Here is a 57,671-nt window from a genome sequence, read left to right as displayed (position 1 = left end):
TAGAAGCTAGATTTATAGCCACCTGATGAGCCGCCTGTTCCACTGCGCCTATGGTTCCGATAAGAATAGCAGCACCACTAAAGGCACTGATTTCAAAGGAATATTGTAATGCCACGGGGCCACCAATTTTTATGATTTTAAGTGCCCGTACTTTATCAAAGAAACTAAGCTTAAATTGCTTAATATAAACCTTAAAAACTGGTGATCTTAAGACATATATAGACATTACGATTGCCATAACGGTACGGTCAATCAAGGTACTCCAGCCAACACCTTTTACACCCATAGGAGCTATTCCAAACATGCCTTTAACAAAAATAACCCCCAGAACAATGTTAATTACATTACCCCAGATAGACACAAACATCGCTTGTTTGGTGAAGCCCAATCCTTCGGCAAACTGCTTAAACGTTTGAAATATCATTAATGGAATGATAGAGACACCAAGAAGGCCCAAATATGGTTTTGCATAAGCAACAACTTCAGGCGATTGACCAATATGATCTATAACCAGCAAAGTACCCAAATGCACAAAAGCATAAAGCAATAAAGAAATAAAGAAGTTTATAATCAAACTGTTAGAAAGCAGCTTACCACATTCTTCGTAGTTTTTACGCCCACTTTCCTGAGCTATTAATGGTGTTAAACCATAAGCTAGGCCCATACCCAAAACCAGGATGAGCATAAACAAGCTGTTTACCAATGAAACTGCTGCCAGCTGAATTGTACCTGCAAAATGACCTACAATAACACTATCCGCCAGGTGCGCCAGGGTATGACCTAGCTGAGAAACCACGATAGGCATCGCCAATCGCAAGTTATCAGAATAATAGGGCTTGTATTTATTATATAAGGTAGTTAGCATTTTGGCAAAAGTCGGCTATTTTATTGTGATTTATGAAAATACAGTACGCTTTTACATCACATATTTAAAATAATGATATTCAAATAACCAAGTAATCTTGTTTTACATGGTCGTAAAAAACTCTTCTTTTTCTGATGTATTGGGTTTTAAAACTCCACTTAAAATGAGGCTAACCAATATTTTCTGCGCCTGTCGGTACGAACTTCGGGTAAGCTTACTAAACTGCTTAAGGGTAATTCGGCCTTCCTGATTAAGGTGCTCAAACAACTTTTTTTCCTGTTCAGTATAAGTAATTAGTTCGCCCTCGGTTTTACCACTCTTCTTTATAACATCAACTATAATCTTACTGGCTAAAATACTTTTGTCTTTTACTCTGTAATATACCCACCATTTCTTATTTTCATCAAGCGCATAATGAGGTTTTGTATCGCTTTCAGCAATTTTTACAACAAGTACTAATTTATCATCAACATAAATCTCTTCAAAATCGGGCTCTATTGCGGGTTTACAGAACTGGTGTGCCGATTTAGTAATCATATAACGCTCCTCATCTTCAGATTTTACACCTTTAATGCTGCCATCATCGGCCACCCCAATAAGCAGCTGCCCGCCCTTATTATTGGCAAATGCAACCAGACTTTTGGCAATTTTTTCGTTATTAGTAATCGTCTTCTTGAAATCCAGTGTCGTTCCTTCGCCTTGCAAAATTAGTTTCCTGATATTCATTTTGTGTATGTTCTTAAGCGAATAGTGATATTTAATAAGCTATCCTGGGTTGCTCGCCCTGATGAAGATTGCGTACATAAACCTCGTTCATTACCGTTGCGCATATCTCACCTTCTGCATTAGTGATCTCCATTGGATAAGCTTTAACAAATTTCCCTGAAGTATTTAAGGCTTCGATGGCATCATTCAGCATGTCATCTGTAACGGTTATGGTAAAGTATAAATTACCTCTGCCAGGCTTTAAATATTGTATCGAAGCACTCTTTAACCAAACTCTCACTTTAAAACCTTCTCTTTGAAGCAATTGATCAAAAAGTAAAGCATAAAATGGATCTGTGGCTGCATAGATTGTACCACCAAATATAGAGCCGTTATAGTTTTTATTAAAGATGCTTTTATTGATTTTCACATCAACACCCCTAAATCCTTTGTGAAATTTTTTAACCCATATACGCTGAAACAGCATGGGAGGGTATAAACACAAGCCCCACTTAAGGGTTTTCTCTGATACAACCATGATGCTTAAATATCAGAAAGTTTATTGAACTATGAAATTTTATGTAGCAGGATAAAGTAATTTTTTAGTAAATTAGAGTATGTATATATATGACACCCTTACAGCTGCTGTATCTGACCTTGAAAAACGGGGTTATGAGTACGATTTTACGCTTAGCGCAGAATTTATTGAGTGCAAATCCATAGATATGCAGTTAATGCCTGAGGAATTTGAGATTGATGAATTTTACAGATTTGAAGGTATGAATGATCCCGATGATAGCGCCGTGATCTATGCCATATCATCACCTGTAGGAAATCTGAAAGGGGTATTGATTGATGCTTATGGTGCTTATGCCGAAAATGTTTCGCCAGAACTGCTTGATAAATTAAAAATGCATCAGTAAAAATCCGCTTTGTTGTTATTCTCGTTTATAGGTGAAGAAAACGAAATACTTAAAACAACAAAACGAAATTTTATGAAAAAGCAATTTTTAAGTTTAACTGCAGGTTTAGCCTTATTGGCCCTTGTTTCAGCTTGTAACTCTTCTAAAACAGCAGAAACGACTACTGATACTTCAATGACTACTGTTGATACTACCGTAGTTGTAGAAAAAGGAGTTGAAGTTGGTGGAGCAATGATGGTTCCTTCAAAAAACATTGTAGAAAATGCGATGGGGTCAAGTGATCATACCACGCTTGTAGCAGCAGTAAAAGCAGCTGGTTTAGTTGAAACTTTAAGTGGAACTGGTCCTTTCACGGTATTTGCGCCAACCAATGAAGCATTTGCAAAATTGCCAGCCGGGGCGGTTGATAATCTGTTAAAACCAGAAATGAAAAAAGACCTGACCAGTGTACTAACTTATCACGTGGTTCCAGGTAGCTATAAATCTTCTGATCTAAAAAATGGAATGGAACTTACCACTGTTCAAGGTCAGAAACTCAAATTAACTGAGAAAAATGGCGAATGGTGGGTCAACGATGCAAAAATTACCATCGCTGATGTGATTTCCAGTAATGGGGTAACCTTTGTAATAGATGGTGTTTTAATGCCGAAAAAATAAATAATAGTTAATTTTTTAAAGGCTTTTCTGATAAAACGGAAAGGCCTTTTTTTGTGTTATTCATTGATCAGTTTAAAATAATTTAAAACTTTTAGGGTTTGGCCTTGTTGATTGTGCAGTACGTAAACTAAAATCAATCCTATGAAAAAGTTAATTTTAAGTCTTGCATTTGCTGGATGCTTAACAATAGCGGCATCCTCCTGCAATTCAACAAAGAATATGTCGGGGACAACAGACAGCACCGCTGTCGATACAAACATTAAACCCGTTGACACTACTAAAAAAATGCCTGTTGATACTACAAAAACACTACCTGATACAACTATAAAGCAATAGCAGGCTTTAAAACGAGCAATTATAAAAACCGTGTATTTAAGCTTATTTTGCTTAGATACACGGTTTTTTTATGAAATGTTTTATCAGAAATAAATTTGTTTGTACTTTCAGCAACCAAACAAACTTTATATGATTAACAGCAAACAGAATAAGGGCGTATTCTTATTAATTCTGGTAGCCTCATTGGGCTATTTTGTAGATATATACGACCTGCTTTTATTCCTCATTATTAAAAACAAAAGCTTAGCCTCGTTAGGTGTTCCGGCAGATAAAATTACCGAAACCGGGCTGTATTTAATGAACTGGCAAATGGCCGGCTTACTTATCGGAGGAATTTTCTGGGGAGTTCTGGGAGATAAAAAAGGCAGACTTTCTGTATTGTTTGGCTCTATAATCATGTATTCTCTGGCTAATATTGCCAACGGATTCGCAACCACCATCCCAATGTATGCCGCACTTAGGTTTATTGCCGGCATTGGTCTGGCGGGTGAGCTTGGAGCAGGCATTACACTGGTTAGTGAAAGTATGAGTAAGGAAAAGAGAGGCTACGGTACCATGCTGGTAGCCGGAATTGGTCTTATGGGCGCAGTGGCAGCTTATATAGTAGGTGATCTTTTTGAATGGAGAACAGCTTTCTTTGTTGGGGGTGGTCTGGGCATCATTCTATTGCTATTAAGATTTGGTGTTTTTGAATCCGGATTATTTGAAAAAATGTCAAAAAAAGAGGTTGCAAAAGGCAATTTCTTTATGCTGTTTTTTACCTGGAAACGATTCTTAAAGTACTTAAGCTGCATACTCATTGCTGTTCCGCTATGGTTTGTAGTAGGTATTCTTGTTGGTATTGCGCCTGAATTTGGCAAAGCTTTAAACGCGGTAGACATTCTTGACAATGGAAAAGGTGTAATGTTTACTTACATCGGTATTTCACTGGGCGACTTTTTAAGTGGTGCACTGAGTCAGGTTTTTAAAACCCGTAAAAAGATAGTTTTCATATTTATAACCCTTACATTCTGCACCATGTTGGTGTACCTGTTAAACACAGGATGGACGGCAACCGGTTTTTATACCTTATGTGTGTTCTTTGGTTTGTTTACAGGTTACTGGGTAGTGTTTGTAACCATCGCCGCAGAGCAGTTTGGAACAAACCTGCGTGCCACAGTAACTACCAGCGTTCCAAATATGGTAAGAGGTTCTTTAATTCTGGTAACCATATTATTTCAGTTTTTAGTAGTAAAAATGGGTATTGTAAACGCAGCATTGTGTTTGGCAGTACTCACAGTAGGACTTGCATACATCGGTTTGTATAATTTAGATGAGACTTACGGTCGTGATTTGAATTTTGAAGAGGAGTAGTGTCAAAAAAATGTACTATCTGAAAATTAAAGGAATGATGCCTTTTTATTAAGGTTAACTTTGGTGTATAGTTTTAAAGAAATGGTGTTTAAAGATAGAGTAGTTGAGGCTTATCAGCAAATTCAGGATCAGATTTGCAAAAGCCTGGAGTTGGCGGATGGTAAAGCCAAATTTGAAGAAGAGATTTGGAATAGAGATGGTGGCGGCGGTGGTCGTACCCGTATTATGCAACATGGCAATGTTATTGAAAAAGGTGGAGTTAACTTTTCTGCTGTTCATGGTAAATTGCCCGATGCAATAAAAAAGGCATTTAAAGTAGATAGCGATGAGTTTTTTGCAACAGGCGTATCTATTGTAATGCACCCAAACAATCCATTTGTACCGATTATCCACATGAATATCAGGTACTTTGAGATGAACGATGAAACAAGATGGTTTGGTGGCGGTATAGATCTGACCCCACATTATATTATCGATACTGATGCCAGGTATTTCCATCACCTTTTAAAGCAAACCTGCGACCAATTTGATGCTTCTTTTTACCCTAAATTTAAAGCTCACGCAGATGATTATTTCTTCATTAAACATCGTGAAGAAACAAGGGGAGTAGGCGGTATTTTTTACGACAGATTGAAACCCGAAAACACAGGTTTATCATTTGATCAGCTTCTTGATTTTTCCATCGCCGTTGGCAATACATTTATCCCTGCATATACTGAACTGATTGATAGAAACAGAGATAAGGAATTTGATGAGCATCAACAGGAATGGCAATACCTACGAAGAAGCAGGTATGCTGAATTTAATTTGGTATATGATGCCGGAACAAAATTTGGTCTTGAAACCAATGGTAGAATTGAATCAATATTGATGAGTTTGCCACCGATGGCCAAATGGGTATACAATCACCAGCCCCTTCCTGACAGCGAAGAATCGTATACTTTAAGCAAGCTTAAAAAAGGCATTGAATGGGCCTGATAATAGCCTAATTTTTACTTTAAAATTTTTCCACAATGCGCCTTAATGGCGCTTTTTTTATTAGATTCGCAAGGTTATAAGAATACCACATTTAAATCGTTCTTAAGGAACATTACTATTTATGGCAGAAGATTTAGAAAATCAAGAAAACGACAAAATAATAAGGATCGATATTGACGAGCAAATGAAATCAGCTTACATCGATTATTCGATGTCGGTTATCGTATCAAGGGCTCTACCTGATGTACGTGATGGATTAAAACCTGTACACCGCCGGGTGTTATTCGGTATGCTCGATTTAGGATTAGCAAACAATAAACCATATAAAAAATCTGCGCGTATTGTAGGTGAGGTACTGGGTAAGTATCACCCACATGGTGATTCATCTGTATACAATACCATGGTAAGGATGGCTCAGGAATGGAGCTTACGTTACTTGATGGTTGAAGGACAAGGTAACTTTGGATCAATTGATGGTGACTCTCCGGCAGCAATGCGTTATACGGAGGCTCGTTTCCAGAAGATAGCTGAAGATATGCTAGCTGATATCAATAAAGATACAGTAGATTTTCAGTTTAACTTTGATGATTCATTACAGGAACCTACAGTTCTTCCTTCAAAAGTCCCGAACTTATTAATCAACGGATCATCGGGTATTGCAGTAGGTATGGCTACAAATATGCCTCCTCACAACATTACTGAAACAATTAATGCAACTATAGCCTATATTGAAAACAATGAGGTTACTGTTGCTGAATTGATGAAACATATCAAAGCACCGGATTTTCCAACAGGAGCCATAATTTATGGCTACAATGGTGTTCAGGAAGCATTTGAAACAGGAAGAGGCCGTATCGTTATGCGTGCCAAAGCTGAAATTGAAACAACAAAAGACCGCGAAACCATTATCGTTACTGAGATACCTTATCAGGTAAACAAAGCAATGATGATCGAGCGTACTGCTGAACTTGTTGGTGAGAAAAAAATTGAGGGAATTTCGAACATTAAGGATGAATCTAATAAAGATGGTATCCGTATTGTTTATGAGATTAAACGCGATGCCAATGCTTCAATAGTATTAAACAACTTATTTAAGCAAACTGCTTTACAGACCTCATTTAGTGTAAATAACATTGCACTTGTTAAAGGTAGACCTCAATTACTAAACTTAAAAGATCTAATTCAATATTTCGTTGAGCACCGTCATGAAGTGGTGATTCGCAGAACGAAGTTTGAATTGTCTGAAGCACAAAAACGTGCACATATCTTAGAGGGCTTATTAATTGCGCTTGATCATTTAGATGAAGTAATTAAATTGATCCGTAACTCAAATACTCCGGAAGAAGCGAGAGTAGGTTTGATGGAGAAATTTGGATTAAGTGATCTTCAAGCCAGAGCTATTCTTGATATGACACTCCGCAGGTTAACCGGTCTGGAGCGTGATAAAATTAAAGATGAGTACAACGAGTTAATGAAACTTATTGAATACCTACAGTCTATTTTAGATGATGAAGGTAAACGTATGGAGATCATCACCAATGAGCTTATTGAAATGAGAGATAAATACGGTGATGAGCGTAGAACTCAGATCGTACACTCTGCAGAAGACATGAGCATGGAAGACTTCATCGAAGACGAGGATGTAGTAATTACCATCTCTCATGAAGGCTATATCAAACGTACTCCTGCAACTGAATACCGTACTCAGGGAAGAGGTGGAAAAGGTTCAAAAGGCAGTGATTCAAGAAATGAAGATTTCATTGAACACATGTTAATTGCATCAAACCATAATTACATGTTGTTCTTTACAGAAACCGGTCGTTGTTTCTGGTTAAGAGTATACGAAATTCCTGAAGGCTCTAGATTAAGTAAAGGAAGAGCAATACAGAACATCATTAATATCCCTAAAGAAGAAAAAATTAAAGCCTTTATTAAGGTTAAGAACCTTAAAGATCAGGAGTACCTTGAGAATAACTATATTATCATGTGTACCAAAAAAGGAACAATTAAGAAAACTTCTCTAGAGGCCTATTCGAGACCTAGGGTTAATGGTATCAACGCTATAAACATTAATGAAGGAGATCAGTTACTTGAGGCAAGCTTAACTACCGGAACAAGTGAAATTGTTATGGCATTACGCTCTGGAAGGGCAATTCGCTTTAACGAGGAGAAAGTTAGACCTATGGGTAGAACTGCTACCGGAGTTCGTGGTGTAACGCTTGCACATGAGAATGATGAAGTAGTTGGCATGATTGCTGTTAATGATCCGGGAGCTACTGTTCTTGTTGTATCTGAAAAAGGTTACGGTAAACGTACTGACATCGAAGATTACCGTGTTACAAACAGGGGTGGTAAAGGTGTTAAAACCATTAACGTTACTGAAAAAACCGGAACTCTTGTTGCAATTAAAAACGTAACTGATGCAGATGACTTGATGATCATCAACAAATCAGGTATCGTGATTAGAATTGTAGTTAGCGAATTAAGAGTAATGGGAAGAGCAACGCAAGGTGTTCGCTTAATTAACTTAAAAGGTAACGACGAAATTGCTTCTGTTGCTAGAATAGATCATGATGAGGATGAAGTTGAAGAAACAACTGAAAGCCACATTGTGGTAGACGGCGAGGCGCTTGAAGCGGCTCCTGAAGAGGAAGCCACTGAAGAAGCTGGCGAAGAGGAAGCAGATGATGAAGGTGCTGAAGAGGAAACTGAAGATTAAAAATCAAAATTGTTGAACATATATTAAATAAAATGAAAAAGATACTTTTTAGTTTATTATTTGTAGGTGTTGCCACACTTGCTAATGCGCAAAAGAGTGAAGTAGAAGCTGCCAAAAAACAATGGGCACTTTTGTCTCTAAACAAAGACAAAACTTTGGCTGACAATTTAAAAACTTTGAATGAAGGCTTAGGTCATACTGACAAAGCAATTGCTCATGAAAAATCTAAAGACTTAGTAGAATCATGGTCGTACAGAGCATTATTTGCATCAAGAATCGCTTTAGTTGATTCATTAGATGCTGCTAATTCTTCTGCAAATCAAAAGATCGCTGAAGAGGCTTTAGAAAAAGCAAAAGCTTTAGATACTAAAGGCGCTGAAAAGGATAACATTGAAAATGCAAGGTTAACTATTCAAGATGCAATGAGAAACAGAGGAATCTATGCTTATCAAAAGAAAGATTTTGCTGGTGCCTTAGCCGCATTTAATGAAGTAACTGCTAGAAACCCTACAGACACAGCAATGTTTATCAACGCAGGTGTTGTAGCAAAAGAAGCAAAAAACTATCCTGAGGTAGTTAGAAACTTTAAAAAAGCTATTGAGTTAAATTACAAAGATTCTAAAATGCTTTACTCCGACATCATCAAAACTTCTTTTGATGAGATAAAGGATAGCGTTGCGGGTATTGCCTTGCTACAAGAAGCATCGGCTAAATATCCTGAGGATCCTTATTTCATCGGTGTTGAAACTGACATCTATCTAAAAAGAGGAGATATCGCTAAATCTCAGGAAATGTTAAATAAATTGGTAGCAAAAGAGCCTAAAAATGCTAACTATCAATCTTTGCTTGGAGATACTTACTACAAACAAGCATTAGCAATCCAAACTCAAAGAAATGCTTTAGATCCAAAGAAAACTAAAGAATTTAATGAGTTGGGTATTAAAATGACTAAATTCATTGATCAGGCAATCCCTTATTACAAAGCAGCCCTTGATATTGATCCAAAACATGTAAATACTTTGGAAAACTTAGCAATCATTTATGCGTTTAAAAATGATAACGTTAATTATGAAGCCATTAAAAAAAGACTGTCTCAGTTAAAATAAGGACAATAGTTTTTTTTGAATATGAAAAGAGGGATAGGTTTATCCCTCTTTTTTTTTAAGTTTGTATTATGAGTAAGATATCTTTTTTTAGCACTATATTTTTAGTTATAACAACTTGCAATCTGGCTTTTTCTCAAAAGAGTCAACTTTTAATTGCCAGAAATAGCGTGGGTAAATTACAAATGGCCATCAACAAAAAGCAGGATGCCAATGCACAGCTTGGGATAATAGGGGAAGGGATAAGGGCAAGTGAGGCTGCACAGAATGATAAAAAGACAAAAAAATGGCCTGAAACCTGGGCAATAAAAGCTTATTTAAGCTCGTATGTTGCAATAACAGATCCAAATGAAGGTAATTCAGATAAATATTTTGCTTCGGCTATCGATGCAATTGATTCGGCAAAAAGATTAGATAGATTCCAAACTAATACACGTTTAATACAAGCTGCAGTATACAATATCAATATAAAGAAACAAGAAAAAGCAAATGCTGCGTTTGCAAAAAATGATTTCACTGCAGCATTTGGTTTACTGAAAGAAGTGAGTGATTTTTTCCCAAAGGATACAGCTTTGGCAATAAATACAGCCCTAGCTGCGCAAAACATCAGAGGATTTGACAATGCCTTAGAATATTTTAAAAGAGCCAAAGAAAATGGTGCAAAAAACCCAGCTATATTTCAGAATCTTGCGAACATTTACACTTCAAAACTAGATGTAGATCAAGCGATTAAAACGCTTGAAGACGGTATAAGGCTAAATCCAGGTGACGTTAATCTTAATAATAATTATATAAACTTATTGCTTGACAATGAAAGATACAATGAAGCAGCAAAGGTTATTGAAAACACACTTAAAGCTGATACTTCAAACAAACTATTGTATTTCTTGTATGGATACCTGCACCAAACCGGTTCTGGCTTGGGAACTGCGGAATTAGCATACAACAAAGCGCTTGGCATTGATGAAAATTATTTTGATGCTTTGTATCAGTTAGGCGTTGCTTACATACAATCTGCCAATGAAGCTTTAAAATTAAATAGCGCTGATAAAAACCAAAAGTTTACATCGTTCATAAACAGAGCTGAAGTTTCTTTGCTACAAGCTCATGAAATCAATCAGAATGATAAACCGACGGTTCAGCTGTTGATAGAAATCTACACCCGAAAGAACAAACTTGATAAAGTTCAGGAGCTTAAATCTAAGCTGGAAGAATTCTAATATCTAATTTCATTTTAAAACATTATTATTAATAATACCCCTTCTAAAGGGGGTATGTATTTTATTACTTAACATAATATTAATTATAATTCTTTATATGGATCAGCTTGGCTTGGTGCAAATTCCATGGTTATTTATGAGTTGTCCAATTCAATCGATGAGTGTTAACAAAACAATAGATGATTCTAAAGAGATATTAATACAAAAAATCTGATACATTGAAAATCAATTTATTTGCAGCTAATCAGGTTACGGAAAAGGTTTACCCTACGGGTCAAGTCTAGGTTCATTAACAGACACGATCAATCATAGGCCGATAAAAGCTGGATGGAACCGCTGGGATAAATTACATCAGACTGAACATATTACTATCCTTTTTTATTGATGCCAGCCGGAAAACTAGCTGATAAGCTAAAGCCCGCCCTTGGTCACTACATACTTGGCCTTCTTAGATATAATCCATTTAAGATTGCCTTTGGTGTTCGGACCTGTGATTTCAAGCATATATTCTGTAGCGTTTACTGTCGACTTCGGGTAGCTCTTATCGATAAAGTATTCCATTTTGCCGGTTCCGGTACCTGTCCCGATTAGCTTAACCATTTTACCCTGAGCTTCTTTTTCAACGTTCAAACTAAATGCTGATGTAATATCAAAATAGGCCAAGTTACCTTTTATAGCGATAAGTTTATAGGTCACCTTCGTCGGATAATTCATATCAATACCAAAATCAGGCATATTCATGGCATTCACATCCTCATCCTGACTAAACGTATCACCTACTTTCATCGGCCGATCTGGAAAATTTAAATGTTTTGGCATTCCTCCTGTTAAGTGACTAACTGCATTTTTGACATCATCGGCGGCCGTGGCTGTATCCAAAGACATTTTACCTGCTGCGTCAATTTTTCCATTAACCCTTATCCCTTCAACTGGAGGCATTGGAGGTATTGGGGCCTCAGCTCCATTTAATGTAGTTTTTGTTGAAAATTTACGACCGATCAGCGCGACCGGAAATCTACCAGCAGTCATGGCATCCGCTTTTAGGGTGATACCCCATTCAGTGGTCACGACCATAATTAAGGGATGGTCTGTCATGTCTGCTTTTTTCTCTGCACCGACACTCTGGTCAATTAAGATGACTTTCAAATCGATAGAGTCCTTAGAGACAATTTCGTAGGTATGCGCAGGCAAGTATTTGATCTTAAAAAGTATAGGTTTTTGTGCTTTGGCTATTGCAGACAGCAAGACAAGAACAATGAGCAGGCTAGTTTTAGGCATAAGAGTCATTAATTTGTTTTCGTAATATACTATAAAATCTTACATTCAACAATTCTGGCCTTAAGTCAGCATAGTTCACCAAAAGTGACGAAGAACCACTATGCAGCGGAATATCCAACAGTAAATCATTATTAAACTAATTACCTGAATCAAAGCTATTATCGTCCTCTAAATATCGAATAGCTTTTTGGCCAAAAGAAGTTATTGCCTTTTTTATGTCGCTCAATGTTTTATACTCTCTCGATTTGGATAGGTGGTTTAATAAGGAAGTTCCAGTGACTCCATATTCAATGCTCAAAGCTCTTTTTTCCTGTGAAGAAGGTAAAAGCAGTTCTATCCAATTTAGTATTCTCCTATTAAATTCAGGTATTCCTTCTATATTTTTTTTCATCATATCTATTTATGTGTTTGTTGGAAATCACAATTTTTTTTGGACACCACATTTACTATTTTCGTTGGACAAACAAAGAACCTTTAAAGCAAGTACGACGTCTCAATCATGAATAAGTATCTTACATTTAGTCTCTCCATCGCTTTTATTTCTTGGATCATTGGCATGATCATTACTGCTCTACTTTCAAAAACTGACTTTTATCAGCAAAGGCTATCAAACCTAAACTTCATCAAAGATGAGAAGGTTAATGAAATGCTTGGCCTGGAGCCGTTCAAATGGATAATCATGAATAGCTTCTTTAAGTATTTAAATCCCAAGTTATCAATCACAAAAAGAATTTTGATGAGTGAGCTGGGAGAATATAGGTTAGAAATGACGAAAGCTGAACTCAGTCATCATTTTGCCTTCCTGTTCATGGGGATATTCATCCTAATCAAAATAATCCACGGCTTGTACCTTTTTGCCATAGTGATGCTGATAGTCAATATTTTAATGAACCTGTATCCAAGTTTATTGCAACAGCAAAACAAAAGACGAATTGATCGATATCTCTATATATTGAATCAACGATCACTCTAGAACCTTATTCGCTGACTTGATTAGAAAATGTAGCATTTTAGTTTTAAGGTAATGTGATTCATAGGTCTTACTATCAGATTTTTTATTATTTTGCAATAAGTGATTTGCTAATACATAGTTTTAAAAATTGTCAAATTATTGGTATTTGATCCGCTAAATTTGCAATATGTTTGATCGTCCCATAAGAAGTATTCATGATTTCCTACTCAGCACGTACTTTGCTGATGGCCTGAGAATTACACTTGGTATACTTTGTCCATCCTTAATTCTTGCCCAATTTGGAATGCTTCAATTTGGAATGACTGTATCATTAGGTGCACTCTGTGTGAGTGTTGTTGATTCACCAGGTCCAATTATACATCGCAGAAATGCAATGTTAATTACGACAGTTTTAATTACACTCATATTTATAGTAGTTGGCCTTACAAATAAAAACATCTATTTTACTGGTGTTGTAATTGCTGTTTTTAGCTTTGTGTTCTCCATGTTTTTTCTTTATGGATTGAGGGCTGCTTCAATTGGAACAGCTGCATTGTTGATCATGGTATTAAGTATCGATGACATTAGACCATGGACCGAAGTTTTATTCTCTGCCTTGCTTATTTTTGCTGGCAGTGTTTGGTATACGCTTCTTAGTTATTTTTTCTATAGATTAAGACCATTTCGTCTTGTTCAACAAACACTCAGTGATTCAATTCACTCCGTAAGTGAGTTTTTACGTGCGAAAGCCAAATTTTATCGTCAAAACACTGATTATGATGATAATTATGCTGAATTGCTTCAGTTACAAGTTACTGTACACGAAAAGCAGGATGCTGTCAGGGAAGTTTTATTTAAAACTAGAGAAATAGTTAGAGAAACAACTCCGGAAGGCAGGTTCCTCCTACTCGTTTTTGTGGATATGGTAGATCTGTTTGAGCAAGTCATGTCTACTTATTACAATTACAAACAGCTTCATGAACAGTTCGATGCCTCAGGGATCTTAACTCACTATGAATCAGTAATTATAAAGATTGCAGATGAATTAGATGATATTGCTTTCTCTTTAAAAACGGGCAGTACCCCTAGCCTACCTAATTCCCTAATTGAAGATGTGGCTAAGCTAAAAGATGAGATCAGTTTACTTGAAGTTAATAATACGACAAGCCAATATAATACATTAGGAATCATAGCTTTAAAGAATATTGAAGTAAACATAGAGAATATCCTATCTAGGATTAAAACCATTAATGGATATTTCAATAAAAGTGAGAAAAAGAACCTGAAGCCGCGTAAAATTGAAGTAGAGCGGTTTATTACAAGACAAAACATAGATCATAAACTACTTTTTGAGAACATAACTTTTAGCTCTTCAACTTTCAGACATTCCTTAAGGGTAGCTATAGTAATGTTGATTGGCTTTATCGTCGCAAAATCTTTAAGTTTTTCACATAGTTACTGGATACTATTAACCATACTTGTTATATCTAAGCCTGGCTTCAGCCTGGCTAAAAAGAGAAATATAGAACGTCTGGTAGGTACAGTCATTGGTGCTTTTGTTGGTATGGGAATATTGGTCTATATCCATGATAAGAACACCTTATTTGTGATATTACTAGTTTGCATGATAGGCTGCTATAGTTTTCAGCGCAAAAATTATGTAGTAAGCGTGCTGTTCATGACACCATATATACTGGTTTTATTTGATTTTCTTGGACTTGGAGGGCTCTCTTTGGCTCGCGAAAGAATCTATGACACGCTAATAGGCTCAGGTATTGCTTTACTCGCCAGTTATTCATTATTTCCAAATTGGGAATATGAGAAGCTCAAAGAAGCTATGACGGATACCCTCACCGCCAACATAAAATACTTTGAGCAGGTTAAGCTGTTTTATTCTGAGCAGGTTACCGACCTTACCAACTATAAAGTAGCTAGAAAAGAAATTTATGTAGCAACGGCCAACCTTGCGTCTTTGTTTCAGCGAATGTTTTCTGAACCAAAAAGTAAGCAGATTTTGATGAAAGAATTACATCAGTTTACAGCGTTAAATCACCTTTTGTCATCATACATAGCAACTTTATCACTGTACAGCAAAGAGCATGCTTTTGTATTCCCCGAATTTGATGAGTTAAATCCAATAACGCAAAATACGGTCTATCTCTTAAATCTGGCTAATGAGAATTTACTAAAGAATACTGGTGTTGTAAATAATGTTCCACTGATTAGAAGAAATATAAGCACTGTTCCAGAGGAACAAAGTGATGCAATAATTATTGCAGAACAGTTCGATATGATCCAAAAAGTTGCATATGACATCTATAAACTTTCAGAAAAAATCAAAATATAAAACTTTAGCCCTGCCGATGTTGTTATAGTTCCATTGTTTAAATAATAAATATGGAAAAACTATATACTGCATCCGTAATCGCTAAGGGCGGTCGTGATGGACATATCAAATCTAGTGACGGAATAATAGAATTCGATTTAAGAAAGCCAAGAGAGCTTGGTGGACAAGGTGGAGCTACAAATCCAGAGCAGTTATTTGCTGCTGCCTGGGGAGCATGTTATTTAGGCGCATTAGGTTCAATTGCACAACATGATGGCGTTGATACATCAGAAGCGACTGTAGATGTTCAGGTTTCTTTTAATAAAGATGGTAACTCCTTTGTTTTATCAGCAGACTTAGATGTCCACATCCCTGGGATAAGTACAGAAGAAGCTCAGCATCTTGCCGAAAAAGCACACAGGGCATGCCCCTATTCTAAAGCTACAAAAGGCAATATTGAAACCAGAGTTACAGCGCTATAAATTATAACTTAATCACAAAAAAAAAGTTCTATGGCAAATACACCACAGAACTTTTTTTTTGTGATTAAGTTATAATGCTACTAAACTGTAGCTTCAGGTTGTTTATCTGCAATAGTATTTGCTGGCCTGCCGTTTTTAAAGGCATCACGCGTTTTTAAGCCTAACAATTCAAACATAGCCATATCATCAACAAAGGCCGGATTTGGTGTAGTCAATAATTTATCACCTGCAAAAATTGAACTTGCGCCTGCCATAAAGCAAAATGCCTGCTCAAGCGTACTCATTTCATTTCTACCAGCCGAAAGACGAACAACCGAATTTGGCATTACAATACGAGCTGTAGCAATCATTCTAACCATATCCCAAATTGGAACACGTGGTTGCGACTCAAGCGGCGTCCCTTTTACAGGAACCAGCGCATTTACCGGAACAGACTCAGGATGAACAGCCATATTAGCCAATGTTTGTAGCATAGAAACGCGGTCTTCCTCAGTTTCGCCTAATCCAATAATACCACCGCTACATACCGTTAATTTTGCTTTACGTACATTTTTTATAGTATTTAAGCGATCGTCATAAGTACGGGTAGAGATGATACGTTTATAATCATCTTCTGAAGTATCGATATTGTGGTTGTAAGCATACAAGCCTGCATCTGCAAGTCGCTGAGCCTGGTTTTCTGTAAGCATACCAAGGGTACAACATACCTCCATATCCATATCATTTACAGCCTTTACCATTTCAATTACACGGTCAAAGTCACGGTTATCACGTACTTCGCGCCATGCTGCCCCCATACACAAACGTGATGCACCACCCTCTTTAGCTTTAACTGCGGCGCTTACTACCTGCCCAACCTGCATGAGTGGCTGAACCTCTAAATCCGTGTGATAGCGAGCTGCCTGAGGGCAATAAGAGCAATCCTCTGCACAACCACCTGTTTTAATTGAGATCAAAGAACTCACTTGCACTTCAGAGTAGTCTTTATTCTCGCGGTGTATTGTTGCGGCCTCGTAAACGAGATCCAAAAATGGCTTATGATATATGGCTGATATTTCTTCTTTTGTCCAGTTGTGTTTTGTTGGTTGCATATAATAATGAATAATAGAATTAAAGTAAAAGTTTGCTTGCTAATCCCAGCAGCAGTAAAAATCCGAAAACATCTGTAAATGTTGTAATAATTATTGAAGAAGCAATGGCCGGATCAATTCCAACCCGCTTTAAAATTAATGGAATACCCGCTCCTGTTATTCCGGCTATTAATAAATTACCTGTCATGGCCAGGAAAATCACCAACCCAAGCATTGGATTAGAGTCAAAGAATACGGCAAATAGAAATACGATTAACCCGGTTACCGCACCGTTTATTAAGCCTACAGTAACTTCCTTTAAAACTGTTCTGTAAGCCTGGTTATCGGTCAGGTCATATAATGAAATCCTTCTTACCGTTACAGCAAGCGCCTGCGTGGCTGCATTACCGCCCATTCCGGCAATAATTGTCATGTAAGCAGGTAATACTTCAATAAGTTTAATGGTAGGCTCAAAATGACGGATAACGCCTGAAGCAAGAAACGCTGTCCCTAAGTTTAATATCAACCACGGTAAACGCGATTTCACAGCCTCAATCCAGTTACCACTTAGTTCCTCATCCTCTGATACCCCTGATATTTTTAGTATATCCTCGGTATTTTCATCTTCCAGAACGTCGATAACATCATCAAAAGTTACGCGTCCGAGCAACTTCATGTCGTTATCCAAAACGGGAATACTGGTGATGTTGTACTGCGAAATAAGCCTCGCAACCTCTTCCTGATCCGTATCAGGATGAACCCATGCAACCTCAGCCTTAACAAGTTCAGTTATTTTTACATTACCTTTAGCTTTGATGATGTCCTTTAAAGAAACAATCCCCTGAAAGGTATTTTCATCATCAATAACATAAACGGTATAAAACTCTTCAATTTCTTCACTTTGGCGGATGATCTCGTCGATTGCATCCTTTTTGGTAAGATTTAAATTGATACGGATAAACTCCGTATTCATCAAACCACCGGCGGTTTCTTCGTGGTAACTTAATAAGTTACGGATGCTGGAAGCATCATCTTCACTCAGGTCGCCAAGAATCTCTTTCTGCTCGTGTTCCTCCAGCTGAGAAATGATGTCTGTCGCATCATCATAATCTAGCTCTTCAACAATCTCTGTACGTTTATCTGGATGAAGCTGAAGTAAAAGTTCCTCAGGATGTGACTCTTCGTGCATTTCTGAGATAACTTCAGAAGCAATCTCTACAGATAAGAGATTGATAATGCGCTGCCTATCTTCTTTAGTTAAACTTTCGAATAAGATCGCAATTTCAGACGCGTGATATTCTTCGAGGATAACCTTTAGTTCCTCATCGCTACGGCCTAAAGCAGCCTTAATCTTAGATACGTCTGTTTTGTCTAGATCGAAAGATTGCATAAGCCGCTAAGGTAAGAATAATCAACCCTATTTAAACCATCCTTTACGCCAGAAATATATGATTTGTGCTACTGCAATAAGCCCCATACCAACCATTGTATATAAATAACCATGCGCTGCGTACAACTCAGGCATGTTTTTGGGCAGTAATTTACCGGTAACCGGATCCTGAATGGCGAAGTTCATTCCGTAAATTCCTGCTATAAAAGTCAAAGGAATGAAGATGGATGAGATAATGGTAAGCACCTTCATAATCTCATTCATTCGGTTACTTATCATAGATAAATACATGTCCAGATTACTAATGGAGATCTCCTTTAAGGATTCAACAACATCAATTATCTGAATACAATGATCGTAAGCATCTTTAATATAGAGTCTTGTCTGTTCAGTAACTAAAGTACTGTCACTTCTCAGTATATCATTCAGTTTATCCCGTTCTGGCCAAACTACCCTTCTTATACCAATCAGATTTCTTTTAATCATTTGCGTGTCGAACATCACTGATTTATCTGGTTTATCAAACAAACGATCTTCCACGGCATCCAGATCCTCACTCCAGGCATTTAAAATCACAAAATAAGTATCTACAATGATGTCCATTAAGGCATACATTAAATAACTGCTTCCTGCAATTCTGATGTTGCCTTTTCCGCCTCTCAACCTTGCTCTTATAGGTTCCAGACAGTCCTCGTAGGTTTCCTGAAGTGTAAATAATGCATTGTCTGTTAATAAAAAAGATACCTGTACATTATCCAGTTCCTTGTTTTCATCCAAATTAAGCATTCTGCTTACGGCAAAATCATATCCCTCATACTCCTCAAACTTAGGTCGCTGGTAAGTTCTCGTGATGTCCTCCAAAACAAGCTTATTTACATTAAAATCACTGGATAAAGTCTCAAACATTTCAAGAGAATTGTATCCTTTAATCTCAATCCAAAACGTAAAACTCTTATCAGCAACTATTTGAGCTACATTACTTAAAGAACTAAGTTCTTTAACCTCGTAGAGCTCTGCATTGTATTTATATAGCTTAATTACAGGTTTTAAAGCATTTTCATCAATGAAAATTAATCCCGGACTAGAGCCCGCTGCCGGCAGCGAATACTTTTTATGCTTATGATGTTTACGTTTTGCCTGTTTACTCATACTATATATATGATTTAGCTTGTGGACCTTGGTTAAACAACAAGTCTACCATACTTAAATTTGGTTTAAACCCTTCTCTATCATCGAACACCTGAAAATAAGGCTTATATATTGTATTGTCCTCAACATTTTTAAAATGTATTTTATTGGTTCTATAGTCCAACTCTGAGGGAACATCATCAATATATTCAGTTGTAAAATCCAGTTTTACATTCTGTTTTAGCTGTTTCAACAACCAATCCAATATTTCAAGGTTGTAATCAAACAGGAATTCATACTTTTTATTATAAAAACGAGCGAACTCATCCTCATAAAACTCGAAGTACGCAGAATTGCGATAGCAACTCTCAAGGCTCTTCCAATGTAGCCTTTGCCAGTTAAAATCGTTACTAATTTTAACGTCTTTAACCTTTGTATGTACTTTTTCGCCCCTAATAACGGGCACAATAAGATCCAGGCTTCCGTTTGGTGAGTATATTCTTGCTCTGTTTCTGTAGGTTTGTTTGGGGAAATGCTCTTCCTTTTCAATCAAAAAGTTACCCTCAAAGTCTTTTAAACCAGAAAAATAACTAATAGGTGGAAGATAAAAAAGTGGGAATATAGCTGAACTTTGCATCTGATAATTTATGTTTGCATTCTCAATTCGCCAAATTAATGATAAAAAAAACCTTTTCTTATATAGGAATCTTTTTTTTGAACTTTTTGTCTTTGCTCCCAACCCCATTGCTGTACTTCTTTGCAGCGGTATTGTACTATCCGCTATATTATATTGTGGGCTATCGTAAAAAGGTTGTGCGAAAAAACCTCACCAATTCATTCCCTAATAAGAGTATTGAGGAGATCATAACAATTGAGAAAGACTACTACAAACACTTTGCGCGTCTTGTTTTGGAAACAATAAAAATGGCTTCCATTTCTCAGTCAGAGCTTGCAAAACGTGTTAAGCTTAACAACCTGGAATTAGTGGCTGAACACGTTAAAAATAACCAGAGCATATTGGCCTGTACAGGTCATTATTGCAATTGGGAATGGGGAATGCTGGCACTTAGCCAGGCTCTTGCTTTTCAAAATTACGTAATATATAAACCCCTTAACAACAAGCTATTTGATAGCTGGTTTTATAAAATGCGTACTAAATTTGGCAACAGATTTATTGCCATGAGGCAAACGCTTAGGACATTGGCAGCTACAAGAAATGAGCTCACCATGTTTTGTTTTGCTAACGACCAAACTCCCGCGGGAAACGAGATTCAGTACTGGCTTCCTTTCCTTAATCAGGAAACGCCGGTACTACTTGGATTAGAAAAAATTGCCATGCAAACCAACAGGCCTGTTGTCTACTTCAAGATGAAGCATATAAAAACCGGTTACTACGAGGTAGATTGTGAGACGATATGTCTTGATCCAAGTAAAACCGCAGAACATCAAATAACGGACATGAGTTTCAATATCCTTGAAAATATGATCAACGAAAACCCTGCTTACTGGTTATGGAGCCATAGGCGATGGAAGCACAATAAACATTAAAACGCAGGATAAATGGAACCAAGTGTAGCAGTAGTGATTTTGAATTGGAATGGGCAGGCTTTGCTTCAGCAATTTTTACCCGGCGTAATTCAATCTAAATACAATAATTTACAATTAATAGTTGGCGACAATGCTTCAACCGACAATTCAGTTGAGTTTGTACGCAGCAATTATCCTGATATCAGGATTATACAGAACGATGGCAACTATGGATTTGCTGAAGGCTATCGCAGATTATTAGAGCAAGTAGATGCTGATTATTATGTGCTGTTAAATTCAGACGTAGAAGTTCCACCAAATTGGATTCAACCGGTTATAGATTTGATGGAGAGCGATGATCTTATAGCTGCGGCGCAACCTAAAATAAAGTGGCAAAAGAACAGAAATGATTTTGAATACGCCGGAGCTGCCGGAGGCTACCTTGATCTTCATGGGTTTCCATTTTGCAGAGGCAGGCTGTTCGAAACTGTCGAAGCAGATCATGGTCAGTACAACAATTCATCAGAGATATTCTGGGCCAGCGGTGCTGCTCTATTCATAAAAAGCAAGCAATGGAAAGAAGTTGGAGGTTTAGATCCTGATTTTTTTGCGCATATGGAAGAAATAGACCTTTGCTGGCGCTTAAAAAACCTTGGCTACAAAGTAGTTTATTGTGCCGACGCAGAAATATACCACGTTGGCGGTGGTACTTTGAGCGCAAACAATCCTTATAAAACCTATTTAAATTTCAGAAACAACCTCATCATTCTTCAAAAAAATCTGCCGTTAGGCGATGCTTATTCAAGAATATTCATCAGAATGTGCATTGATTTTGTTGCTTGGATTCACTTTTTGCTGCAAGGGAAAACAGATTTTGCATTTGCTATCAATAAAGCGCATTTTCATTTCCTTAAAAGCCTATCTGCCAATGCAAAGAAAAGAACAGCTAAACAGATTGGCTTTCAAAAACATGTTGGCCAATATCCGGCAAGTATAGTGTATGCTTACTTTGTAAAGAAAATCAGATTTTTCAGTCAGTTGAAAATCTAATCTGTCATTTCACAGTTACTAAAAAATTGTCCATGTCAAAATGAAGTGTATGAACGTAGCAAGTAAGTATGTGACAATTTCCTTCTTTTCAATGCTAGTTTTTATCAGTACAATTTAATAAGGAGGATTGCCTAATGTATTTATTGTTTGTAACTTTAATAGAAAATGGAAACAAAAGGCCTGCTTTTTATCCCTGACATTAGTGGCTTTACCCGATTTGTTATAGAATCTGAAATTAACCATAGCCGAGTGATCATACAAGAATTGCTTGAATTGATCATTAATGCAAATCAAATGGGACTTGAAGTTTCTGAAGTAGAAGGCGATGCCATCCTTTTTTATAAATTCGGAGAACCGCCGCAACTTAAAGAATTGTATCAGCAAGTGGCGCAGATGTTTTGCCAGTTTCACAAAAATCTGATGGCGTATGATCAGAGGAGGTATTGCCAATGCAAGGCTTGTACTTCTGCAGCCAGCCTTTCCTTAAAAGTCATTACACACTATGGAGAATTCACTAAATACAATGTAAAGAACTTCAGCAAGCTAATTGGTAAAGACGTCATTGTAGCACACCAATTGTTGAAGAACGACATTGCGCAGCATGAGTATTGGTTGGTTACGGAAGGCCTCCTAAATCATCTCCCTCCTACTGATTTTACAGAATGGATGATTTGGACTGACAGCATGAAGCAGACAGAGTCTGGAGAAATACACTTTCATTACACACAACTTAGCGAATTAAAAAATGAAATCTCTGATGATCCATTACCCCCGTTAAGCCTTTCCGGAAAAAAGAAAATGCAGTCTGCTTCAAGTGTCTATAATACTGACATCATTACCTTATTTCATGCTACAGGTGCATTTGAATTCCGCCACCTCTGGTGGGAAGGTGTAGAAAAAGTAGAGGAACTCCATCACTTTTTGCCAAGGATGGGTATGAAGAGCAAATGGACATTAAACAGCGGAAAAACACTGTACTATTCCAGCAGCTATTCCTATACAGATGATAGAATAGAGTTCAGTGAAACGAATGAAAAAGGAGATCAGGTAATTTATTTCACCCTGATCAAACAAGCTGACAGGGAAACAAAACTTACTATAGCTATTTATAAAAATAGCAACTGGATTACCAATCTTATTTCAAGACCTTCAGATCAGAAAAAACAGGAAGCTATGCTTCAGAAGTCATTAGAAAACATCGTTCCATTGTTACAAAAGATTCCTTTATAAAAATTCTCATTAGCATTTAATCTTCAAACCATGAACAGATTGTATTTTTAAGAAAAAGTATGGAGGAACCACTTTTTCTCAAAAAAACAGAATGCTCACATTCCGGGATTTGGGAAACTCATTTTCAAAAGTGCATTTCTCTAGCTTCCCTACAGAAAAAGAGCTAGAAATAGTCGGCTCTGTAAGAATCATCTTCGCTGATTTCAGCGCATTGAATTTCCATAAAGATTAAAAAGTCCAGACTTCACACCAGGTACTTCATTACAAAAGGTTAGAGAAAGAGACAGCCGATGAATGTTGTTTCTTTTAATGAATAGCAAATAGAATAGGAATCTTTAATCAATATTTTAACAGCGCGTACAGGAAAAAAGCAGATACAAGGGAATGAGCCGATTGCGGATACACCGCCCTTAGATGTTTTAAGGCTGCTGTAATCTGGTTTTCAACCGTTCTTTTTGATATGGTTAACTTTTCGGCAATTTCGGTATTGGTTAGGTTCTCCACCCTACTTAACCAAAAGATCTCCTGGCATCTCGCAGGCAATCCTTCCAGGATTTCAGCAAGCTTTGACTCCAGATCTTCTTCTTCTAATTTCTGATCAGCAAGGTTATAGGTTAACTGGGTATTGTGCTGCTGATAGGCATCAATATATTCTATACAGTTGATTTTTACAGCCCTCAGGAATTTAAAAACATGGTAGCGGGCAGTAACATGCAGGTAATTCTGGAAGTTCTCAATCTTCAGGAAGTGCCGTCTTGTCCACAATGCGACAAATACATCATGCGTGATCTCTTCAGCGGTAGTATTGTCTCTCATATAGTGACAGCACGTTTTATAAATTTTCTTCCAGTGTCGGTCATACAAAACATGAAAAGCCGAGGAACTATCCAAACCAACCTGGTCCCATAATTCTTTGTCCGTAAGCTGACTCATCATAAATATTTGGTTAACTAAAAGTAACAATAGTTTATGATAAATCATTCAACAACAAACCGCTCATTTTTAGTATGAAAATATATTTTCAAAAGTATGTGTGTTCCGTCTCAATTTCTGACTCATTATACTTATTAACCAAATAAGTATGACCCCTGAACAGTATATCCTATTGTATGAGAAGTATATCGCAGGAAACGCAAGCCCTGATGAAGTGCTTTTACTCCTGCAATACAGAGACAATTTTGTTCTCGAAGGTGAAAAGCCAAGCGATTTATCTCTTGATGAGGAGCTCATCAAAAATAGGATACTCGGGCGGATAGACACTACCATTGCACAAAAAGAGAGAAAAACCTTTAAACTAAAATGGTGGATTGCTGCAGCAGCCATTTCGGCCATCATACTGACGATAGGCACATTATTCATTAAGAAACAGCCGGAAAAACTGATTCCAAAAAGCCAGGGAATTGCTAAAAGCAAGCGCATCAAACCAGGTAGTAATATGGCTATACTGACCCTAAGTGACGGGTCTGAGGTGATTTTGAATGACGCCAAAAATGGAGAGATCGCTAAGTCCTCACAAGTGTCAATCAAAAAAATAAAAAATGGCCTATTGACCTATGATCCTACCGGGAAACCGGATAAACCTGACTCAAATGCGATAAATACCATTACCATTCCAAGAGGTGGGAAATATACTATATCCCTTCCCGACGGTACGAGCGTATGGCTGAATTCAGAATCCTCTTTAACCTATCCGGTTGCCTTCAGCGGCGGGCAGCGAAAAGTTAAACTTAAAGGTGAGGCTTATTTTGAAGTGGCAAAAAACAAGCGCATGCCATTTGTTGTGGAGACGAATAAAATGACAGCAAAGGTATTGGGAACGCATTTCAATATCAATTGCTATAAAGAAGATCCAGAGATCAAAACCACTTTATTGGAAGGTTCCATACGTGTCACAAATGAAAGATCATCTGTCCTACTCATTCCGGGTGAGCAGGCAATAGCAGGAAATCCTAGCGGCAGAATTCAAACCAGGAAAGTAGATGCCGATCAGGTCATTGCATGGAAAAATGGCTACTTTATTTTCAGGAATGACAACATTCAGGCGGTCATGACCCAGATCAGCAGATGGTATGATGTAGATGTAGAGTATCGCGGTAACATGGAACACAAGAATTTCGGAGGGATTTATGCAAAAAATAAAGACATCAATGAACTCTTGAAGGGATTGGAACTAACAGGAAACATTCACTTTAAAATTGAAGGAAGGAGGATAATCGTGATGGCATAATACAGCAAACACACCGGTTATCTTTAATGAATCAGGAGCGTTCGTACCGCCCCTGATCATCCAGCTTTCGCTGAGTTAGCATAACCAAATATCAATTGTGGAACAATCAATTTTTAAATTAAACCCAACAACCAAATGTATAAAATATTTACTGATTTAAAGCTCAGAACGCATCGTCATGCTTATTTTAAAATTTTCAGGATTATGAAACTAACCTTTGCGCTATTGTTAATTGCAATTATGCAGGTTAGTGCAAGTTCTTTTGCTCAAAAAATAACCCTCCATGTGAGAGACGTTCAATTTGAAAAGGTCGTCTTCGAAATTCAGCGACAAAGTGGTTATGATTTTCTGTATAGCTCTCAGCTGATCAGCATGGCCAAACCGGTCTCCCTGTCGGTAGAGAATATGCCTTTATCACAAGCATTGGATAAGTTCTTTGCCGAACAACCTTTCACCTATCTCATCAATAAGAAAACCATTTCCATCATCGCTAGGCCGATATCTGAGCGGCTGGCCTTCATCAACGTAACAGGAAAAGTCAGTGATCAAAATGGCAATCCCCTACCCGGTGTAAGTGTTAAATTGAAAGGAACTGCCATAGGAGCAATTACTGCAAATGACGGTAAATATGTACTAAATGTTCCTGAAGGCAAAGGCACCCTAACTTTTAGCTATGTGGGATTCTCAACTCAGGAAATTGTCTTAAATGGACAAAGTACACTAAACGTAACCATGATAGAAGATAAGCAGGCACTTGGAGAAATAGTGGTAACAGGTTATTCAACACAGAGCAAGCACAAGCTAACCAGCGCTATCGTCTCCGTACAGGGAGAAGAGCTGACCAAACGTGTCGCTACTGATCCTACCTCACTACTCCAGGGTCAGTTGCCGGGATTATCGGTGATCCAGAATTCAGCTGAGCCCGGAAATGAAAGCACCCAGCTTAGAATACGCGGTGTCGGGACTTTTAGCGGTGCTGGTACCAATCCGCTGATTATTGTGGACGGATTGCCCGGAAGCTTATCGGTTATCAATCCAAATGATATAGAATCCATCACCGTATTGAAAGATGCCGCATCTGCGGCAATCTATGGTTCCAGAGGAGCGAATGGTGTGATCGTTGTTAAAACCAAAAAGGGTCAGAGTGGAGGATTCAAGCTTTCCTACGACTATAGTCTTGGCATCTCATCTCCAACCCGGTTACCGAAGCTGATTACTAATTCGGCGACCTTCATGTCGCTGATGAATGAAGCATTGGTCAATTCAGGTAGCCCTTCTTTTTATACCCAGGCGCAGATTGACCTCTATAAAAATGCTACTGACCGCGTAAAGTATCCAAACTACGACTGGTTGGGCGACCTCTTTAGAACAGTAAACACGCAAAACCATTATTTGAACTTAAGTGGCGGGAAGGAAGAAACCACCTATAGCCTTGGATTAGGGTATACCGATCAGCCGGGCACCATGCTGGGTTATGATTATGAAAAATACACCCTCAATTTTGGTCTGTCTTCAAAGGTTCACAAACGTGTGACCCTGGGTACGGACATGCAGTTCAGGTATGGCAACCGCGGGTTTGCGGGCAGCAGTACCGATCAGTACATTTCTGCGATGTCTCAATCTCCTCTATACCCTCCTCAGGCAGCTGATGGAAAATGGATCACCAGGGCCTATTCAGGTGAGCTTGGAAACAAAAATGCCATTCTTGTGGCTAAGGAGATACAAGCTAAAAACCCCAACTATTACGGACAAGGAAACTTATCTCTGGATATAGACATCACCAAGGATTTAAAATGGGAAAACAGAGGCGGTATCAATTTCGAGCTAAATAAAGTGAAGAATTTTGTTCCGGTAATTCCACTCTATTACTATAGTGATCTTTCTTTTGCAGGAAATTACAATGGAAATCTTGGTCTTTCTACCAATCAGAACGATGAGATCCATACCACCATTTACAGTCAGTTCAATTATAGGAAAACATTTGACAAGCACAGCCTTACTTTATTGGCCGGTGTGCAGCAGGAAACCAATAAATACACCTATGTGAATGCTGCGCGTAACGACTATGCTGCAAACTCACTGACCGAACTGAACGCAGGTTCTGCAAATGGACAAACCAATGCTGGTTCTTCATCTGAATGGGCGATTCGCTCGTTCTACGGTAATGTAAACTACGATTATGATGACAAATACTTACTGGGAAGTAGTGTAAGGTATGACGGCACCTCGCGTTTACCTAGTGATACACGCTGGGGTCTGTTTTATTCCTTTTCAGCAGGATGGCGCTTATCAAAAGAAAATTTCCTGAAAGATGTAGATTGGCTGAATGACTTGAAAATACGGGGTTCATGGGGAGAACTGGGCAATCAAAACATTCCTGAATATCCTTATCAGTACATATTGACTCAAAATTCTTATGCCTTTGCAGGTAATGTGAGTTCAGGGTTTGTAGCCAACAATGCTGTGGATCCTAGCCTCACTTGGGAGTCCTCACGTGTATTTGACCTGGGTTTGGACATTTCCGCCTTCAACAATAAACTGAACTTTACTGCTGACTGGTTCAACAAGTACACTTATGATATTTTAAGAAATTCTCAGGTAGCATTATGGCTAGGTGTAAACCCACCAACGGTAAATAATGGTTCTGTACGAAATAAGGGGTTTGAGTTTAGCCTGAAGTATCAGGACAAGATAGGAAGTGATTTCAGCTATTACGCCGTGGCCAACTTCCAGTCTTATAAAAACAAGCTGGAATCATTCGGAAACCCTGAGATAACTGGGCCAGACGGACAAACCATCATGCAAAATGGTCAGCCCATCAATTCCTTCTACCTGTATACAATGGACGGCATTTTCCAAAATCAGAATGAGATCAACAATGCTCCGGACCAGTCCTCTCTTGGAGGTACCCCTACTCCTGGTGACATCCGTTATAAAGACATTACAGGTGATGGTAAGGTTGATGCAAATGACCGTAGTGTAATGCCCGGACAATATCCCAAATTCGAATACTCCTATACTATGGGTGCCAAATGGAAAAATTTTGATGCGAGCATACAGTTGTATGGATCCTACGGCAACAAATTGTACCTGTACAAATGGGGTACAGATCCTTTTGCCCAAGGGGCGCCACCAACCACCGATTGGCTGAACCGTTGGACTCCTACGAACCCTTCTACCACCATGCCTAAAATCTACATGGGTTTTTACGGTTATCCGAGAATCACCAATTACCAGAGTACTTTTCACCTGTACAATGCCAGCTTCCTGCGCATCAAGAATCTCCAGGTTGGATATACGATTCCTGAAAAATGGATAAAAGGGATAAAAGCCATCAGAGTGTACACTGCAGTGGATAACCTTGCGTTATTTACCCCATTAAAACAGGGAACTGACCCTGAAAGACAAGACATCAACAACAAGCCTGATGCATGGTATGGTTTTGCCAATTACCCGCAGAACAGGACATTCACCTTCGGCGCATCAGTTCAGTTCTAATCTTTAAAATCAAAAACATGAAAACTTATATCAAATATATCATACCCACACTGATTATCGGAGCGGTTTGTTTTGCTTCCTGCAAGAAGCTGGATCTTGATCCGCCAGGCAAATTGTCCACCACTATCTTTTGGAAAACCGAAGCTGACGCTAATCTGGCACTAACGGGTCTCTACGGAACATTATATGCCACGGGAGATGTGTACCATAACGGGCCTTTCTGGTGGGACAATTTTAGTGACAACTCTTATAGCCAACACAATCTTGGTGGTGCGCAGGATGCACTGATTTCCGGGCTTTCACCCAACAGTGGAAATTTTGCTTCGAGTGTATACTCGGCAAGCTATGTCGCAATTGCCGCTACGAACACGTTTCTGGCCAATATCGGAAAAGCCATATCTGGTGAAAAACTAAAAAACTACAAAGGTGAAGCCTTCTTTTTACGTGCCTTCAATTACTTCTGGCTGGCCCAAACTTATGGGAATATCCCTTTGGTAACCGAAGACCCATTGTCAATAAGCTTCAAAAGCACAAGAGAAAAATCACCAAGAGCCGATATTTTAAAACAGATCCAGCAAGACCTGGACTCTGCAATCGCCTACCTGCCAAATGTAAAATTCAATAATGGCCATGCGGTGAAGGCCACGGCTATGGGCTACAAAGTACGGGCACTGCTATTCGAGAAACGATACCCGGAAGCTGCGGCAATGGCAAAGACTATCATTACCGATGGACTGTTCTCCCTGAACAGCAGTTATCCAGGTAATTTCTATAAACCAGACCAACGCTCCAGCCCTGAAATTATGTTTTCTGTCCAGTTTCAGGCACCGGCAATTAAACATCCTCGTGCGCTGGATGTATTCCTTATCGGGCCGGGATGGAAAGATGTGCAGGGAACGCAGGACCTGATCAACGAATATGAGACAGGAGACCCAAGAAAAACAATGACCTTCTTCTTCCCTGGCGATACCAGGACCCAAGGCTGGCCGTACACCACAACTGTAGCTACTCCAGGAGTAAATGAATGGGTAAATGGGTTCTATCCTGCAAAAAAGTGGGTAGATCCTAAATTAACCGACCCATCTGAATCAGTCATTGGTGATCAGGATTATGTACTACTGAGGTATGCGGATATTAAACTCATGTACGCCGAAGCACAAAACGAGGCCACGGGTCCGGACGCCAGCGTGTATAAAGAAGTAAACGAAGTACGTGCCAGACCAGGTGTTAATATGCCACCTCTGCCAGCGGGACTTAACCAAGCAGATATGAGAGAACGTATCAGACATGAACGTCGTGTAGAACTTGCGCTGGAAGGTTCACGCTACTTTGATCTGCGAAGATGGGGAATTGCTAAACAAAAGCTAAATGGTTTTGTACAAAACCCACTTACCCCAAATGTAAAGACAATTTACAAAGACAATTATGAATTTTGGCCAATTCCTCAGACAGAAATTGACAGAAATGCACCAGTGTTACAACAAAACCTGGATTATTAATTAAACAAAAAAACTATCCGCTCTTTAACTCATCATAAAGAGCGGATATTGCCGATGGGTTCCAGAATTTCAGCACCACAATAATTGTCTCCATGCTTTTAAAATTCAATCATTCTGAAAGAAAAGGATCCATCCTTTTATGAGGAGACAATTTCTGTAGTGAAAACAAGGGACTTGGCCAAACCGGGTTCGTTCCTTGTTTTTAATACTAATTTATTTGTGATGGCGATACGCCAAATTCTTTTTTAAAGGCGAAGGAAAAATGAGATAAATCCTCAAAGCCCAGATCCAGATAAATCTCGGATGGTCGTGATTTCTTTTGCTTGATCAGGTAGTAGGCTTCTTTTAACCTCCGCTTTTGCAACCAGGTTCGTGGAGATAGCTGAAATATTTTCTGAAAATCCCGTTTAAAAGTAGCTAAACTACGTCCGGTGAGGTAAGCAAAGCGCTCTAGCTTGACATTGAAATGGTAATTTTTGTGCATAAATGCTTCAAGATTGATCTTATAGGGCTCTGATAAATCAAAAAGTATATCTTTAAGTTTGTTGTTATGGGCAAACAGCAATTGCAATGCCTCACTTTGCTTTAGTTTTAACAGTTCAGGGGCATTGTTTTCTAAGAGACCACGATATTGCAAAAGCGATTCCATAAAATAACGCAGATGCTGCACCTCAGACAAGTCAATAAACGCAGCTGTTTCAACTTTTTCCTTTAACACAAATTCTTCCTGAGCACTCGCTTCATATAGTAACCTGTCATCAAATCGAATCGATAGTGATTTGAATTCTTCATCAACTATTGGTCTCTTTTCATACTTTAAAAGCTGGTTTTTTCTAACTAGATACACATCCCCTTTTCTGAATATTTTACGCTCAGTTCCATCGTTCAGTTCCATTTCTCCAGACACGACCATTCCCAGTCCATAATGGGAAACAAACTGCTCGCCCTCTCGAAAGGCAGTAAAATGACAAGAATAATTGATGTATTCAGTACTTGCAGTCATAGTATCTACAATATAGATTATTTTATCCCTATACCAATATCGTTTTAGGCTCCAAATAAGCCTCCAATCCAAATGTACCAAACTCCCTGCCAATCCCAGATTGTTTGAATCCCCCAAACGGCGCTAAAGGATCGTGCTTGAAACCATTAATGCAAATCCGACCAGCATCAATTCGGGAAGCCACCTGCAAAGCCCTGTTTTCATCAGCAGAGGTAATATATGCAGCCAAACCATATGTCGTGTCATTGGCTATAGAGACGGCTTCGTCTTCATTTTCAAAAGGAATAATAGAAAGTACCGGGCCGAAAATTTCTTCCTGTGCAATGCGCATATCGTTACGGACATTGGTGAAAATTGTAGCCTTAACAAAATTTCCATCTTCCAAGCCTTCGGGCTTACCTGAGCCTCCTGCTAAAAGGGTTGCTCCTTCCTCAAGACCAAGGTTGATGTAGTGTTGTACACGTTCATACTGCTTTATTGAAACCATGGGACCCACATTGGTCTTTTCATCTGCCGGATTTCCAACGACTACACTTTCAACAGCCCTTTTTGCCAGTTGATTAACAATTTCGAGTTTAGCTTTCGGAACCAATAAACGTGTAGGTGCTATGCATGCCTGTCCGCTATTCATATAGGCGCCAAATATGGCCTGTGGAATTGCCACCTCAAAATTGGTATCTTCCAGTAAGATATTGGGTGACTTCCCTCCCAGTTCCAATGTAACCCTCTTTACGGTATCAGCTGCCATTTGGGCAATTCGTTTTCCTGTTAATGTCGATCCTGTAAATGATATTTTTGCAATATCCGGGTGTGTTACAATTTCCGTACCTACAACATTTCCCAATCCATTTACGATATTACATAAGCCTTCAGGCAGATTGGCTTCATGAAAACATTCAGCCAGGAGTGCCGTCTGCATGCCACTCATCTCACTAGGCTTTACCACAACAGTGCAGCCTGCGGCAATTGCAGCGGCCAGTTTACTACAGATAAAACTATTACTAGAGTTCCAGGGAGTAATAATCCCCACCACACCAACTGGTGTCATCTCTACCAAAGTATTGTTACCTACTTTCCGTTGAAATTTAAAATCTTTCAACGTTGCGATCATATCGTCGAACGCTGAAATAGCATTTTCTACACTCATCGTACAAAACTGCTTTGTGCCCCCATATTCAAGCACCATTACATCGATAAGTTCCTGCCTTCTTTTATTTACTGCGTTTTTTAGTCTTTCGAGTATCGCTATCCGCTCAGTCACACTTGTAGCAGAAAAAGTTTTGAAAGCCTTTTTTGCTGCTGCGATGGCCAATTGAGTGTCCTTTGCATCGCCCAAAATTAATGTGCCGATTTTTTGATTATTGGTAGGATTAACCAACTCAAAAATCTCGGTTCCATGTGTTGTTATGAATTGGCCATTGATGTAAGCCTGATCTATTCTTTTCATGTCCTTATGTTTTTTAAACAAAGTTCACATAAAAACCACAAGACAGATTTGTTGTATAGCTCAAAAATACTTTGTTATTTAGCTCATCCTAAAAAATGGGATTTGTGTGCGATCCCAATTTGTAAACAAAACCAGGATTGGTAATGCAAAACGACTACGAATTGAAACTGACAAATCCTTCCTTGAAATTGCATATGAAAGCGGCTACAACAGTTTATCTAATTTCAATAAACAATTTAATTCTTTAGTTAAGCTTTCACGAAAACAATTCAGGAAGAATTAGGCTTCAATCCCATTTTTACCGTTAGCTAATTCAGCCAATTTAATTGTTGAAACGAACTTGGAGGACTAGTTTTAGGTCTAGCGCGATGAAAATACCAATCTCAAAGAAACAAACGATTGAGTCACTGCTGGCAGGTACAACTAATTACGATCATTTAATTGTATGCTTTTAATCTTTGCCTTGCCATCATTCAAGAATTTAATCTTTAGATTTTTCATAGCTCCTGTATATCCTTTTATATCTGACAGATTGATCCGATACTTTTTACTTGTGCCATCAGCAACGATTTTATGCTGAGAGGAAATGGCCTGACTTTCAGGAAAGCTTGCCGCTTTTATTTTTCTTTCATTTTCCACAATATGCGCTCCTTCTGTCCAATTCAACCAATCTGTTAAATCAGATTTACCTGTTGGTTGAATTTCCACTTCTATTGATAATTCTTTATCAGAGGTGTTTATTTCTGCTTCTATTTCCAGGTAAGCTGTTTCTGACGCTTTCCAAAAAGTTACAGGACTTACCAGGGCAGAATTTTTCTTAAACGTAATATCCAATCCTCCTTTTAAGGGAAATCCGGAGTCGGTCATACTGCCCGAGTAGTACCAGTTCTCTCTATTATTCTTAAAGTTCCAGCGCGGATTGGCCGTTATCTGCCAATGTTTTTTTGCATAGCCGCGAATATCTTTAACTGTTCCTAGTATAAGCGATGTTTCGTAAGTCCATTTGATATTATGATCCAGAATTTGTCGTCCAATCGGAGCGATATGGCCCGTCTGAACATCCTTTTCACCGCCAAATCCCTTTAATGAATCATTTGGATGAAATCCGCTATTAAAGGTCATTACTTCGGGCTGAAAAACTCCGATTCCATATCCCTTATCGTCCAGTAAGGCTACCCAGTTTTCCGGAGTATAAAAATGTACCCAAGGCCAGCCTTTTTTGTCAGTTTTATCAACAATAGTTGTTGTCGGTTTTCCTTCAAATGGTTTATCTCCCAAATAAGATACAACCTTGTACCAATTGCCATTGGTATAGATAGCCGGCATTTCCTGTGGGCTTGAGGTATATTGTGTCTTATCTGACCTATTGTTTATAATGGTAGCTTTCATGGTCACAACACTGCCTTTTAAAGTATACAAACATTCAAAAATGCACTCGCCCGGAACACCTGTTTTATGAGGCCATTGCATAGGAATACTCCTTACCAGCATTGAGTAATTACCTTTTTTTTCAAAAGAAATTACTTTGGACCTATGTCCTCCAGCATCACCTGACTGGATCGGATTCCAACCCAACCCCTCCCACTCAGCAGTTGGTCTTTCACCGTTTGGACCAATATAAGGCCATGGCCCGCTATAATAGGACATTTGAATTTGTCTGCCCCAATCGAAACTATTTATCATATTTTTACCCCCGTTTTCCTGATCAGAAAGATAGGTCACTGCCCCGCCTAACGCTAAATCTATTCCCAATTTTATCCGGTCATTGGAAATGTAGCGCATAGAAGATTCTACCTCTGTGGCCTTGCAATCTTTGTAAGAAATAACAGCGAAAGAACTGAATAGTAAGCCTGTAATTAAAAATTTGTAACCCCTCATTTTTTATGGATAAATATCAAACGATAATTATAGAAAAATCACTTTTCACGAAAAGCATGGTAATTACTAAATTACGTCAATATTCTTACAATTAAGATAGCTATGGCTAAGAACCCTTATTGCGATAAAGGTAAGCCGATCTCTTTGCCCATCGGGGTAACTAATTACTAGTATATCGTAAAAAATAAAAAGACAAATTTTTAAAAGGACAATTAAACAAAAGCCACCGAATATGGAGATTCTGTTCCATTTGGATCAGCTCCATGGGATACTAGAATTATAGAACAAACGGAATTGTTAATATTTTATAGACACTTTATCCGCGGTCAAATTTTCACGGAATAGCTAGTCAAGGCATTTCGGAATGAGCTGGCCCCAAGTTCACTACCATAAGTGGAGAAGAACCACTATCTGCGAAATATACAGTAATGACTGGACTCGCCTACCTTAGCTCTTTTCAATAAATAATAAACGTTTACTTGACGTTTATTATTTATTATCTATCTTAGTACCAATTTAAACAAGTGTGGCAGCTTGCGTTTTAAAAAAACAGTATTGAGATTGATTGATCAGGACATTTTACCGAGTTATTCATAGGCATGCTTTAGGTAGTCAGTAAACTCAAAATCGGCATCCAAAACTGGCTTTAAAATGTCAAACTCAAAAAATGTAGCATCATGAAGCCCAGGAAAATAAGCATCCCCAATCAAGCAGACCGCTCTTTTAGCGTTAGAAAGGATACCATTGCCAACGTCAATAATTCCTGGCATCACCATAAGGAAATTGAACTGATCTGCTTCCACAAGGGTTCCGGGACACAGTTTATTGGTGACCATATCCAGCGTTTTGAAGCCGGTGACGTAGTTTTAATCGGAACAGATCTGCCTCATTATTGGAAATATGATCAGCATGAGATAGAGGACCCAGGGGCAGCCTATTCCACTGTAATACATTTTATGGATAATTTCATGGGTGAGAAATTTCTATTGCTTCCGGAAGTATCTTCTATAAAATTTCTTTTGGACAAGGCAAGAAACGGGATACTGATTTCAGGGAAGCGTGCTGCGATCATCCAGAAAAAAATAGAATGTGTTTACCAGCTCGACGGAATGCAAAAAATAATTGCATTGCTGGATTGTCTGATAACTTTTGCCAGTTTTAAGAAACTGCCATGTCTTTCGTCTTTGGGTTTTAAATATGATCGCCGTTTATCAAAAAAGGAGAGGCTGAACAAAATTTATGATTTTGTGCTTCGCAATTTCAAACATAAAATTAGCTTGGAGGAAGTTGCTGCAATGGTGGATTTGACTCCACATTCATTCTGCAGGTATTTTAAAAATCACACGGGAAAAACCTTTTCTTTGTTCCTGACTGAAGTCCGTATAGGATATGCGAGGAAACTGATGTTGGAGAAAGAGATGGGCATTAAGGAGGTTTGTTATGAGTCGGGCTTCAACAACGTTACCTGTTTCCATAAGCAGTTCAAATCCATCACCAATAAGACGCCAAAAGAATACGTAAACATACATTTTAGTACCTGAACACCTTCCTGTGTACATTGTTGAAATTCGTAATTTTACTGGACAACGAGGTTTGAAAGCGCTGTCCTATTTCAATATATAGCTTACCGACAATAAAAACAACACTCAGGCCGTCTTGGGTACCATGATTAACACAAATTGAAAAATGAACAAATACAAATTAAAAATCGTTTTATTGTTTTTTACTGTAACGCTGCAGTTTAGTCTCGCCTGCGGACAATCAAACAAGTGCACTGCTTATCTCTTTGCCTATTTTACCGGCAACGAGAAATCTGAAGAATCTATCCGTTTTGCCCTCAGTAAGGACGGCTTTGTCTATCGCGCTCTGAATGATAACCAACCAGTGATCAGTTCGGCTGCCATCAGTTCAACAGGCGGAGTACGAGACCCTCATATTTTAAGAGGTGCTGACGGTAAAAGCTTCTACATGGTAGTTACTGATATGGTATCTGCCAAGGGATGGAATTCCAACCGGGCCATGGTACTGCTGAAATCAGATGACCTGCTAACCTGGAGTTCAAGTGTAGTAAACATTCAAAAGCGCTTTCCAGGGAATGAAAATTTGAACCGTGTGTGGGCACCTCAGACCATCTATGACCCTCAAGCCGGCAAGTATATGCTTTACTGGTCAATGCAGCACGGTGATGGACCTGACATTATTTATTGGGCTTATGCAAATAAAAATTTTACTGATCTGGAGACAGCCCCAAAGCAACTTTTTATCCATCCGGAAGGACATGCATGTATTGATGGGGATATCATTTATGACCAGGGGAAATATCATCTGTTTTTTAAAACAGAAGGAAAGAACCTGGGGATCAGGGTTGCGATATCCGACAAATTGAAAGAAGGGTATGTTTTGCAACCGGGTAGCGTTCAGCAGACGACTGATCCGGTAGAAGGTTCCGGGGTTTTCAAGTTGAACGATGGAAAGGGGTATATTTTAATGTATGACCTGTATACAAAAGGAAAATACCAGTTTACCCAGAGCAAAGATCTTAGAAAATTTAAAGTAGTGGACAATTCCATTCGAATGAATTTTCATCCGCGTCACGGAACTGTACTGCCAATCACCAGTCAGGAGGCCATCAGATTACAAAGAAAATGGTACAGTCCTGATCAGTTTATAGGTTCAGTTCAAAGTCCCAATATCAAACTCAATAATGTAGTTCTAGATACAGCTGCTGCCAGGTTGTATCTACCGGTGAAAACAGCTTCGTCGCTTAAAGCGCTGGATCCGGAATTTGTCATGCTGCCCGGAATACAGATTAGCCCAAAAGCCCCTTATAATTTAACGAAAGGACCTGTCAGGGTAAAAGTGACTGTACCCGGACATCAACCGAAATTTTTTAATATTACAGGCGCTGTTGATTTAAACCCTATACTCAATGGTTATTATGCAGATCCGGAAATCATCTATTCCAATAAGACAGGAAAATATCATATTTACCCGACCAGTGACGGCTTTACGGGTTGGTCTGGCAATTATTTTAAGACATTCTCTTCTGCAAACCTTGCAGACTGGAAAGACGAAGGGATAATCCTTAACCTGCCCAAAGATGTGAAATGGGCAACCAGCAATGCCTGGGCGCCGAGCATCGCAGAAAAAAAGATTAACGGGGCGTACCGGTATTATTATTACTTCACTGCAGCTCAGAAGATAGGTGTTGCAGTGGCCGACGACCCTTCAGGCCCATTTACCGATAGCGGTAAAGCACTCATTGCCGGTCATCCTAAAAACATTAAAGATGGCCAGGAGATTGACCCTGATGTATTTACTGATCCAAGGACAGGCAAAAGTTACCTGTACTGGGGGAATGGTTACATGGCTGTAGCGCCACTAAATGAGGACATGATATCTATAGACACAAGCGCTGTCAGTATAATTACACCGGATCATACCTATCGTGAAGGCACTGAAGTTTTCTACCGAAATGGAAAATACTATTTTTTATGGTCAGAAAACGATACTCGGGACGCCAATTATGGCGTGCGCTACGGAACATCGGATTCCCCAATCGGAAAAATTACTGTCCCTGAAAAAAACCTAGTACTAACTAAAAATGAAAAAGAAGGCATTTACGCAACCGGGCACAATTCCGTTATTCAGGTTCCAGGTAAAGATCAATGGTACATTGTATACCACCGGTTCACTAGACCAAACGGAATAAAAATGGGCGAAGCAGCCGGTTACAACAGGGAGGTTTGCATTGACAAACTTGATTTTGATGCAGATGGAAATATTGTTCCTGTAGTGCCGACTTTAAAAGGTATTCGCATTCCGATCAACAAATAACATATCCAATTCAACGTTGCCCTATCTACCTTTGACTGATTCTGGTAAAGGAACTAACATCAAAGAATCTTTGTCCAAAGCTTAAAGAAAAACCTAATAATCAAAATCCCCGTAAACTCAGGACGACTACAAGGTTCCTGATTACGGGGATTTTCAAGAGTATAGATGAAAGTGTTTTAATGTAGTCTTACTATCACTTAGAGAATTTATAGATGGTTGTGCTTTGGTACTCAGCGCCTGGTTTAAGAACTGTGGATGGAAAATTCTCCTTATTCGGGGAATCCGGAAAATGCTGGGTTTCCAGACAGAATGCTGAACGAAACGGATATGATACCCCTCCTTTTCCATCTTTATCCTTTCCGGTTAGAAAATTGCCGCTGTAGAATTGAAGCCCTGGCTCAGTGGTAAACACCTCCATGCGAATACCTGTTAAAGGACTACTGACACGCGCCACCGGTTGTTCCAAGGTGTGACGATTTAGCACAAAATTATGATCATACCCTTTACCAAAACCCAGCTGCTGATTGTTTTCATCAATGTCCTTCCCTATCATTTTAGCTTTTGTAAAATCAAAGGGTGTACCCTTCACTAAAGTGATTGCACCTGTTGGAATTAGGGTAGAGTCTACCGGCGTATAAGCATCGGCTTGAATAGCGAGTTGGTGATCTAAAATAGAAGGATTCCCCTCCCCGTTCAGATTGAAATAGGCATGATTGGTTAAATTAACAACCGTATTTTTATCACTTGTTGCCAGGTAATGAATTTTTAGGGCATTGTCCTCACTGAAAGTATAGGTCACCTGCACATCTAGCTTCCCAGGGTAACCGCCCTCGCCATCCGCAGCAGTATAAAAGAAATCAATTCTGGAGGAGTCCTGTTGCTTCACACGCCATGTCTTCGCATGAAAACCATCGAGCCCACCATGTAAGGTATTCTTTCCATCATTTAGTTGCAATTGATATACTTCCTCGTCAAGGGAGAATTTACCTTTACCGATCCGGTTCCCATACCTCCCGATAATGGCTCCGAAAAATGGCTCTCCCTGTTTTTTATAGGACTTCAAATTCGCATAACCCAAAACTACATCTGTCAGCTTATTGTCTTTATCAGGGACTGTCAGGGATACAATTCTGGCACCATAGTCGGTAATGGTCACCGAACTTCCGTTCTTATTTCTGAGTGTATACAGGTTCATCTGCTGGTCTTTTTTTTGGTCCATAGCGAGGGTATCGGGGTTAGCATTTTTAGTGTTCGTTTTGTTTGGGCCGGTACAAGCTTGCAGGCACAACAACATGCCAAGAAGACTCAGCGTTCCAAATTTTATCTTTTTCATACAGTTCTATTAGGTAAGTGCTAAAATAATAATTTATTAACGTCATTGTAACGTTTATTTATTTTTGTTTTTAAATAGAGTTTAGATTTTAAAAAAAATCCTACTTTCGCTGTTGCTGAAAATGGCTGAGCGGCAAGCATGAAAATCTAAGGTCTTTACATAAATTCAATCTAAACCAATCTCTACTATGGCTAAATATGCTAGTCAAAACCCCATTCTGGTAGCAGTCGACTGCATTATATTCGGATATGATGGTGAAAAGCTAAAGCTGTTGGTCATCAAGCGTGCTATTGAGCCGATCAAGGACCACTGGAGTTTAATGGGGGGATTTGTCCATGCCGATGAAAACCTGGATGGTGCTGCCAAAAGAATTCTACTGGAGCTGACCGGCTTACATGACCTTTACCTGGAGCAACTCAAAACTTACGGAGAGCTAAGCCGAGACCCTATAGAACGAACTATCTCTGTGGCTTATTTTGCATTAATCGACATCAATAAGTATAGTACCCAGATCAATGACAGGTTTCATGCAGAGTGGTTTGAGCTCAAAGCAGTACCCACGCTGATATTTGATCATGACCTGATGGTGAAAGATGCCATTAATAAGCTTCGTTACAGAGCGGCTCTGGAACCGATACTTTTTGAGCTACTACCCAAAAAATTCACCATTCCCCAACTTCAGGTGCTCTATGAAGAAGTTTACGACACGCTGGTGGACAACAGAAATTTTATCCGTAAAATATCTGCCAGCGGCCTGTTGATCAAACAGAGTCAGAAAGATAAATCCGCTTCAAAAAAAGGAGCATTTTATTTCAAGCTGGATAAGGCCAAACATAAAGCCCAGTTTCAGTTTCTGAACTTATTACCAAAAAACAAGGGTACGGAACTGCAATAGGTCTGCTGCAAGCTGATTCTGTTCCAGGAGTGATGATATGCCGGTGTCTGTGGCCTGAAGCAATTCGAGTCAGGACAGTGTAAGTAATTCAGGCCAACCGGAGTCAGCCCGAAAATACCCTGCCAGGAAGTAGTTATGATTTTGCTCTTTTAATTACTTTTTGAGCTGCTTCAATGATATTTATTGAATCTAATCCGTATTTAGTCATTAATTGATCTGGCGTACCACTTTCTCCGAAGCTGTCGTTAACAGCAACAAATTCCTGAGGAGTTGGCAATTCAGTTGAAAGTAATCTTGCAACGCTTTCACCTAATCCACCAAATTTATTGTGCTCTTCGCAAGTAACCACACATCCTGTTTTCTTTACAGATTTTTGAATTGCTTCTTCATCCAAAGGTTTAATGGTGTGGATATTAATAATTTCAGCATCGATGCCCATTTCTGCTAGTTTTTCGCCAGCTTCAATTGCTTTCCAAACCATGTGTCCGGTAGCAATAATAGTTACATCAGTACCTTCGTTTACCATCCATGCCTTACCAATCTCGAATTTCTGATCAGGATCAGTAAATACAGGGATTACCGGGCGACCAAAGCGTAGATAAACCGGGCCATGATGCTCAGCTATAGCGATAGTAGCTGCTTTAGTTTGGTTATAATCACAAGGATTAATTACAGTCATGCCAGGAAGCATTTTCATTAAACCTATATCTTCAAGGATCTGGTGAGTTGCACCATCTTCTCCTAAGGTTAAACCAGCGTGAGAAGCACAGATTTTTACGTTTTTATCAGAGTAAGCTACTGATTGACGAATCTGATCGTAAACTCTTCCAGTTGAAAAGTTAGCGAAAGTTCCGGTAAATGGAACTTTACCGCCAATGGTTAATCCGGCGGCAATACCGATCATGTTTGCTTCAGCAATACCGATCTGGAAAAAGCGCTCAGGGAATGCTGCAATAAAGGCATCCATTTTTAAAGAGCCCACTAAGTCAGCACAAAGTGCAACTACTTCAGGGTTTTTCTTACCTGCTTCAAGTAATCCTGCTCCAAAACCAGAGCGGGTATCTTTTTTTTCAGTGTATGTATATTTTTTCACGAGTTTTCTATTTTTAATTAACCGTGTTCAAGCTTGCTCCGCAGGTTTTCACGAGTTTTCTATTAATAATCTTTTAAGGTACTTGGCAATTGAGCAAGGGCAGTAGCAAGTTGCTCATCATTTGGAGCAACACCATGCCATTTATGTGATCCCATCATGAAATCAACACCAGCACCCATTTGGGTACTCATTAAATTCAAAATTGGTTTACCTTTTCCTGTTAATGATTTAGCATAATGTAATGCTTTAACAATTGAATCCATGTCGTTACCATCAGAGCTAATCACATGCCATCCAAAAGCCTCAAATTTGGCTTGTAGGTTTTCAAGAGATAATACTTTTTCAGTAGGACCATCAATTTGTTGTCCGTTATAATCAATTGAAGCAATCAGGTTGTCTACCTTATTATGAGGCGCATACATAATGGCTTCCCAGTTTTGACCTTCCTGTAATTCACCGTCTCCCAGTAAAACATATACAGTTGAATGATCTTTATTAAGCTTTTTAGCCTGGGCTGCACCAATAGCAACAGACATTCCCTGACCTAAAGATCCAGAGGCAATTCTAATGCCCGGAAGTCCTTCGTGAGTTGTTGGGTGACCTTGTAACCTTGAGTTTAATTTTCTGAAAGTAGCTAGTTCGCTAATATCAAAGTATCCAGATCTGGCAAGAACACTATAAAAAACCGGTGAAATGTGTCCGTTAGATAGGAAAAATAAGTCTTCTCCTTTTCCATCCATTGTAAAATCAGTACCGTGGTTCATTACCTCAAAATACAGTGCAGTAAAGAAATCTGCACAGCCTAATGATCCTCCCGGGTGACCAGATTGGCAGGCATGTACCATCCTAACAATATCCCTTCTTACCTGAGTAGCGATATCTTCTAATTCATTAATACTTTTATGCTTCATTTAACAAAATTTGGTTTGCATTGAATAGTCCGAAAATCAGCTAGGCGCTGTTAAAAATAACCTGGCCTTACTTCGGTGCCGAAAATTACCACTTATAACTGAATTATTATAAAATAAACGTCAAAAAAACGTTTATTAAATTATATATTTGTTATAACCAAAAACCAAATAATGAAACAAGGACTTTTAATCGATATGGATGGGGTAATTTATAGCGGGGAGGAACTAATCCTTGGCGCTGATAAGTTTATCAACAACCTCATCAAAAATGATATTCCATTTACTTTCATGACCAACAATAGTCAAAGGACCAGTTTGGAGATCAGACGCAAACTGAAAGGTCTGGGTATCAAAGTTGAGGACCGACATGTATATACCAGCGCAATGGCCACAGGGAAATTCTTATCTGACCAAAGTCCTTCTGCCACCGCCTACGTGCTGGGAGAAGGCGGCCTGATCAGTAGCTTGCACGAAAATGGGATTACACTGGTCAATACAGATCCGGAGTACGTTGTACTTGGTGAGGGAAGGAATTTCACGCTTGAAATGGTTCAGCGCGCCGTAGATATGATTCTGGCCGGAGCCAAGTTCATCACTACAAACCGTGACCCTTCACCAAAAAAACCGGGTTGGAATAACTTGGGAATTGCGGCTACCACCGCTATGATTGAAGAGGCGACAGGACGACATGCCTTTGTAACCGGTAAGCCAAGTCCGGTAATGATGCGTTCAGCCCGTAAATTTTTAGGTCTGGAAACCGCAGAAACAACAGTAATAGGTGATACCATGGAAACCGATATTCAGGGTGGTGTGCAAATGGGATATAAAACCATATTGGTGCTCTCGGGTATTGCCACCAAAGATTCGCAAAGTCATTATGCGTTTAAACCCGATTTGATTGCAAGCTCGGTTGATGAAATAACTCTTCCCTTAAGCTGGTGGTAACGCAGTTTTGTAATCAATGTATACTGCCAGGCAGCACGCAAATAGTATATCAATTATCGATATACTAAACCCAAATCATTTTTTTTGCCAAAACAAATAAACGTTAAATAGACATTTATAAACTTTATGAATACTACAAACTATGTGATCGGAGTAGATTATGGTACAGATTCTGTACGTTCGGTGCTGGTTGATACGGCAGACGGAAAGGAAATCGCTTCTTCCGTTTTTCATTATCCCAGATGGAACAAGGGATTGTATTGTAATCCGTCCGTCAATCAATTCCGCCAACATCCTCTTGACTATATTGAGGGGCTTACTTACACTATAAAAGACTGCATTGCCAAATCAGGCGGAGCCAATGTTGCCAGGCTGATCAGGGGAATCTCAGTGGATACTACAGGATCTAGCCCGGTGGCCGTTGACCAGACCGGAACGCCTCTGGCGCTTAGGCCTGAGTTTGCGGAGAATCCAAATGCAATGTTTGTCTTGTGGAAGGACCATACTGCCCTGGAGGAAGCTGCGGAGATCAACAGGCATGCAGGGCGATTCCCCGTTAATTATTTAAAATACGTAGGTGGAATATACTCTTCTGAGTGGTTCTGGGCAAAACTACTTCATACCCTTAGGGTAGATAATGAAGTACGTAAGACTGCTGTTTCCTGGGTAGAACATTGTGATTGGATTCCTTTCTTGTTATGCGGCAAAAAAAATATTGAAGAAATGAAGCGCAGCAGGTGTGCAGCGGGACATAAGGCATTATGGGCAGATGAATTCGATGGTCTGCCACCTGAAGACTTTTTTGTTTCCCTTGATCCGATTCTGGCTGGCTACCGGAAGCTGATGCCGCGTGAGACTTATACTGCTGATGTCAGCATCGGAAATCTAAGCCCGGAATGGGCTGAAAAACTCGGTTTGGATACAGATGTCATTATTGGAGCTGGTGCCTTTGATGCACACATGGGTGCCGTGGGTGGACAAATTGAGCCTTATTACCTAAGTAAGGTAATGGGAACCAGTACCTGTGATATTCTGGTGGCACCGAACCAGGACCTGGAGGGAACGCTGGTTAGGGGGATCTGTGGGCAGGTGGACGGCTCAGTCATCCCTGGAATGGCTGGTCTGGAAGCCGGACAGTCAGCTTTTGGTGATGTATACGCCTGGTTTAAAAACCTGATCAGCTGGCCACTGGAGCATCTGCTGACCGAATCTCAGTACATTGATCAACAAACTGCCCTCGCCCTGAAAGAGGAAATCAGTCTCAAAATCATTGGAGAACTGAGCAGGCAGGCTGCCGGATTACAGGACGACGACGAGTTCGAACTGGCCCTGGACTGGCTCAATGGCAGACGTACACCTGATGCAAACCAGGAGCTGAAAGGTGCAGTAACAGGTTTGAGCCTGGGTACAGATGCTCCCCGATTTTTCCGTGCCCTGGCAGCGGCCACCTGCTATGGAGCAAAAAACATTGTCGATCGGTTTAAAGAACAGGGTGTTCCTGTGCAAGGTATCATTGGTATCGGCGGTGTAGCAAAAAAATCACCCTATATCATGCAGATGATGGCCGATGTTCTGGAAATGCCGATCCGTATCCACCGCTTTGAGCATACATGTGCTCTGGGGGCAGCAATGTTTGCATCCGTTGCAGCAGGTATTCATGAGGATATTCAAACCGCAATGAATGCTATGGGCACCGGCTTTGAAAAAGAGTATCAACCCGATCCTCAACGTAGCAGGGCATATCGAGAGCACTATCAGCGATACCTCTCATTGGGCAGATATATTGAAAAACACAATAAAAAGGAATCCAAACTATATCAATAATGGGCATTTATCAGCATATCAAACAAGAAGCTTATTTGGCAAACATGCAGTTGCCAAAGCTAAACCTGGTGTTGTTTACTTTCGGCAATGTCAGCGCTGCGGATCGTGACAGAGGGGTATTTGCCATAAAACCCAGCGGTGTTCCATATGATAAATTAACAGTTGAGGATATGGTAATCGTAGATTTTGATGGAATCACAGTAGAAGGAAAGCTCCGCCCCTCCTCAGACACCCAGACACATGCCGTGCTTTACAAACACTGGGAGGATATCTCAGGAATTGTACATACCCATTCTACCTATGCTACAGCATGGGCTCAGGCCCAATCTGACATCCCCATTTTTGGTACAACACATGCCGATCACCTGACTACTGACATTCCTTGTGCAGCACCAATGGGCGATGAAATGATCAGCGGTAACTATGAATACGAAACTGGCTTTCAGATCCTCAATCACTTTAAGGACCTGGGGCTAGATTACCGCGAGGTAGAAATGATCCTGGTAGGCAACCATGCTCCTTTTACCTGGGGAAAAACAGCAGAAAAAGCGGTCTATAACAGTGCAGTCCTCGAATCGGTAGCACAAATGGCGTTGCTCACCAGGCAGATCAATCCTCAGGCACCGAAACTTAAGGATGCCCTGATTAAAAAGCATTTTGAACGCAAGCACGGCCCCGATAGTTATTACGGACAATAATTACATAAAAAGAAATAAAATACGATAACATGATCAATTTAAAAAACTTAGAAGTTTGGTTCATTACCGGAACTCAGCATTTATACGGAGAGGAAACCCTAAAAACAGTTGCTCAACATGCTCAGCAAGTTGCAGAGTCACTGCATCAGGCTGAGCAAATCCCTGTCACGGTGGTTTACAAACCAATCGTAAAGACTCCTGATGAGATCTTCCAGACCCTGCAGCAGGCGAATTCATCACCGGCATGTATCGGCGTAATTACCTGGATGCATACTTTTTCCCCTGCCAAGATGTGGATTAGAGGACTCAATATTTTGCAAAAACCCCTACTCCACCTACATACACAATTCAACCGCGATATTCCCTGGGACAGCATTGATATGGATTTCATGAACCTGAACCAAAGTGCTCACGGTGACCGTGAATTTGGCTTTATCATGTCCAGGATGCGCAAAGACCGTAAGGTCGTTGTAGGCCACTGGCAGGATGAAGAAGTACTGGAGCAGATCAGCACCTGGACCCGTGCTGCCGCCGGCTGGCACGATTGGCAGGGTGCGAAGTTTGCTCGGTTCGGTGACAACATGCGTTATGTTGCAGTGACCGAGGGAGACAAGGTGGAAGCTGAAATGAAATTCGGCTTTTCAGTCAATACCTACGGCATAGGGGATTTGGTAGAGGTGATCAACAGTGTGGAGGATCAGTCTATTCAGAACCTGCTCCAGGAATATGAGCGCAGCTATCATATGGATGCCAGCCTACTGGAAGGCGGTGCGCAGCGCAATTCTGTTTATCAGGCGGCTAAAATAGAGCTGGGTTTGCGGAAGTTCCTCGAGGAAGGAAACTTTAAGGGCTTTACAGATACCTTTGAAGACCTGCATGGCATGATCCAGTTACCCGGTATTGCTGCACAACGTCTGATGGCTTCTGGTTATGGATTTGCCGGTGAAGGTGACTGGAAAACAGTCGCACTGGTAAGGGCCTGCAAAGTTATGGGTTCTGGTCTTGAAGGGGGCAATTCTTTTATGGAGGATTATACTTACCACTTTAACCCCGAAAATCCAATGGTCCTGGGCTCACATATGCTGGAAGTGGATGCCTCACTTGCAAAGGGCAAGGCTTCTCTTGAAGTCCATCCATTAGGGATCGGAGGAAAATCAGATCCTGCTCGTCTTGTCTTCAACGTCGCTGGTGGTCCTGCGTTAAATGCTTCGTTAATAGATATGGGTAACAGGTTCCGGCTATTGATTAACGAAGTCCAGGCAGTGGAGGCTGAACATGAATTGCCTAAGTTGCCAGTTGCAAGGGTCTTATGGAAACCTCTCCCGGACATGAAAAATGGTTGCGCAGCCTGGATCTATGCGGGAGGTGCACACCACACAGCTTATAGCCAAAACTTAACTACCAGGCATTTGCAGGACTTTGCAAATATTGCTGGAATGGAATACATCAATATCGGAGCCGAAACCAAACTGGATCAGTTCAGAAATGAGCTGCACTGGAATGAGATGTTCTACAAATAAACCAAGACTTAACCAAATAATGTATGAATAATAGTTTAGTGACTACGGATTATGTAGTCTTTATCATCTACTTCTTAGTAGTCTCAAGCTACGGGTACTATGTCTACCGTCAGCGAAAAAAAGGAGAACATGATGCGAAAGCATTTTTTCTTGCCGAAGGAACACTTACCTGGTGGGCTATCGGCGCCTCCCTGATTGCTTCCAATATTTCTGCTGAGCAGTTTATCGGAATGAGTGGAGAGGGCTTTTTTCTGGGAATTGCCGTCGCTGCATATGAATGGATAGCAGCCATCGCTTTAATCATCGTAGCAGTATGGTTTATTCCTGTTTATCTTAAAAACAAGATCTACACCATGCCGCAATTTTTAAAGACCAGGTATAACGAATCCGTGGCTTTGATCATGGCTGTTTTCTGGTTGTTCCTCTATGTCTTCGTTAACCTTACTTCTATTCTTTACCTGGGAGCAGTGGCTATCAATGGGCTTACCGGCGGTGATTATCTGCATGTGATTATGATTGGACTGGCAGTATTTGCCCTGGTCATTTCTCTCGGAGGAATGAAAGTTGTAGCCTATACTGACGTGATCCAGGTTGCAGTACTGATCTTTGGTGGTTTAGTAACCACATACATTGCCTTAACTGTTGTGGGTCAGAAGTTCGGTGTTGGTGCCAATGCCATTGCCGGATTCAATGTTTTAATGGAACAGGCCCCTGAGCATTTTAAAATGATCATTCCAAAACCAACGGAGAGTTCAAGCCAGATTGAGATCAGCAAATACCTGACTTTTCCGGGCCTGGCCTCTTACGTAGCTGGTATCTGGATCATCAACCTGAACTACTGGGGCTGCAATCAATACATTACTCAGCGGGCATTGGGTGCAGATCTTCAAACAGCCAGAACCGGAATCCTTTTTGCTGGCTTTCTTAAACTGCTGATGCCTTTGATTGTGATGCTTCCCGGTATTGCAGCTTATGTGCTGTACAAAGGTGGTCATTTGCCGCAACTTGTTGGTGGAAAAGACGGTGCCTATTCTGCGGTACTAACATTTTTACCGACAGGTCTGAAAGGACTCTCTGTCGCTGCACTGACTGCAGCCATTGTAGCTTCTCTTGCCGGAAAGGTAAATAGCATCTCAACGATTTTTACGCTAGATATTTATTCCAAGTACTTTAACAAAGGAACTGAGCAAAGAAATCTGGTATTTGTCGGACGTGCAACAGTATTTGTTGGGATGATCCTTGCAGTACTGTTTACCTGGAATGATTTGCTGGGTATAGGCGGAGAAGGCGGATTCACCTTTATTCAAAAATATACCGGTTTTATCAGCCCTGGCGTCTTTGCCATGTTTATACTGGGTATGTTCTGGAAAAGAACAACAGGCAGTGCAGCGATTGCCGGCGTGTTGGCAGGTTTTTTACTCTCAGTGTTCTTTAACGAGATGGCTCCGGGAATTTTTGGTAATGACACCTTGTTGTATACTGCCTACCCTAACGGTGCAGGAGCTTATGAAATTCCTTTCCACATTTGTATGGGCTTGTCGTTTGGTTTTACCATGCTGATCATGATTGTCATGAGTTTGGCTGGACCAAAGGTCAATCCTAAGGCTTTTGAACTAGATACTGAAATGTTCAAAGTCAACAAATCAACAATGGTACTCATCGTACTAACGTTAATGATTATTGCTGCCTTATATGTGAAATTCTGGTAGTATCACTGAAGGGAAATTAAGAGGAGGTATCATTATGAAGTGAACCCCAAAAGTTCGATAAAAACTTTTGGGGTTCACTTCAATTGTATTGCGCATTTTAGCTAACTTATGTTTTGATTTGTGTTAAGCCTGGATCCGCCAGTTGTGATATTCGAACATGATTTACTATAATTTTCTCAACCAGATATTGCGGTAGCTGATCGGTTCACTTTTATCTCCATGACTTTGTAATTTAATTGATGAGGCGCCATGCTTTCTGTAAGTTGGCTGTCCAATATAAGGTGTATCTCCTTTAAGTACCGTCGCATTCTGTATGAGTATTCCATTGTGAAAAACTGTTGCAACAGCCGGCGATTTTACAGAGCCATCCTCGTTAAAACGGGGCGCAGTCCAGGCTACGTCATATGTCTGCCATTCTCCCGGCTTTAAACAGGCATTTACCAATGGTGGGGATTGTTTATAAAAGCTACCTGCCTGCCCGTTTACATAGGTTTTGTTCTCATAATTGTCCAGCACTTGCAACTCATATCCGCCAGCCCCCCAGGGAAGGGCAGCCAGAAATATACCGCTGTTACCTCTGCTCTGACCGCTTCCGGTTATATTTTCCGGAATCCTGTATTCAATGTGAAGTTGAAAATCCATAAATTGCTCTTTTGTCTGGATATCACCTACAGACTTATCTACCGTCATGATCCCATCAGATAACTTCCATTTTTTCTCTGAAGCAGCATTGTCGGAATTCACCCATTGGTCCAGATCTTTCCCATCAAAAAGAACTGTGGCATCTGAAGGTGCTGCTCCTGCCAGCTTAGCCGGACTTACTTTTGCAGGCACGGGGGTCCATACCTCGGTATCTTCCGGTTTACCTGCCTGCTGTGCCTGAACTACCATTGCATTGGTTGAGAACATCGCAATAATTAACATTAATCGTTTCATCATATCAGTGGAATTTTTTTAGTTATTGAATATAATTATTTATTTAATGATTTTATCCACGTCGCGATTTTAGTAACCTCATCTTTTGGAACATTAGTCATCGGCGGCATCGGTGTGGAATAATCCGGCCAGTGCTCCGGTTTTGGTGTATAAATCAGGCTCGTTAGTTCCTCAATAGTATATTTTTTGGCAGAGATCTCTTTAAAAGAGGGGCCAACTTGTCTCTTCTCCGCATTGTGACAAGCCAGACAGGTATTTTTAGCCAGGAGGCCTTTCACCTGATCGTAAGTTGGAATTTTCGACATTGATGCTTTTTTACCTGATAATGAACTTCTATTTTGTTCAAGAGACTGTGTTTTAATAGCAGATGAATTCCTGGTGCTTACTTCGGTAGGGCTAAGTACCTTCCCTTCCGGGATGTTATTTAAGGTATAATATGCTGTTGGATGTGCCAAGCTATAGTAGTTCTCTTGTGAGCGAATGCCATCCAAAGTGATGTTGTGAATATATCCTTTGCGCAGGTTGGCTACAATAATTCGGGCAGTGAGGCCATCAGCAGAAACGCGAACGCCCTTTACACTGCACTTTTGGCTATTTACCGGTGGACTTCCATAGACACTGTGGTATTTATAGATAAAGCTCTCCACTGAATAAGAAGCAAGATCTGAGGCGTATTTTCTATCAACAGGTTTGGTAAACTCTATTTCAAACCCATCTGGCATAGCTTTTATACGGAGCATTTCAAAAGGAATTTTATTGTTCCACACGAGTCGCTGAATCCCTTCTGTAGCCTCACCGGCAGAACCCCAGCCACGGTTAGTCTCCCCGGCGAACAATGATCCATCTTTACCCCAGGCCAGACGCACGATACCTGATTGAAACCCACTTCTGAAAGGCCATGCAGCCCCTTGATACTCACCGTTTACCTTTTCCATAAACACACGGCTAATCATGCTCTGCCCCTGGTCGCCTACCAGAAGCTGGCCAGCAAAAGGACCAAAAGAGCCAGAAGGAATTTTTACGATCTCCGAATTTGAAATACCGAGGATTCCATGAGGCAGCCAAACTGCAGGTAGCTGGAGCTCTGGAAAATTCTTTTTCATGTCATACTCGGTTACCACTTTTTCATTCACATCATTTTCAGGCTTCACACTGTTTCCCTTACTGTCGTAAATCATCTTTGTTTGATTCTTAGCAAAGAACTGTTCTGTGCTGAGTTTGAGAGGAGACTGTGGCAGATTAGTCCACACCAGACTGGATGGGTGTCCCATAAATGCGCCTTTTTTTACTTGCATGATACTTCCTGAGCCAACCCAGTCGCCCTGATTATCGGTATAGAATAGCTGATCATCAATCATACTGATCCCACAGGGCGAGCGCATACCTGCAGCCCAGGGCTCAATCCTTCCATCTTCAAAAATATGAAGTGCCCAGCCCCTCCATGGAACCATGCTTGTTGGATTCCACCAGGTGGGCGGAAATCCAAGATTCAGGGTTACAAAGAACGATCCGTCAGCAGCCAGCTTAGGACCAAAACTGTACTCATGGTAATTTCCCGACAATGGCCATGCATAAATAGTCTCAAAATCATCTGCTACCCCATCGTTGTCTGTATCTGTCATTTTAGTGAGTTCCCCTCGCTGAACACAATAAAATGATCCGTTTTTATAGGCAAGTCCAAGCACCTCATGAAGACCCGATGCAAATTTTTGGAATGTTGGTTTCAGTGATGAAGGGTTTTTCACGATGAAAACATCCCCCCTTCTGGTAGTGACACCCAAATCGCCGTTAGGCAGTGTACAGAGTCCGCCCACTTCAAGTATTTCCCCTTCAGGAGCAGATACTTTCATGATCTTAAAATAATCATCTTCCTTTGGAGATTCTGCCTGGGCAAAGCATATTAATGACATCAGTATAAATGTCATTGTCAACAGGCACGATATCCCGTTTTTATAATTGAAATAAATGTTCATCTGGTTATTGGTTAAAAAGAATAGCGTAAACGATCTTACTTTTGAATGGAACCAGGAGCTCCTGAGTTCCTTGTATTGTTCTGACAATAGGCTTCAATACGGCCTCATCCGCAACAGTAATGGAATACGCTTTATCTCCTATGACATATTTACCATCTTTCTGTTCGATAGTATTTGCTCTGGCGAGACAAAGGTATAAGTCATTGGCACTTCCTTCTGGCTCAATTTCACGCCGAATGCCCTGGCCGCCGTCAATCACCATTGTCGCATCCTTAACACTCAATCCGTATGTCAGGTACTTAAACTTCGGCAGACCTGACGCATCAAGCGTATAACCCTTAGGTCTAAAGCCAGACCCCGTTGTGTCTTTTTTAAATTCAGTTTGTAGTGTTGCCAACCGCTGAATCTGTGGTGTGGCATCTCCAAGTTGGATCGCTTTTCCAAGTGGCCGCGAGGAACCATCGCCCCTGTCGTGCCACATTGGTGTGGCATCCAGAAATTCACCTTTCCACAATAGAACTAATTGGCCATTGTCGGCGTCGTAAGTGTAATGAACCTGTAGTGGACTACCTATGCTGATGGCATGGGTAACGCGTTTACCTCCTTTAAGGTCGACAAAACTCCGGAGGAGGGTATTGCGTTCTGCCTTGATGATTATTGGGGCGACTTTGTTCTGCTGTGCAACAGCAGAACCGCCCATTAAAAAGCATAAAGCCGATGTACCCGCAACTAAAAAATAAGAATATAAATTCATGTTTATCTGTATAATATTTGGTTAATCAAGTATCTTAGTTTTGTATAGCATTCACTTTTTTGTGTGGATCCGCATTCTTATATAGGTTTGCTTACATCAAGATAAACCGGTTGGTTCTGTTGCGCATAGACCATCAATGCGGCCCCTATAGCTGCTATAGTTAAGAATATTGATTTCATTAATTGTTTAAAATAGGATTATAATTGGCTGATTTTTAGAACACGAAACTACAATCCCGAACGTCGATCACAGAGCAATAATGTTAAATAAGTGAGAAGAAATGTTAACCTAGTCTGGTTGCTTATTCCTTTTTTCTACTATGTACTCAGAAGGAAGTACATTATATTTTATTTTAAATGACTTAGCAAAATAGTTAGGTGTACTAAAACCTACCATGTAGCATATTTCAGCAATAGTTTTATCGCTTTTTTCCAATAATACCGCTGCTTTCTCCAGCTTAACAGATCTGATAAAGTCTACAGGAGTTTTGCCGGTTACCTTCAGACATTTTTTGTACAGAGATACCCTACTCATGGCAATATGTCTACTCAGGTCCTCTACGGACAGTTGTGGATTATGAAGATTCGTTTCAATGTAAAGCAATGCAGCATTCAGGAATTTAGCATCATCCGATTCTATTTCCATTTCTGGTGAAGCCATGCTAATTTGTCTGGAATAAGTGCTTTTAAAGGTCTGGTGCAGCGTAAGCAGGTTCTTGATTTTAGAATGTAAAATCTCGAAATTAAAAGGCTTGGTCATGTAATCGTTCGCTCCGGTCTCCAAACCCTTAAGCTGCTCTTCTTCAGCAGTTAATGCCGTTAATAAGATGACGGGAATGTGCTTTGTTCTTTCATCCGATTTGATTTTCTCGCACAATTCATTACCATTCATTTCAGGCATACTGATATCTGAAACGATCAAATGCGGATGCAGTGCAAGTGCCTTTTGCCAACCTTCTTTACCATTGGAGGCCTCTTCTATCTTATAGAAAATGCTCAGGTTATCTTTGAGATAAAATCTGAAGTCTTCATTGTCCTCCACCAACAAAATAACAGGGGCATTTTTTGTACCCAAGCGTTTATCAGCAGATGCTTTCCCCCCATCCTTTTTCGATGTTTCCTTCTGAGGCAAATGAATAGCTTCAGCCTGAGCTAATTCCTGCTCCGAAAGTGCTGCATAAGCAACATTCAGGTGTACCGTAAAACAACTTCCCAAACCGGGCTCACTTTCTATATTGATTTCACCTCCATGCATTTTCACAAACTCTTTGGTAATGGAGAGGCCGATTCCTGAACCCTGATTAAGAATAGAAGCAGAGGTTTCATTTTGAAAAAAACGCTCAAAAATAATTTCCTGTTTATCTTTTGGAATACCAATTCCCGAGTCTGACACCTTTAACTCTAATAAAATCTTGTCCTTCCTGGTTTGATGCGGCAGGGTTTGCAATTCAACACTCACTCTGCCTCCGGAAGGAGTAAATTTAAAGGCATTCGAAAGCAGATTGAACAATATACGCTCCACCTTATCCTGATCATATGACACCAACAAATTTTCAATAGTACTTTTGAAGGTTAATTTGATCTGTTTACGTTCAGCGAGGTCATAAAAAGATTCTGTTGCGTCTTTTAAAAAAGATACGATTTCGCCATCACTGATATTTAGCAGCAATTCCTGCTCTTCCATTTTACGGAAATCGAGTAATTGATTTACCAGATTTAATAGACGCCTCGCATTTCGTTTTATCATGGTTAACTGACCATGACCTCGCTGCTCTTTGGCTTCTATTAAAAGTTTATCTACCGGAGCCAGAATCAATGAAATCGGGGTTCTGAATTCATGACTCAAATTGGTTAAAAATTTAATTTTCAACAAATCAAGTTCCCTTAATCTTTCCGCTTCTTTACGATCCTGTTCACGTAACTGCCGGGCCTGAATCCTTTCCTGGACTAAAGCAAATTCGCGTCTTAACTTACTGATCCCCCTGCTTCGGATAAACAGTAGCAACAAGCCAATTGCCAGTGTGTACAGTATATATGCCCAGGTTGTACGCCAGAAGGGAGGTAAAATCGTAATTGTCAGCTTAGACTCAGCTACGGGTATCACATCGTTTTCATTAAAAGCCCTTACATAAAAGGTATACTCTCCTGGGTCAAGATTTGTAAAAGTAGCCTTGCGTATTTCCGAGGGAACGGTAAGCCAGCGTCCATCAAATCCTTCCAAATTGTATTTGTAGGTTATTTTATTGGGGCTGAAATAGTTCAGGAACGCAAATTGAAGTGAAAAAATATTTTCTTTATAGCTGAGGGTTAAATGCTTGAGCCCTGTGATGGCTTCGGGAAGAATAGTACGCCCATTTACCCTTTCAGCAACACGTACTTTATCATAAAACACCTCTAAGTCAGTAATGACCAATTCAGACGGAAAACCGGTGTTTTTGATTTGACCCGCGCTGAAAATATTAAAGCCATTTGGTCCTCCAAAGATCAGCTCACCTGCTTTCGTTTTGTAAACAGCATTGATGTTAAACTGGGTACCTTGCAATCCGTCGGATATGTTGTATTTACTATATTGGAATGTATAGTTTTTTCCCGATAAAACTACAGAAATCTTGTAAAGCCCCTTTCTGGAGCTATACCAGATGTGCCCCTCCTCATCTTCAAGAAGTGCTAAGGCTGTATTCTCAGGTAAACCAATATCTTCACTTAAATTAATGAATTTTCCCGTTGTCGGATTATATATACTGATACCTTCCACAGTACCTATCCAGATCCATCCCCTGCGATCTTCAACAATTGAATTCACGTCGTTCTGTATGAGACTGTTCGAATTCTTGCGGTCATTTACTAGTTGTTTAAATTTACCGGTTCTATGATCAAGGATACTAAGCCCCGCGGTCGTACCAATCCAGATATTTTTGTTTTTATCTTCATATATACAAGAAATGCCATAAGCATTTAAAGTATTTTCTACTGATGGGTTAAAGTGCTTGAATTTCTTTGTATTCCGGTCAAACAGATCCAATCCACCATTTAAAGTACCAATCCACAGCCTGTTCGATGAATCTTCCAGTAGGGCGTAGATTCGGTTGTCCGAGATGCCGGACGGGTCTGCTGTATATTTGAAATGACTAAACTTCTGCCCGTCAAATGAGTCAAGACCGCCTAAATAAGTTCCGATCCATAGCGTACCTAAATGGTCAACGCAGAGACTAATCACCACATCACTGCTTAGGGAATTATCATTCCCGGGTTGATTACGATAGGTCTTAATCTCACCTGTTTTTCTGTTTAAATACATTAAACCTGTCCCATTTGTTCCTATCCACAAATTCCCCTGCTTATCTTCAACGAAGGAGTTTATATCCTTATGGATGACGTTGTTCCCTGTTAAATAGTTATTTCGGGGAAACTTGTAAATGTCTTTATGATAGTAGCTGATCCCTTTTTTAAAGGTACCTATCCAGATGATGCCGTTGTTGTCTTTGTACAAACCGGCTACGCTATTGTCGTTTAAACCTCTTAGGTCATTTTCTTTACTTAAAATATAAGTTATTTTGTTGGTCCGTTTATCTAAAATATTGATTCCCCCATGATCAGTCCCTATCCAGATATTTCCATCAGCCCCTTCTACAACTTGACTAACATTATTTGAACTTAGCCCCGAATGATCTTGCTTTTTTCCAAAATAGCGGAACTTGTCACTGGCTACGTTGAGGTAGTACAAGCCGGAAAGGTTACCGGCACTATAAATAAAAATATTGCCTTCAGTATCATGATTGAGATTGAAAGAGTTTTGTTGCGCTCCTAAATGATCTTTAACTGTAAAGTACCTGTTTGTTACCTTCCGTTTCTTTAAATTAAACTTATCGAGAACGCCATTGGTATAGATAACCCATAAATTACCTTTTAGATCGTCAATAAAATCGCTGATCTGACCAGCATCTAACGAATGAGGTGCATCACTTTTATCAACATATCCGGTTGTTGTATCACGGATTGCATCATAACAAAAAATACCTTGATTTTCAATGTAAAAATAGAACCTTCCTCTGTTATCGGTCTTGATCTCTTTGAGGTATCCGCCGGGAATTTTATATTTTTTAAAATGTTTATCCTGAAATCGCTCAAACCTTTCAGTTAAAGGGTCATAAATACTGAAACCACGATTGGATTTAATCCATATTTTTTTCTCCGGCCCCTCAAATATATTGACAATATAGCTATTAGGTAAACTCGTACTATCTTTTGAATTATGCTTAAACACCTTGAATTCATACCCATCATACCTGCTGAGACCGGCCATGGTTCCAAACCACATAAATCCCCTGTGATCTTTATATATCGCATTTACCTGATTGTCCGATAAGCCGTCAGAAATATCCAGATGGGAAAACTGATAC

General features: G+C 39.8%; 47 protein-coding genes (2 of these 47 only partly in view). 27 read left to right on the top strand and 20 right to left on the bottom strand.

From position 1 onward, the window contains the following. From HQN83_RS03860 to HQN83_RS03850, 3 genes are all read right to left on the bottom strand, one after another. Positions 1-865, bottom strand: the 5' portion of a protein-coding gene (locus HQN83_RS03860; protein WP_173088738.1) for an MATE family efflux transporter. 503 nt of this gene lie to the left of the window's left edge; only the first 865 of its 1,368 coding nucleotides appear in the window; it begins with the start codon at positions 863-865; its stop codon lies off the left edge, out of view. A gap of 102 nt (positions 866-967) precedes the next feature. Beyond that, entirely contained in the window at positions 968-1,591 is a 624-nt protein-coding gene (locus HQN83_RS03855) for an AlbA family DNA-binding domain-containing protein (RefSeq protein ID WP_173088736.1), read from the bottom strand. A 31-nt stretch (positions 1,592-1,622) separates the two neighbouring features. Then, on the bottom strand, positions 1,623-2,108 hold the full coding sequence (locus HQN83_RS03850; RefSeq protein ID WP_173088734.1) for a DUF4442 domain-containing protein: 486 nt from the start codon (positions 2,106-2,108) through the stop codon (positions 1,623-1,625). 79 nt (positions 2,109-2,187) lie between these two features. Here HQN83_RS03850 and HQN83_RS03845 point away from each other — a divergent pair, with 79 nt between their 5' ends. The 8 genes from HQN83_RS03845 to HQN83_RS03810 all read left to right on the top strand — a co-directional run bounded on the left by HQN83_RS03845 (position 2,188) and on the right by HQN83_RS03810 (position 10,859). Next, the gene (locus HQN83_RS03845; RefSeq protein WP_173088732.1) at positions 2,188-2,493 is read left to right on the top strand and encodes a phosphoribosylpyrophosphate synthetase; all 306 of its coding nucleotides are present in this window, start codon (positions 2,188-2,190) and stop codon (positions 2,491-2,493) included. Between the two features lie 72 nt (positions 2,494-2,565). Beyond that, complete coding sequence (locus tag HQN83_RS03840) at positions 2,566-3,150, top strand: fasciclin domain-containing protein (RefSeq protein ID WP_173088730.1); 585 nt, start codon at positions 2,566-2,568, stop codon at positions 3,148-3,150. 141 nt (positions 3,151-3,291) lie between these two features. Next, positions 3,292-3,486 (top strand): coproporphyrinogen III oxidase, encoded by a 195-nt coding sequence (locus HQN83_RS03835; RefSeq protein WP_173088728.1) that lies wholly within the window; start codon positions 3,292-3,294, stop codon positions 3,484-3,486. A gap of 129 nt (positions 3,487-3,615) precedes the next feature. Further along, a complete protein-coding gene (locus HQN83_RS03830; protein WP_173088726.1) occupies positions 3,616-4,839 on the top strand; it encodes an MFS transporter in 1,224 nt (407 codons plus the stop codon). An 81-nt stretch (positions 4,840-4,920) separates the two neighbouring features. Next, positions 4,921-5,817, top strand: coding sequence for an oxygen-dependent coproporphyrinogen oxidase (gene hemF / locus HQN83_RS03825; RefSeq protein WP_173088841.1), 897 nt, complete (start codon positions 4,921-4,923; stop codon positions 5,815-5,817). Positions 5,818-5,938: 121 nt separating this feature from the next. Next, the gene (gyrA, locus tag HQN83_RS03820) at positions 5,939-8,536 is read left to right on the top strand and encodes a DNA gyrase subunit A (protein WP_173088724.1); all 2,598 of its coding nucleotides are present in this window, start codon (positions 5,939-5,941) and stop codon (positions 8,534-8,536) included. Positions 8,537-8,568: 32 nt separating this feature from the next. Further along, on the top strand, positions 8,569-9,642 hold the full coding sequence (locus tag HQN83_RS03815) for a tetratricopeptide repeat protein (RefSeq protein WP_173088722.1): 1,074 nt from the start codon (positions 8,569-8,571) through the stop codon (positions 9,640-9,642). 68 nt (positions 9,643-9,710) lie between these two features. Next, positions 9,711-10,859, top strand: a complete 1,149-nt coding sequence (locus tag HQN83_RS03810) for a tetratricopeptide repeat protein (protein ID WP_173088720.1) — start codon at positions 9,711-9,713, stop codon at positions 10,857-10,859. A 411-nt stretch (positions 10,860-11,270) separates the two neighbouring features. Here the strand turns inward: HQN83_RS03810 and HQN83_RS03805 are convergent, their stop codons facing one another. Together HQN83_RS03805 and HQN83_RS03800 are read right to left on the bottom strand one after the other, a co-directional pair. After that, entirely contained in the window at positions 11,271-12,137 is an 867-nt protein-coding gene (locus HQN83_RS03805) for a hypothetical protein (protein ID WP_173088718.1), read from the bottom strand. A 136-nt stretch (positions 12,138-12,273) separates the two neighbouring features. Then, positions 12,274-12,531, bottom strand: a complete 258-nt coding sequence (locus tag HQN83_RS03800) for a hypothetical protein (protein ID WP_173088716.1) — start codon at positions 12,529-12,531, stop codon at positions 12,274-12,276. A 105-nt stretch (positions 12,532-12,636) separates the two neighbouring features. Here HQN83_RS03800 and HQN83_RS03795 point away from each other — a divergent pair, with 105 nt between their 5' ends. The 3 genes from HQN83_RS03795 (at position 12,637) to HQN83_RS03785 (ending at position 15,897) form a co-directional block, all read left to right on the top strand. Continuing rightward, on the top strand, positions 12,637-13,110 hold the full coding sequence (locus HQN83_RS03795; RefSeq protein ID WP_217277303.1) for a glycosyl-4,4'-diaponeurosporenoate acyltransferase CrtO family protein: 474 nt from the start codon (positions 12,637-12,639) through the stop codon (positions 13,108-13,110). A gap of 166 nt (positions 13,111-13,276) precedes the next feature. After that, positions 13,277-15,436 carry an FUSC family protein gene (locus tag HQN83_RS03790; RefSeq protein WP_173088714.1) on the top strand — a complete coding sequence of 720 codons (2,160 nt, stop codon included), beginning with the start codon at positions 13,277-13,279 and terminating at the stop codon, positions 15,434-15,436. A 50-nt stretch (positions 15,437-15,486) separates the two neighbouring features. Continuing rightward, complete coding sequence (locus HQN83_RS03785) at positions 15,487-15,897, top strand: organic hydroperoxide resistance protein (protein WP_173088712.1); 411 nt, start codon at positions 15,487-15,489, stop codon at positions 15,895-15,897. An 80-nt stretch (positions 15,898-15,977) separates the two neighbouring features. Here HQN83_RS03785 and bioB read toward each other — a convergent pair whose 3' ends face one another. The 4 genes from bioB to HQN83_RS03765 are packed head-to-tail and all read right to left on the bottom strand — an operon-like array spanning position 15,978 to position 20,122. Continuing rightward, entirely contained in the window at positions 15,978-16,988 is a 1,011-nt protein-coding gene (gene bioB, locus HQN83_RS03780) for a biotin synthase BioB (RefSeq protein WP_173088710.1), read from the bottom strand. 19 nt (positions 16,989-17,007) lie between these two features. Continuing rightward, a complete protein-coding gene (gene mgtE, locus HQN83_RS03775) occupies positions 17,008-18,357 on the bottom strand; it encodes a magnesium transporter (protein ID WP_173088708.1) in 1,350 nt (449 codons plus the stop codon). A 27-nt stretch (positions 18,358-18,384) separates the two neighbouring features. After that, entirely contained in the window at positions 18,385-19,506 is a 1,122-nt protein-coding gene (gene corA, locus HQN83_RS03770) for a magnesium/cobalt transporter CorA (RefSeq protein WP_173088706.1), read from the bottom strand. A gap of 1 nt (position 19,507) precedes the next feature. Next, positions 19,508-20,122: a WbqC family protein gene (locus HQN83_RS03765; protein ID WP_173088704.1), complete on the bottom strand. Its 615-nt coding sequence runs from the start codon at positions 20,120-20,122 to the stop codon at positions 19,508-19,510. Between the two features lie 38 nt (positions 20,123-20,160). Between HQN83_RS03765 and HQN83_RS03760 the strand changes: the two genes are divergently transcribed. The 4 genes from HQN83_RS03760 to HQN83_RS03745 all read left to right on the top strand — a co-directional run bounded on the left by HQN83_RS03760 (position 20,161) and on the right by HQN83_RS03745 (position 23,524). Beyond that, a complete protein-coding gene (locus tag HQN83_RS03760; RefSeq protein WP_173088702.1) occupies positions 20,161-21,033 on the top strand; it encodes a lysophospholipid acyltransferase family protein in 873 nt (290 codons plus the stop codon). Positions 21,034-21,045: 12 nt separating this feature from the next. Beyond that, positions 21,046-22,062, top strand: a complete 1,017-nt coding sequence (locus HQN83_RS03755; RefSeq protein ID WP_173088700.1) for a glycosyltransferase family 2 protein — start codon at positions 21,046-21,048, stop codon at positions 22,060-22,062. A gap of 165 nt (positions 22,063-22,227) precedes the next feature. Beyond that, positions 22,228-23,292, top strand: coding sequence for a DUF2652 domain-containing protein (locus HQN83_RS03750; RefSeq protein ID WP_173088698.1), 1,065 nt, complete (start codon positions 22,228-22,230; stop codon positions 23,290-23,292). A gap of 91 nt (positions 23,293-23,383) precedes the next feature. After that, complete coding sequence (locus tag HQN83_RS03745; protein WP_173088696.1) at positions 23,384-23,524, top strand: hypothetical protein; 141 nt, start codon at positions 23,384-23,386, stop codon at positions 23,522-23,524. Positions 23,525-23,631: 107 nt separating this feature from the next. Here the strand turns inward: HQN83_RS03745 and HQN83_RS03740 are convergent, their stop codons facing one another. Continuing rightward, on the bottom strand, positions 23,632-24,228 hold the full coding sequence (locus HQN83_RS03740) for an RNA polymerase sigma-70 factor (RefSeq protein WP_173088694.1): 597 nt from the start codon (positions 24,226-24,228) through the stop codon (positions 23,632-23,634). 145 nt (positions 24,229-24,373) lie between these two features. On the opposite strand from HQN83_RS03740, the gene HQN83_RS03735 reads away from it, so the two are divergent. The 3 genes from HQN83_RS03735 (at position 24,374) to HQN83_RS03725 (ending at position 30,516) form a co-directional block, all read left to right on the top strand. Next, a complete protein-coding gene (locus HQN83_RS03735) occupies positions 24,374-25,519 on the top strand; it encodes a FecR family protein (RefSeq protein ID WP_173088692.1) in 1,146 nt (381 codons plus the stop codon). A gap of 204 nt (positions 25,520-25,723) precedes the next feature. Further along, positions 25,724-29,017, top strand: a complete 3,294-nt coding sequence (locus tag HQN83_RS03730) for a TonB-dependent receptor (protein WP_173088690.1) — start codon at positions 25,724-25,726, stop codon at positions 29,015-29,017. 17 nt (positions 29,018-29,034) lie between these two features. After that, complete coding sequence (locus HQN83_RS03725; protein ID WP_173088688.1) at positions 29,035-30,516, top strand: RagB/SusD family nutrient uptake outer membrane protein; 1,482 nt, start codon at positions 29,035-29,037, stop codon at positions 30,514-30,516. A gap of 208 nt (positions 30,517-30,724) precedes the next feature. Here HQN83_RS03725 and HQN83_RS03720 read toward each other — a convergent pair whose 3' ends face one another. Both HQN83_RS03720 and HQN83_RS03715 read right to left on the bottom strand, forming a co-directional pair. Then, positions 30,725-31,519 (bottom strand): helix-turn-helix domain-containing protein, encoded by a 795-nt coding sequence (locus HQN83_RS03720; RefSeq protein ID WP_173088686.1) that lies wholly within the window; start codon positions 31,517-31,519, stop codon positions 30,725-30,727. A 28-nt stretch (positions 31,520-31,547) separates the two neighbouring features. Continuing rightward, positions 31,548-32,966: an aldehyde dehydrogenase family protein gene (locus HQN83_RS03715; protein WP_173088684.1), complete on the bottom strand. Its 1,419-nt coding sequence runs from the start codon at positions 32,964-32,966 to the stop codon at positions 31,548-31,550. A 106-nt stretch (positions 32,967-33,072) separates the two neighbouring features. Here HQN83_RS03715 and HQN83_RS25495 point away from each other — a divergent pair, with 106 nt between their 5' ends. Then, positions 33,073-33,249, top strand: a complete 177-nt coding sequence (locus tag HQN83_RS25495; RefSeq protein ID WP_173088682.1) for a helix-turn-helix domain-containing protein — start codon at positions 33,073-33,075, stop codon at positions 33,247-33,249. 140 nt (positions 33,250-33,389) lie between these two features. Here the strand turns inward: HQN83_RS25495 and HQN83_RS03705 are convergent, their stop codons facing one another. Further along, complete coding sequence (locus HQN83_RS03705; protein WP_173088680.1) at positions 33,390-34,844, bottom strand: hypothetical protein; 1,455 nt, start codon at positions 34,842-34,844, stop codon at positions 33,390-33,392. A gap of 677 nt (positions 34,845-35,521) precedes the next feature. On the opposite strand from HQN83_RS03705, the gene HQN83_RS03700 reads away from it, so the two are divergent. After that, positions 35,522-36,385, top strand: a complete 864-nt coding sequence (locus HQN83_RS03700; protein ID WP_173088678.1) for an AraC family transcriptional regulator — start codon at positions 35,522-35,524, stop codon at positions 36,383-36,385. A gap of 145 nt (positions 36,386-36,530) precedes the next feature. Then, the gene (locus HQN83_RS03695; protein ID WP_173088676.1) at positions 36,531-38,681 is read left to right on the top strand and encodes a family 43 glycosylhydrolase; all 2,151 of its coding nucleotides are present in this window, start codon (positions 36,531-36,533) and stop codon (positions 38,679-38,681) included. 193 nt (positions 38,682-38,874) lie between these two features. Here HQN83_RS03695 and HQN83_RS03690 read toward each other — a convergent pair whose 3' ends face one another. Continuing rightward, positions 38,875-40,014 carry an aldose epimerase family protein gene (locus HQN83_RS03690; protein ID WP_173088674.1) on the bottom strand — a complete coding sequence of 380 codons (1,140 nt, stop codon included), beginning with the start codon at positions 40,012-40,014 and terminating at the stop codon, positions 38,875-38,877. A gap of 187 nt (positions 40,015-40,201) precedes the next feature. Here HQN83_RS03690 and HQN83_RS03685 point away from each other — a divergent pair, with 187 nt between their 5' ends. Next, positions 40,202-40,909, top strand: a complete 708-nt coding sequence (locus HQN83_RS03685; RefSeq protein WP_173088672.1) for an NUDIX hydrolase — start codon at positions 40,202-40,204, stop codon at positions 40,907-40,909. A gap of 133 nt (positions 40,910-41,042) precedes the next feature. Here the strand turns inward: HQN83_RS03685 and HQN83_RS03680 are convergent, their stop codons facing one another. Both HQN83_RS03680 and HQN83_RS03675 read right to left on the bottom strand, forming a co-directional pair. Continuing rightward, on the bottom strand, positions 41,043-42,002 hold the full coding sequence (locus tag HQN83_RS03680; protein ID WP_173088670.1) for a transketolase family protein: 960 nt from the start codon (positions 42,000-42,002) through the stop codon (positions 41,043-41,045). Positions 42,003-42,064: 62 nt separating this feature from the next. Continuing rightward, a complete protein-coding gene (locus HQN83_RS03675) occupies positions 42,065-42,913 on the bottom strand; it encodes a transketolase (protein ID WP_173088668.1) in 849 nt (282 codons plus the stop codon). Between the two features lie 171 nt (positions 42,914-43,084). Between HQN83_RS03675 and HQN83_RS03670 the strand changes: the two genes are divergently transcribed. The 5 genes from HQN83_RS03670 to HQN83_RS03650 all read left to right on the top strand — a co-directional run bounded on the left by HQN83_RS03670 (position 43,085) and on the right by HQN83_RS03650 (position 49,609). Then, positions 43,085-43,858, top strand: coding sequence for an HAD-IIA family hydrolase (locus HQN83_RS03670; RefSeq protein ID WP_173088666.1), 774 nt, complete (start codon positions 43,085-43,087; stop codon positions 43,856-43,858). A 126-nt stretch (positions 43,859-43,984) separates the two neighbouring features. Continuing rightward, positions 43,985-45,682: a ribulokinase gene (locus HQN83_RS03665; RefSeq protein WP_173088664.1), complete on the top strand. Its 1,698-nt coding sequence runs from the start codon at positions 43,985-43,987 to the stop codon at positions 45,680-45,682. After that, positions 45,682-46,380, top strand: a complete 699-nt coding sequence (locus tag HQN83_RS03660) for an L-ribulose-5-phosphate 4-epimerase (protein ID WP_173088662.1) — start codon at positions 45,682-45,684, stop codon at positions 46,378-46,380. The genes HQN83_RS03665 and HQN83_RS03660 overlap by 1 nt, the downstream gene beginning before the upstream one ends. A gap of 29 nt (positions 46,381-46,409) precedes the next feature. Beyond that, entirely contained in the window at positions 46,410-47,900 is a 1,491-nt protein-coding gene (gene araA, locus HQN83_RS03655; RefSeq protein ID WP_173088660.1) for an L-arabinose isomerase, read from the top strand. Between the two features lie 23 nt (positions 47,901-47,923). Beyond that, a complete protein-coding gene (locus HQN83_RS03650; RefSeq protein WP_173088658.1) occupies positions 47,924-49,609 on the top strand; it encodes a sodium/sugar symporter in 1,686 nt (561 codons plus the stop codon). Positions 49,610-49,774: 165 nt separating this feature from the next. Here the strand turns inward: HQN83_RS03650 and HQN83_RS03645 are convergent, their stop codons facing one another. The 4 genes from HQN83_RS03645 to HQN83_RS03630 all read right to left on the bottom strand — a co-directional run. After that, complete coding sequence (locus HQN83_RS03645; RefSeq protein WP_217277302.1) at positions 49,775-50,548, bottom strand: 3-keto-disaccharide hydrolase; 774 nt, start codon at positions 50,546-50,548, stop codon at positions 49,775-49,777. Positions 50,549-50,580: 32 nt separating this feature from the next. Then, positions 50,581-52,518: a c-type cytochrome gene (locus HQN83_RS03640; RefSeq protein ID WP_217277301.1), complete on the bottom strand. Its 1,938-nt coding sequence runs from the start codon at positions 52,516-52,518 to the stop codon at positions 50,581-50,583. A 4-nt stretch (positions 52,519-52,522) separates the two neighbouring features. Further along, complete coding sequence (locus HQN83_RS03635) at positions 52,523-53,272, bottom strand: hypothetical protein (protein ID WP_173088656.1); 750 nt, start codon at positions 53,270-53,272, stop codon at positions 52,523-52,525. 288 nt (positions 53,273-53,560) lie between these two features. Next, positions 53,561-57,671: the 3' portion of a hybrid sensor histidine kinase/response regulator transcription factor gene (locus tag HQN83_RS03630; protein WP_173088654.1), read on the bottom strand. The gene runs 68 nt beyond the window's last position; the window shows 4,111 of its 4,179 coding nt (coding positions 69-4,179); the start codon falls outside the window, past its right edge; the stop codon is at positions 53,561-53,563.

Source organism: Pedobacter foliorum (genome assembly GCF_013266735.1).
GTDB lineage: Bacteria > Bacteroidota > Bacteroidia > Sphingobacteriales > Sphingobacteriaceae > Pedobacter > Pedobacter foliorum.
This window is presented reverse-complemented; position numbering and strand designations above follow the sequence as displayed.

What these genes read in the sequence shown, in the direction of transcription:
- HQN83_RS03735 (WP_173088692.1), top strand. Translation starts at nt 24,374, where the DNA reads ATGACCCCTGAACAGTATATCCTATTGTATGAGAAGTATATCGCAGGA.
- corA (WP_173088706.1), bottom strand. Translation starts at nt 19,506, where the DNA reads ATGAGTAAACAGGCAAAACGTAAACATCATAAGCATAAAAAGTATTCG.
- HQN83_RS03695 (WP_173088676.1), top strand. Translation starts at nt 36,531, where the DNA reads ATGAACAAATACAAATTAAAAATCGTTTTATTGTTTTTTACTGTAACG.
- HQN83_RS03850 (WP_173088734.1), bottom strand. Translation starts at nt 2,108, where the DNA reads ATGGTTGTATCAGAGAAAACCCTTAAGTGGGGCTTGTGTTTATACCCT.
- HQN83_RS03730 (WP_173088690.1), top strand. Translation starts at nt 25,724, where the DNA reads ATGAAACTAACCTTTGCGCTATTGTTAATTGCAATTATGCAGGTTAGT.
- HQN83_RS03640 (WP_217277301.1), bottom strand. Translation starts at nt 52,518, where the DNA reads ATGAACATTTATTTCAATTATAAAAACGGGATATCGTGCCTGTTGACA.
- HQN83_RS03635 (WP_173088656.1), bottom strand. Translation starts at nt 53,272, where the DNA reads ATGAATTTATATTCTTATTTTTTAGTTGCGGGTACATCGGCTTTATGC.
- HQN83_RS03645 (WP_217277302.1), bottom strand. Translation starts at nt 50,548, where the DNA reads ATGATGAAACGATTAATGTTAATTATTGCGATGTTCTCAACCAATGCA.
- HQN83_RS03665 (WP_173088664.1), top strand. Translation starts at nt 43,985, where the DNA reads ATGAATACTACAAACTATGTGATCGGAGTAGATTATGGTACAGATTCT.
- HQN83_RS03855 (WP_173088736.1), bottom strand. Translation starts at nt 1,591, where the DNA reads ATGAATATCAGGAAACTAATTTTGCAAGGCGAAGGAACGACACTGGAT.
- bioB (WP_173088710.1), bottom strand. Translation starts at nt 16,988, where the DNA reads ATGCAACCAACAAAACACAACTGGACAAAAGAAGAAATATCAGCCATA.
- HQN83_RS03765 (WP_173088704.1), bottom strand. Translation starts at nt 20,122, where the DNA reads ATGCAAAGTTCAGCTATATTCCCACTTTTTTATCTTCCACCTATTAGT.
- HQN83_RS03660 (WP_173088662.1), top strand. Translation starts at nt 45,682, where the DNA reads ATGGGCATTTATCAGCATATCAAACAAGAAGCTTATTTGGCAAACATG.
- HQN83_RS03815 (WP_173088722.1), top strand. Translation starts at nt 8,569, where the DNA reads ATGAAAAAGATACTTTTTAGTTTATTATTTGTAGGTGTTGCCACACTT.
- gyrA (WP_173088724.1), top strand. Translation starts at nt 5,939, where the DNA reads ATGGCAGAAGATTTAGAAAATCAAGAAAACGACAAAATAATAAGGATC.
- HQN83_RS03720 (WP_173088686.1), bottom strand. Translation starts at nt 31,519, where the DNA reads ATGACTGCAAGTACTGAATACATCAATTATTCTTGTCATTTTACTGCC.
- HQN83_RS03750 (WP_173088698.1), top strand. Translation starts at nt 22,228, where the DNA reads ATGGAAACAAAAGGCCTGCTTTTTATCCCTGACATTAGTGGCTTTACC.
- araA (WP_173088660.1), top strand. Translation starts at nt 46,410, where the DNA reads ATGATCAATTTAAAAAACTTAGAAGTTTGGTTCATTACCGGAACTCAG.
- HQN83_RS03725 (WP_173088688.1), top strand. Translation starts at nt 29,035, where the DNA reads ATGAAAACTTATATCAAATATATCATACCCACACTGATTATCGGAGCG.
- HQN83_RS03670 (WP_173088666.1), top strand. Translation starts at nt 43,085, where the DNA reads ATGAAACAAGGACTTTTAATCGATATGGATGGGGTAATTTATAGCGGG.
- mgtE (WP_173088708.1), bottom strand. Translation starts at nt 18,357, where the DNA reads ATGCAATCTTTCGATCTAGACAAAACAGACGTATCTAAGATTAAGGCT.
- HQN83_RS03650 (WP_173088658.1), top strand. Translation starts at nt 47,924, where the DNA reads ATGAATAATAGTTTAGTGACTACGGATTATGTAGTCTTTATCATCTAC.
- HQN83_RS03755 (WP_173088700.1), top strand. Translation starts at nt 21,046, where the DNA reads ATGGAACCAAGTGTAGCAGTAGTGATTTTGAATTGGAATGGGCAGGCT.
- HQN83_RS03785 (WP_173088712.1), top strand. Translation starts at nt 15,487, where the DNA reads ATGGAAAAACTATATACTGCATCCGTAATCGCTAAGGGCGGTCGTGAT.
- HQN83_RS03690 (WP_173088674.1), bottom strand. Translation starts at nt 40,014, where the DNA reads ATGAAAAAGATAAAATTTGGAACGCTGAGTCTTCTTGGCATGTTGTTG.
- HQN83_RS03740 (WP_173088694.1), bottom strand. Translation starts at nt 24,228, where the DNA reads ATGATGAGTCAGCTTACGGACAAAGAATTATGGGACCAGGTTGGTTTG.
- HQN83_RS03805 (WP_173088718.1), bottom strand. Translation starts at nt 12,137, where the DNA reads ATGCCTAAAACTAGCCTGCTCATTGTTCTTGTCTTGCTGTCTGCAATA.
- HQN83_RS03810 (WP_173088720.1), top strand. Translation starts at nt 9,711, where the DNA reads ATGAGTAAGATATCTTTTTTTAGCACTATATTTTTAGTTATAACAACT.
- HQN83_RS03685 (WP_173088672.1), top strand. Translation starts at nt 40,202, where the DNA reads ATGGCTAAATATGCTAGTCAAAACCCCATTCTGGTAGCAGTCGACTGC.
- HQN83_RS03700 (WP_173088678.1), top strand. Translation starts at nt 35,522, where the DNA reads ATGAAGCCCAGGAAAATAAGCATCCCCAATCAAGCAGACCGCTCTTTT.
- HQN83_RS03830 (WP_173088726.1), top strand. Translation starts at nt 3,616, where the DNA reads ATGATTAACAGCAAACAGAATAAGGGCGTATTCTTATTAATTCTGGTA.
- HQN83_RS03715 (WP_173088684.1), bottom strand. Translation starts at nt 32,966, where the DNA reads ATGAAAAGAATAGATCAGGCTTACATCAATGGCCAATTCATAACAACA.
- HQN83_RS03795 (WP_217277303.1), top strand. Translation starts at nt 12,637, where the DNA reads ATGAATAAGTATCTTACATTTAGTCTCTCCATCGCTTTTATTTCTTGG.
- HQN83_RS03705 (WP_173088680.1), bottom strand. Translation starts at nt 34,844, where the DNA reads ATGAGGGGTTACAAATTTTTAATTACAGGCTTACTATTCAGTTCTTTC.
- HQN83_RS03675 (WP_173088668.1), bottom strand. Translation starts at nt 42,913, where the DNA reads ATGAAGCATAAAAGTATTAATGAATTAGAAGATATCGCTACTCAGGTA.
- HQN83_RS03845 (WP_173088732.1), top strand. Translation starts at nt 2,188, where the DNA reads ATGTATATATATGACACCCTTACAGCTGCTGTATCTGACCTTGAAAAA.
- HQN83_RS03840 (WP_173088730.1), top strand. Translation starts at nt 2,566, where the DNA reads ATGAAAAAGCAATTTTTAAGTTTAACTGCAGGTTTAGCCTTATTGGCC.
- HQN83_RS03790 (WP_173088714.1), top strand. Translation starts at nt 13,277, where the DNA reads ATGTTTGATCGTCCCATAAGAAGTATTCATGATTTCCTACTCAGCACG.
- HQN83_RS03760 (WP_173088702.1), top strand. Translation starts at nt 20,161, where the DNA reads ATGATAAAAAAAACCTTTTCTTATATAGGAATCTTTTTTTTGAACTTT.
- hemF (WP_173088841.1), top strand. Translation starts at nt 4,921, where the DNA reads ATGGTGTTTAAAGATAGAGTAGTTGAGGCTTATCAGCAAATTCAGGAT.
- HQN83_RS03835 (WP_173088728.1), top strand. Translation starts at nt 3,292, where the DNA reads ATGAAAAAGTTAATTTTAAGTCTTGCATTTGCTGGATGCTTAACAATA.
- HQN83_RS03745 (WP_173088696.1), top strand. Translation starts at nt 23,384, where the DNA reads ATGCTCACATTCCGGGATTTGGGAAACTCATTTTCAAAAGTGCATTTC.
- HQN83_RS03800 (WP_173088716.1), bottom strand. Translation starts at nt 12,531, where the DNA reads ATGATGAAAAAAAATATAGAAGGAATACCTGAATTTAATAGGAGAATA.